General features: G+C 49.2%; 34 protein-coding genes. 18 read left to right on the top strand and 16 right to left on the bottom strand.

Annotated features, from left to right (window positions below; all coding sequences use genetic code 11):
- Positions 1–75: 75 nt before the first annotated feature.
- The 4 genes from AB7D94_RS00295 to AB7D94_RS00310 form a co-directional block, all read right to left on the bottom strand.
- The gene (locus AB7D94_RS00295; RefSeq protein WP_420263635.1) at positions 76–291 is read right to left on the bottom strand and encodes a hypothetical protein; all 216 of its coding nucleotides are present in this window, start codon (positions 289–291) and stop codon (positions 76–78) included.
- Positions 279–740: a hypothetical protein gene (locus AB7D94_RS00300; RefSeq protein ID WP_420263636.1), complete on the bottom strand. Its 462-nt coding sequence runs from the start codon at positions 738–740 to the stop codon at positions 279–281. Before AB7D94_RS00300 ends, AB7D94_RS00295 begins: the two co-directional genes overlap by 13 nt.
- 354 nt (positions 741–1,094) lie before the next feature.
- A complete protein-coding gene (locus AB7D94_RS00305) occupies positions 1,095–2,495 on the bottom strand; it encodes a sigma-54-dependent transcriptional regulator (RefSeq protein ID WP_420263637.1) in 1,401 nt (466 codons plus the stop codon).
- On the bottom strand, positions 2,486–3,976 hold the full coding sequence (locus tag AB7D94_RS00310; RefSeq protein ID WP_420263638.1) for a sensor histidine kinase: 1,491 nt from the start codon (positions 3,974–3,976) through the stop codon (positions 2,486–2,488). Before AB7D94_RS00310 ends, AB7D94_RS00305 begins: the two co-directional genes overlap by 10 nt.
- Before the next feature lie 89 nt (positions 3,977–4,065).
- Here AB7D94_RS00310 and AB7D94_RS00315 point away from each other — a divergent pair, with 89 nt between their 5' ends.
- From AB7D94_RS00315 to AB7D94_RS00365, 11 genes are all read left to right on the top strand, one after another.
- Positions 4,066–5,265 (top strand): ABC transporter substrate-binding protein, encoded by a 1,200-nt coding sequence (locus tag AB7D94_RS00315; RefSeq protein ID WP_420263639.1) that lies wholly within the window; start codon positions 4,066–4,068, stop codon positions 5,263–5,265.
- Positions 5,266–5,300: 35 nt separating this feature from the next.
- A complete protein-coding gene (gene hslV / locus AB7D94_RS00320; protein WP_420263640.1) occupies positions 5,301–5,858 on the top strand; it encodes an ATP-dependent protease subunit HslV in 558 nt (185 codons plus the stop codon).
- A complete protein-coding gene (gene hslU, locus AB7D94_RS00325) occupies positions 5,851–7,191 on the top strand; it encodes an ATP-dependent protease ATPase subunit HslU (RefSeq protein WP_420263641.1) in 1,341 nt (446 codons plus the stop codon). The genes hslV and hslU overlap by 8 nt, the downstream gene beginning before the upstream one ends.
- Before the next feature lie 24 nt (positions 7,192–7,215).
- Positions 7,216–7,899 carry a septal ring lytic transglycosylase RlpA family protein gene (locus AB7D94_RS00330; protein ID WP_420263642.1) on the top strand — a complete coding sequence of 228 codons (684 nt, stop codon included), beginning with the start codon at positions 7,216–7,218 and terminating at the stop codon, positions 7,897–7,899.
- A 22-nt stretch (positions 7,900–7,921) separates the two neighbouring features.
- Positions 7,922–8,788, top strand: coding sequence for an acetylglutamate kinase (gene argB, locus AB7D94_RS00335; protein WP_420263643.1), 867 nt, complete (start codon positions 7,922–7,924; stop codon positions 8,786–8,788).
- A gap of 398 nt (positions 8,789–9,186) precedes the next feature.
- The gene (locus tag AB7D94_RS00340) at positions 9,187–11,316 is read left to right on the top strand and encodes a hypothetical protein (RefSeq protein WP_420263644.1); all 2,130 of its coding nucleotides are present in this window, start codon (positions 9,187–9,189) and stop codon (positions 11,314–11,316) included.
- Positions 11,317–11,593: 277 nt separating this feature from the next.
- Positions 11,594–13,174, top strand: coding sequence for an amino acid adenylation domain-containing protein (locus AB7D94_RS00345; protein WP_420263645.1), 1,581 nt, complete (start codon positions 11,594–11,596; stop codon positions 13,172–13,174).
- 47 nt (positions 13,175–13,221) lie between these two features.
- On the top strand, positions 13,222–14,649 hold the full coding sequence (locus tag AB7D94_RS00350) for a hypothetical protein (RefSeq protein ID WP_420263646.1): 1,428 nt from the start codon (positions 13,222–13,224) through the stop codon (positions 14,647–14,649).
- Positions 14,649–14,894, top strand: a complete 246-nt coding sequence (locus AB7D94_RS00355) for a phosphopantetheine-binding protein (protein ID WP_420263647.1) — start codon at positions 14,649–14,651, stop codon at positions 14,892–14,894. Before AB7D94_RS00350 ends, AB7D94_RS00355 begins: the two co-directional genes overlap by 1 nt.
- An 80-nt stretch (positions 14,895–14,974) precedes the next feature.
- Entirely contained in the window at positions 14,975–16,045 is a 1,071-nt protein-coding gene (locus AB7D94_RS00360; RefSeq protein WP_420263649.1) for a radical SAM protein, read from the top strand.
- Positions 16,046–16,090: 45 nt separating this feature from the next.
- The gene (locus AB7D94_RS00365; RefSeq protein WP_420263650.1) at positions 16,091–17,230 is read left to right on the top strand and encodes a class I SAM-dependent methyltransferase; all 1,140 of its coding nucleotides are present in this window, start codon (positions 16,091–16,093) and stop codon (positions 17,228–17,230) included.
- On the opposite strand, the gene AB7D94_RS00370 is transcribed toward AB7D94_RS00365, so the two are convergent.
- From AB7D94_RS00370 to AB7D94_RS00410, 9 genes are all read right to left on the bottom strand, one after another.
- On the bottom strand, positions 17,205–18,263 hold the full coding sequence (locus AB7D94_RS00370) for a glycosyltransferase family 2 protein (RefSeq protein ID WP_420263669.1): 1,059 nt from the start codon (positions 18,261–18,263) through the stop codon (positions 17,205–17,207). The two genes, AB7D94_RS00365 and AB7D94_RS00370, sit on opposite strands and share 26 nt — an antisense overlap.
- A complete protein-coding gene (locus tag AB7D94_RS00375; RefSeq protein ID WP_420263651.1) occupies positions 18,260–19,153 on the bottom strand; it encodes an SDR family oxidoreductase in 894 nt (297 codons plus the stop codon). The genes AB7D94_RS00370 and AB7D94_RS00375 overlap by 4 nt, the downstream gene beginning before the upstream one ends.
- A 2-nt stretch (positions 19,154–19,155) precedes the next feature.
- Positions 19,156–19,995, bottom strand: a complete 840-nt coding sequence (locus AB7D94_RS00380) for a class I SAM-dependent methyltransferase (protein WP_420263652.1) — start codon at positions 19,993–19,995, stop codon at positions 19,156–19,158.
- Between the two features lie 55 nt (positions 19,996–20,050).
- Entirely contained in the window at positions 20,051–20,722 is a 672-nt protein-coding gene (locus AB7D94_RS00385; protein ID WP_420263653.1) for a class I SAM-dependent methyltransferase, read from the bottom strand.
- Positions 20,723–20,770: 48 nt separating this feature from the next.
- Positions 20,771–21,532, bottom strand: coding sequence for a TylF/MycF/NovP-related O-methyltransferase (locus AB7D94_RS00390; protein ID WP_420263654.1), 762 nt, complete (start codon positions 21,530–21,532; stop codon positions 20,771–20,773).
- Positions 21,529–22,566 (bottom strand): radical SAM/SPASM domain-containing protein, encoded by a 1,038-nt coding sequence (locus AB7D94_RS00395; protein WP_420263655.1) that lies wholly within the window; start codon positions 22,564–22,566, stop codon positions 21,529–21,531. The genes AB7D94_RS00390 and AB7D94_RS00395 overlap by 4 nt, the downstream gene beginning before the upstream one ends.
- Positions 22,567–22,777: 211 nt before the next feature.
- Positions 22,778–25,393 (bottom strand): ATP-dependent chaperone ClpB, encoded by a 2,616-nt coding sequence (gene clpB, locus AB7D94_RS00400; protein WP_420263656.1) that lies wholly within the window; start codon positions 25,391–25,393, stop codon positions 22,778–22,780.
- On the bottom strand, positions 25,390–25,752 hold the full coding sequence (locus AB7D94_RS00405; protein WP_420263657.1) for a MerR family transcriptional regulator: 363 nt from the start codon (positions 25,750–25,752) through the stop codon (positions 25,390–25,392). The genes clpB and AB7D94_RS00405 overlap by 4 nt, the downstream gene beginning before the upstream one ends.
- Complete coding sequence (locus AB7D94_RS00410; RefSeq protein WP_420263658.1) at positions 25,745–26,770, bottom strand: DnaJ C-terminal domain-containing protein; 1,026 nt, start codon at positions 26,768–26,770, stop codon at positions 25,745–25,747. The genes AB7D94_RS00405 and AB7D94_RS00410 overlap by 8 nt, the downstream gene beginning before the upstream one ends.
- A gap of 407 nt (positions 26,771–27,177) precedes the next feature.
- Here AB7D94_RS00410 and dsrA point away from each other — a divergent pair, with 407 nt between their 5' ends.
- The 7 genes from dsrA (at position 27,178) to AB7D94_RS00445 (ending at position 34,022) form a co-directional block, all read left to right on the top strand.
- The gene (gene dsrA / locus AB7D94_RS00415; protein WP_420263659.1) at positions 27,178–28,359 is read left to right on the top strand and encodes a dissimilatory-type sulfite reductase subunit alpha; all 1,182 of its coding nucleotides are present in this window, start codon (positions 27,178–27,180) and stop codon (positions 28,357–28,359) included.
- Between the two features lie 77 nt (positions 28,360–28,436).
- Positions 28,437–29,513, top strand: coding sequence for a dissimilatory-type sulfite reductase subunit beta (gene dsrB, locus AB7D94_RS00420; RefSeq protein WP_420263660.1), 1,077 nt, complete (start codon positions 28,437–28,439; stop codon positions 29,511–29,513).
- A gap of 79 nt (positions 29,514–29,592) precedes the next feature.
- A complete protein-coding gene (locus AB7D94_RS00425; protein WP_420263661.1) occupies positions 29,593–29,808 on the top strand; it encodes a hypothetical protein in 216 nt (71 codons plus the stop codon).
- A gap of 121 nt (positions 29,809–29,929) precedes the next feature.
- Positions 29,930–31,342, top strand: a complete 1,413-nt coding sequence (locus AB7D94_RS00430) for a cobyrinic acid a,c-diamide synthase CobB (RefSeq protein WP_420263662.1) — start codon at positions 29,930–29,932, stop codon at positions 31,340–31,342.
- 13 nt (positions 31,343–31,355) lie between these two features.
- Positions 31,356–32,045 (top strand): DVU0298 family protein, encoded by a 690-nt coding sequence (locus AB7D94_RS00435; RefSeq protein ID WP_420263663.1) that lies wholly within the window; start codon positions 31,356–31,358, stop codon positions 32,043–32,045.
- Complete coding sequence (murA, locus tag AB7D94_RS00440; protein WP_420263664.1) at positions 32,038–33,309, top strand: UDP-N-acetylglucosamine 1-carboxyvinyltransferase; 1,272 nt, start codon at positions 32,038–32,040, stop codon at positions 33,307–33,309. Before AB7D94_RS00435 ends, murA begins: the two co-directional genes overlap by 8 nt.
- 14 nt (positions 33,310–33,323) lie before the next feature.
- A complete protein-coding gene (locus AB7D94_RS00445; protein WP_420263665.1) occupies positions 33,324–34,022 on the top strand; it encodes a hypothetical protein in 699 nt (232 codons plus the stop codon).
- 198 nt (positions 34,023–34,220) lie between these two features.
- Here the strand turns inward: AB7D94_RS00445 and AB7D94_RS00450 are convergent, their stop codons facing one another.
- Genes AB7D94_RS00450 through AB7D94_RS00460 form a run of 3 tightly spaced genes read right to left on the bottom strand, consistent with a single transcriptional unit; the run spans position 34,221 to position 41,272 of the window.
- Positions 34,221–37,937 (bottom strand): protein kinase domain-containing protein, encoded by a 3,717-nt coding sequence (locus AB7D94_RS00450; RefSeq protein ID WP_420263666.1) that lies wholly within the window; start codon positions 37,935–37,937, stop codon positions 34,221–34,223.
- A 45-nt stretch (positions 37,938–37,982) separates the two neighbouring features.
- Positions 37,983–39,785, bottom strand: coding sequence for a Stp1/IreP family PP2C-type Ser/Thr phosphatase (locus AB7D94_RS00455; protein ID WP_420263667.1), 1,803 nt, complete (start codon positions 39,783–39,785; stop codon positions 37,983–37,985).
- Entirely contained in the window at positions 39,782–41,272 is a 1,491-nt protein-coding gene (locus tag AB7D94_RS00460) for a protein kinase domain-containing protein (RefSeq protein ID WP_420263668.1), read from the bottom strand. Before AB7D94_RS00460 ends, AB7D94_RS00455 begins: the two co-directional genes overlap by 4 nt.
- Between the last annotated feature and the right edge of the window lie 213 nt (positions 41,273–41,485).

The following is a 41,485-nucleotide window of genomic DNA, read 5'->3' on the forward strand; positions in this document are numbered from 1 at the left end:
TATACTTTAGTAGTGAATATACTTTAGTAGTGAATATACTTTAGTAGTGAATATACTTTAGTAGTGAATATAGAATTAGCTGTTTGAGTACGCCCTGTCATCTGTCATCAGGGGCATCTCATCAAACGTAACCTTGCTATCGGCACCGGAGTTTTTGGAGACGCGCCACCTCCCCTTCTCTGAGCCACCGTTAAGGAGCGTCTCTCTTGCGATATCCACTCTCATCTCGGCAATAGCCGCGGCCTCAAGGTGTTTGTTAATCTCACATAGCAGCTTCTTTATCTTACCCATGTTGTGCCTCCTTTTCGGCTTTTACACCGCACTGGCGCAACCTCGCGGGTTCGATACTGCCATACGGGAACCGAAACTTCTTTCAGAATTTTTCTAAGGTCAAAGACCTTATTGATATTCAACTCAGGGCTAAGTAAAACCATGCTCAGCCCCCTTTTGTTGTTTATATTGTCTTTGAGCGTGAGGATGTGCGATCTGGTGTATAACTCGACGGTGACCTCAAAGTTATAGTTCCTGCCCGTGCTTATAATTGTGTCAAGGGTGTGAGCCGCGTTTGATTTGCCTTGCAGATATGGGCGTAACGAACAGTCGTCACAAATTATCATAATATCAAGCGCGTTCGATATACTGATAGCAAACCCCATCATGTAGGCGAGGGATTCGTCCGCCGCCCCCTGCTCGTTTGTTATAATTACCAGCCTTCGATTTATCGTTCCATACGTTGTCATCACAGACGTATAATCTCATAAATCGTGCCAAACGATAACTTATTGATTTATAAAGATAGTTATAGCATAATAACGGGGGTTAATGTTTCATAATGAAACGCGGTTGAAACAAAGGGGGAGGGCTAAAAAAAGGGTAACTCTATGCTGTTCTTTTTTCGCCTGTCATTCCGGTTTTCGCCTGTCATTCCGGCTTGTCTGGAATCTATCCTTAATACCTCAGAATGGGCAAAATCGTCATGAAACAACCATTTAAGGGACGATTCCGGACAAGCCGGAATGACGGAAAAGGGGCAAGGATGACAACAATCTAAGCAACTACCGCTTACTTATGATGGAGAACAGATTTACCGTGGATTACCCCGGGGCAGTTGTGTCTTTTGGGGGGCGTGTCCCGTTGGGGATGTTAATGCCGAATTTCTCCAGCCTGTACCAGAAGGTTTTATAGCTCATACCGAGAAGCCGGGCAGCCTTTGTCGCCACATTATTGGCCTTTCTCATCGCCTGTTTTAACAGTTTTTTCTCCAGCTCCTCAAAAATGATTCCCTCTTCGGGGATTTCTATGTCCATAATGTCGCAGGCAATCGGCTGCTTCAATTCGCTTTTGACATCCTCACAGCTTATGGCCGCAGCGTCGGCCATCAGTACCGCCCGCTCTATTACCGAACCAAGCTGGCGAATATTTCCAGGCCAGTGATAGTCTGTCAATAATTTGAGCGCCCCATTGTCTATGCCGCTTATCTGCTTTCCGAATTCCGCATTGTATCTGGAAATGAAGAAATTAACTAACAAGGGGATGTCCTCCTTTCTTTCTGTCAGGGGTGGTAGAGTTACTGTTACTACCTTTAGTCTGTAGTAGAGGTCTTCTCTGAATTTCCCCGTTTCTATCTCCTTCTCAAGGTCTTTGTTGGTTGCCGCGATGAACCTGACATTGACCTTTATTGTATCTTTACCGCCAAGTCTGCGGACTTCTTTGTCCTGGAGGACGCGCAGGAGTTTAGTCTGGGTCAACAGGGACAGGTCGCCTATCTCATCAAGAAAGAGCGTGCCGCCGTCGGCGGATTCTATTAAACCGGGCTTTCTGTGAGTTGCACCGGTAAACGCACCGGGTTCGTGTCCGAAGAGTTCGCTCTCAATGAGATTGTCAGGGATAGCCGCACAGTTGATGGGCGTAAAAGGGGCGTTTTTGCGCGGACTGTTATAGTGAATGGCGCGGGCGATGAGTTCTTTTCCAGTGCCGCTTTCGCCATAGATTAATACGGTAACAGGTGTGGCGGTTATCTTTTTTACGACATCTATCACCTCGGTCATCTTTTTCGAGCGTCCGATTATGCCTTCCATGTTGAATTTGTCAAAAAGTTCTCTGTGAAGCCGGATATTTTCCTTGAGCAGAGACATCCTCTCTGCGGCCTTGCCAACGACAAGCGTGATAACATCTTTGTCAAGCGGCTTGATGAGATAGTCAAATGCTCCCTTTTTCATAGCCTCAACAGCACTGTTGATTGTTCCATACGCGGTGATTACGATAACGGCCGGTCTGGATGAAGGCTCTTTGGGCAGGTGTTCAAGCATCTGGATGCCGGTCATCCCCGCCATGTTTAGGTCAGTAAGGACTACATCGGCATTTTGCTCACTGATTATCTTTAACCCCTCTTCGGCGCTTGCAGCCGCAAACACCTCATACCCCTCGTCCTCGAGGATCGTTTTTAGTATTCCCCGCTGTAATGGCTCATCATCTATTACGACAACTACTGCCATGCGGCCTCCAGTTCATGCTTGACTTCATTTTTGCCGTTTCCAACCCGGGGACTGGATTCACATGGGCAGGGAAGGAATAATTTCACCTCCGAACCCGCCCCCGGCTCGCTGTAAAATTCAACCCTTCCCCCATGTTCTTCCATAACCCTGAAGGTCATCGGCAGACCAAGTCCGGGGTGATTCTGCTTTGTTGAGAAAAATGGTTCGAACAGCTTTGGCAGGTTCTCAGCCGGGACACCCGGCCCGTCATCTTCTATTGTAAGGATGAACTCGCTCTCTTTCACCTCGGTGGTTAACTTTAAAAGGCCGCCCGTGGATTTGATGCTGTTGATAGCCTGAAACGCGTTTGTTATGACGTTTAGTACGCAGGACTTAAACAAATCGGCATCAACATTGAGGGCCATGTCACTGCAGTAGTTCTTAATGATAACAATGCCGTCGGCCTCGGCCTTTGCCCATACGAGGGCTACGACATCCTCAAGGACATCGTTTATCTGCACCATTTTGGGGCTTATCTTTAGCGTCCTGCTGAACTCAAGGAAATCGTTGACAAGGTTGTTAAGTCTGCGGATTTCATGCTTAATGCCGACGACAAGGGTGTTGAAATTTTCCAGTTTATCCTTGTCTTCGGGGGGGTATTTGCCGCTTATGTAGTCAATTGAAAGGCTGATGAAATTTAACGGGTTTTTTATCTCATGGGCCATGTCGCGCGAGAGTTTGCCGAGGCCGGACAGATGCTCCGCCTCTCTCAGGCGTTCCTCAAGGTTTCTGCTCTCGCTTAATTTTTTGACCATATAATTGAAACTCTCCGAAAGCTGGCCAACCTCATCCTTTGTCTTTACCTCTATTTGCTGGGTTAAATCCCCCGCCGACACCCTCAGGGAGGCATCCGCCAGCCTCTTTATCGGCAGGGTTACTCTGCGCGAGAACACAAGCGCAATAAGCAGCCCGGTGCCAAATACTAAGATTATTGTAAAGGTACGTTTTACCGTGTTCATCTTAATCAGGTCTGAGAAGTCGTCTTTATTTATCATCAGGTGGATATAGCCGTACTGCTGGCCGTCGGCCACAACGGGAACGATAACGTTGTATGTCTTGCCTTCGTCAGAGACATGCTCGCCGAGTTCCGCCTTGATGACCATCTCTTTTCTCTTGTGCGAGATTGGCCTGCCAATTTTTTCCTGATTAGTGCTGGCCACAATCTCGCTGTTATTGCTTATGATAGATATCTCCTTGATGCCACGCTTATTCAACTCCGTAAGATACTGAGAAAGGCGTGACTCGCCGGTCTTTCCTGTAACCTCCTCAACGCCGACCTGTATGGCCTTGGTGAGTTCGCCGGTTTGTCTTTCCACCTGCTGGAGAAGTTTGTGCTCCAATTGCAAATTAAACATCACAAGCATGAAGATGATGGTGCACGTCAGGATGAGCATCATCGCAATCAGCTTTTTGTTCAGCGACAGTGCAAAGGGATTTTTCATAACCGCCAATAATTATAACATATTTATTAATGATAAAAATGTTATAATTGCCGGATAACATTAAATTAAGGATTCACAGGGAGGTCAACTTGAGATTGGCTAAAATGGCAGTGAAAGCGGCAATTTGGTTAGCTTTAGTCTCGGCATTAGCGCTTGGCAATGCAGCCGGAGCCGCGCCGACGAAAATAGAACAGGAGGGGCAGCCCATAAAAGCCGCGCTCCTATATAACAGTTCCGGCCCCATGGCCTCAATAGACGAGCCTGCGTATAAGGGTGCAATGCTTGCGGCGAAGTTAATAAATGCAGCAGGCGGCATTACGGTAGGCCAAAAACTTGAGCTTATACCCACAGAGACCGGCTCCAATATCGCAAAGGCAGGGTCAGCCGGCATGGACGAAAAGAATAAAGATGTTGTGGCCGCCATAGGCTATGGTGACAGCGCCTTTGTTATCAGCGCGGCATCTCCTTTTGTAAACAAAGGGATTCCGTACATAACGCCGGGGGCTACGCTGCCCACGCTTCCCGGAATGCTCGGCGAACGGTTTTTTATGACGGCCTACGGTGACGATGACCAGGGCCGGGCCATCGCCGACTATGCTTACAATAATCTGAACGTAAAAAGAATCGTGGTATGGACAGATACCTCAATGGCATTCACCTTAGCCGTGAGCGATTCTTTTAAACGGCGATTTGCGGAATTGGGCGGTACAGTCCTCTACGAAGATCTTTTTAAGAGCGGTATGCCGGTGCCGCCTGATTTATCTAAAATGGTTGAAAGACTCAGTACAAACGAACCCAAACCGGAGGCCGTTTTTGTGGCCGCAATTGAAGAGGAGGCTGCCCTTTCGGTCAAACTACTGAGAAATGGCGGGATAGACATACCCGTCGTAAGCGCGGACGGCTTTGACAGCCCGCTGGTAGAAAAGGCGGAGATGGCTAAACCCATCACTAATGTTTACTTTTCCACACACGCATACAGGGGAGAGACCCGCAAAGAGGTAACCGATTTCATTAAGGCATACAAAAAGGAATATGGCAAGGAACCCGACAATGCCTACGCAGCCCTGGGATACGATGCCGTGAATATCCTTGCCGACGCGATAAGGCGTATCGGCAGCTCAGGGGTGCCGGACAAGGACACCATATCAAAGGCGCTTTCTGAGACAAAGGATTTTAAGGCCGTAACCGGTGTTATAACGATGAGACCTAAGAGCCCACCCGCAAAATCTATCGCCATCGCCGAAATCAAAGATGGTAAATACACGGTGGTGCATACATGGAGACCTTAGACTGCTTGACGTCAAGAGGTGTTTGATATATCATTATGGCAGACAACGGAGGACATAATTTGTTTCACAGTACGACGATACTTTGCGTTAGAAGAGGCGGTGATGTCGCCATTGCCGGAGATGGACAGGTTACCTTTGGGGCAACGGTTCTCAAGCACAACGCGAGGAAGCTCAGAAGGATGTACAACGATAAGGTTGTCGCGGGGTTTGCCGGTGCAACGGCGGACGCCTTTACGCTGTTTGAGAAATTTGAGGGAAAACTAGAATCATACAGAGGAAATCTGTCGCGTGCCGCGGTTGAACTGGCAAAGGAATGGAGGACGGACAAAATCCTCAGGCGGCTTGAGGCACTGCTGATTATAGCCGACAAGGAAGTGACCCTGATAGTGTCGGGAAATGGCGATGTTATTGAGCCTGAAAGGGGTGTCTCGGCCATAGGCTCTGGCGGGCCGTATGCCCAGGCGGCGGCAAGGGCGCTCTACGATAACACAGAACTCTCAGTCCGTGACATAACCGTAAAGGCGATGGAAATAGCCGCGGATATTTGCATATATACGAATAAAAATATAATAGTCGAGGAACTCAATGGATAATCTTACACCAAGGAAGATAGTAGAGGAGCTGGATAAATATATAGTTGGACAGGACAAGGCCAAAAAGGCCGTGTCAATAGCGCTGAGAAACCGCTGGCGGCGGCAGAAACTGGCGGCAGACCTCAGAGACGAGGTGCTGCCGAAAAATATCATTATGATAGGCCCGACCGGCGTGGGTAAGACAGAGATTGCCAGAAGGCTGGCCAAGCTCTCCGCAGCGCCGTTTATTAAGGTAGAGGCCTCGAAATTTACAGAGGTAGGCTATGTCGGCAGAGATGTTGAATCAATGATCAGAGACCTGACGGAGCTTGCCATAAATATGGTCAAAGAGGAGCATTTCGTAAAAATACAGGAAAAGGCGAGGCTCATGGCAGAGGAGAAACTGCTTGACACGCTGCTTCCGCCTTTGAGGCAATCAAAGAATTCACCCGCCAACGCCGAGGAAAAACAAAAGCAATCCGAAACAAGGGAAAAACTGAGGGAAAAACTCAAAGACGGCAAGTTCGAAAATAAATATGTTGACATAGACGTCAAAGAGAAGGTAATGCCATTTGGCGTCATATCCAACATGGGCATGGATGACCTTGAGATGAATATCAAGGAGATACTTGGGAATTTTCTGCCGGAAAAACAAAAGAAAAAGAAGATGAAGGTCCCGGACGCCATGACTCAGTTCACAAAGGAAGAGGCCGGCAAGCTGATAGATATGGAGAAAGTCACAAAAGAGGCAATCCAGAGGACGGAGCAAACGGGCATAGTGTTCATTGATGAGATAGATAAGATTGCAAGCAAGGGGCAGTCGCATGGCCCTGATGTATCAAGAGAGGGCGTGCAGCGTGATTTACTGCCTATTGTGGAGGGCACGACGGTGACGACAAAGCACGGCTCGGTCAAAACCGACCATGTGCTTTTCATAGCGGCGGGGGCGTTTCATGTCTCAAAACCCTCTGACCTCATCCCCGAACTGCAGGGGCGTTTTCCAATACGGGTGGAACTTGACGCACTCGGCAAGGATGAGTTCATACGCATCCTGACCGAACCAAGCAACGCACTGATAAAGCAATACGTGGCGCTGATGAATACGGAGGCAATAGAGCTTGATTTCATCAGAGAAAGTATCGTGGAAATTGCCGAGATAGCCGCTACTGTAAATGAAAGGACAGAAAACATAGGTGCCAGACGCCTTCACACGGTATTGGAAAAACTTCTGGAGGACATCTCATTCGAGGCACCCGAGCTGGCACCGGCAAAGATAACAATAGACTGCAAAATGGTTAGAGAGAAGCTCTCGGAGATAGTAAAGAACGAGGACTTAAGCCGATACATTTTATAACGATATAACACATAAGAGAAAAACTTGCGGGGCACGGCAATACTCATTATATCGGCGGTTATAGTTGTATGCGGTTGTACGCACGCAGTAAGGGTGCCGCCGCGAAGGGATGCCCGCGTACCTGAAACACCTCCGGTGACGGGAAAAACCCAGATGATAGCCTCATGGTACGGCCCTGACTTTCATGGCAAACTCACCGCGTCGGGGGAAAGATACGACATGTACGCCATGACGGCGGCACACAAGACGTTGCCATTTGGCACTATCTTAAAGCTGACGAACCCCGAAACCGGCGTCTCAGTGACAGTCACAGTAACCGACCGGGGGCCGTTTGTTGCTGGACGGGACATAGATTTGTCATATCGCGCGGCCAAAGAAGTCGGCGTCATAGGGCCGGGGGTGCTTGCCGTGATGGTGCAATACATGGGCAGGGACATGAAATATGCCAGATACGTAAGGGTCTCAGAATCCGCAGGAACCTCTTATACGATTCAGACAGCCGCATATGAAGACAGACAAAACGCAGAGAGATTAAAGGCCACCCTTGAAATGTCATACACAGGGGTATTCATAAAACAGGCGGCCATAAACGGTAAGACATATTACAGGGTAAGGGTCGGCCATTACAGCGAAAAGGAAAAGGCTATGTCCAATGCCAAACGCCTTGCGAACGAGGGCTATGACACCTTTGTAACGCCAAACGATTAAGCCTATGGAGGGGGAGATGAGCATGGATTCTTTGATAGCAAAGGCCGGGGTGTTGATAGAGGCGCTGCCCTATATTCGGAATTTTTACAAAAAGACCTTCGTGATAAAATATGGCGGGGCAGCCCAGACAGATGACTCATTGAAAGAGGCATTCTCAAGGAACATTGTACTGTTTAACCACATAGGGATAAACACGGTAATCGTCCACGGGGGCGGACCGGGAATTTCAAAAACGATGGAGCGAATGGGTAAGTCCCCGCAGTTCATACAGGGCCACCGTGTGACAGACAAGGATACGATGGACATAGTGGAAATGGTCTTGGGCGGCTTGATAAACAAGGAAATTGCATCGTTAATCAACCGCGCCGGCGGCAATGCCGTGGGAATAACCGGAAAAGACGGCGGCCTGATTACGGCTAGTAAAAAATTCCTGCGCGGTACCGACACCGTCCCCATAGACATCGGGCAGGTGGGACAAGTGACAGAGATAAATCCGGCGATTATCCACGCCCTTGCAACGCAGGGATTTATCCCCGTGATAGCCCCGATAGGGGTGTCAAAAGAGGGCGAGACACTCAACATAAACGCCGACTTCGCGGCCTCGGCAATCGCCGGGGCGCTGAAGGCCGAGAAACTGATACTACTGACAGACACCCCCGGCATACTGGACAAAGCCGGTGTTACTATCTCTACGATAAAAACGGGGAATTATTTGTCATACACCGAAGACGGCACGATAACCGGAGGGATGCTCCCAAAGATAAACGCCTGCATAGAGGCGCTTGCCGCTGGCGTCGGGAAAATACACATCATAGACGGGAGAATCCCAAATAGTCTGCTGCTTGAGATTTTTACACAAGAGGGAATTGGCACGGAGATAGTGCTTTAAACACCTGTCTAAGAATCCCCCAATACTTGAGATGCCGCCCTGAAGCTGCCCTCTCTGCAGGGCAATCGCATTAGAAATTGCCTCCCTTATTTTTGTCATTCCGGCTTGTCCGGAATCTGTCCTTATGCCTCAGAATATGCACAATCATCATGAAACTCCCACTAAAGGGAAGATTCCGGACAAGCCGGAATGACGGCAAGGGACAAAGCCGGAATTATTGCATAGGTATCTTCTGATTTTTTTTCAAATGCGATTGCCCTGCCCTCCCTGTTTGACACATGCTATCGGATAGTGCTATATTGCTAACAGGTAGTCTGCTTCAAATGATACTAGCCACAAGCCTTGTGATTTTCAGGGTTAAAGATTGATTGCCATTGCCTGACTATGGAGGGATGCAGATGAGAACATTATGTAAATACATTGTAATGGTTGTATTGTTGACTGAGGTGGTTTTGGGTGGTATCTCGTACGCGGCGGGGGGTTCAGGCGAACCGGTAGCGGGGGTTACTGTAACGCAGCAGGCCCCGGTTTCCGTTGTGTCCACTGATGAGATGAAAAAAAGTGAGGCATTGCTACCGGCACGACCGGCCCAAAAGAGGGTAATACGTTTAAAACGCCGCAAAGGACACACCACATCAACAGCGGCCCCGATTGAGAGCCAATTTCTGTCAGCAATCAAATCTCCTGAGCAGAGCGCGCCCCAATCCTCAATAGAAACGCCAACCCTGATAGCTAGCTTTACGGGCATGGACCTTAACGGCAACACCAGCCATGCCATTCCACCTGACACGATGGGCGCGGCCGGGCCTGTCTATCTTATGAGCATCTTAAACGGCGGGGTTGCCTATTACAATAAAAGCACCGGCGCTATGACAGGCCATACAACCGACACCGCCTTTTGGTCATCACTTGGCACAAGCTCAGGGCAGCCGGCTGACGGCGTCTTTGACCCTAAGGTCATATATGACCAGTACCTTGGACGCTTCATCACCGTGGAGCTTAGCCAGGGAACCTCTTCCACAAATTCTTATATCTTAGTCGGAATATCCTCAACAAGCGACCCCACCGGCACATGGACATTGCACGCGATTCGCGCCGATTTAGATAACGGCACTACTCAAACAAAAAACTGGGCGGATTTCCCTGCTGTCGGCATGGATTCGGCTAATCTCTATGTCTCCGTAAATATGTTTGATTCCAGTGAAAATTTTAAGTATGTAAAGGCATATTCAATTCCCAAGACACAGCTTACTTCAACCGCCTCAACAATTACCTATACGGAGTTCATCAACAATAACACTAACGATTTTACCATTCAGCCGTGCGTTGCCTATGGAAGCGGGCAGCAGATATATTTCATCGGCGAGGATTACGCAGGTGGCGGCAACCACAACGGCGACTCGCCAGTCCAGCAGACTCAAACAGCGGCGGCCACACCGAGCTATCTAAAATTATGGACGATTGCAAATAACGCATGGACTCTACTAGGGGATATAGTCGTGCAGAGTTATCCTGTTGTAGATTCGCTACCCGGCGCTCCCCAGCAGGGGTCAACCAAGACGATAGTTACAAATGATACGAGGATGCTAAACGCCGTATGCAGGGGCGGCTATCTGTGGGCGACGCATACCGTTACGAACTCCACCGGAGTGAAGACCGAGGTGGCATGGTATCAAATAAACCCCTCATTGGCCTCAAAGACATTGGCCTCAGCGGGAAGCCCGGTTCAGGAGGGAAGAGTAAGCGATACGAGCCTGTTCTATTACTTTCCCTCAATAGCGGTTAATGCCAATGGAGACGCGGCAATTGGATTTTCCGGCTCATCAAGCAGCACATACGCCGGTGGATATTACACGGCAAGGATGAGCACAGATACCGCTGGCACTACTCAGACCGTGGGTCAGTTAGTGGCAGGAGCGGCGGCTTATTATCTCACCTATGGCGGGACAGATAACCGATGGGGAGATTACAGCGCCACATGCGTTGACCCGTCGGACGACGTTACATTCTGGACTCTTCAGGAATACGCAAAGGGCAGCACAAACTGGGGCACGTGGTGGGGGTCTTTTAAGGCCACCGGCGCATCATCATCGGACTATAGCACTGCCTCCGCGGCTATTGGCGCAATATACAGCCAATATGCCTCGTTTTTTGGGTCACTATCCGGGAGTGTACTTACGTTAACATCCGGTTCAGCCACATACTATGTCCAGTGGTATTCCAATGGTGGCGCCCTTGTTGCATGGACAGATGGAACTATGTATGCTTACTACAAGGGTTCATGGTACGCCTTCAATATAGGATGGCAATCATTAGGGAAGGCGGCTACGAAGATTACATCAATTTATAACCAATATGCCTCGTTTTTTGGGAAACCATCTGGAAGCATAGCTATTGGAACATCCGGGTCGGCACCATACTACGTCCAATGGTATACAAACGGTGGTGCCATTGTGGCATGGACAGACGGGACTATGTATTCTTATTTAAACGGTACGTGGTACGCCTTCGGGGTAAGCTGGCAATAAGGGGCTGCACTCCTCAGACATAAGAGAGGTGTGCTGTTGTGGCGCAGGGGTGTCTTAATTCTGGCAATTGTCAGAGTGATGTGCAGCCTTGCTCTTTACATTGGATGATTGTTGTGTCAGATATTACTTTTGCGCTCTATTTCGGGCGCTTGACAAATGAAACAGGCTTTGATAACATAATCGGGCAGCGAGGCAGCCGTACGCTTTAGAATAGGCGACTAATACTAAATAATGCAATTGGCCGTTGGTTGGCCAATCGCCACACAAGGAAGCGGATATGAACTTTAACTTATCGCGCGCAGTTTATCGCCACAGCATTGATAATCAGGGGAGTCTCGCCGTTGCATCAGATTCCCGCGAACTTACCTATGGACAATTTGCCAGTGGTGCCAGGGCAATCTCGGCCTGCCTCAGGACAAGCCCATCTTTTGTATGGCGGGATGGACAGCCTCCGCGGGTTGGGATTTTAGCTTCGCGCAGCGTCGAGGCCGCGTTGGGCGTCATGGGGGCCGCGTGGGCAGGTGCGACCTATGTCCCGATTGGTCCCAAACTCCCGGAGGATAGGATTTTAACAATACTTTCGCTTTGCAATCTCTCAGCGCTTATTGTTGGCCCTGAGGGCGTGAAACAGATGACAGACAAGGTACTGTCGGCCTGTCCGCCGCTGATAATCGTGCCCGGTGCCGCGCAGTTTCAGGCAAAAGGCCTTCCAGGAATTAAGTTCCATGATGCTGGCCAACTGCCTGATGCCTTGCACGAAGAGCCTGCCAATGTTGAGGGCAGCTCCATTTCGTACATCCTGTTCACATCGGGAACGACTGGAGTCCCTAAGGGAGTTGCTATTTCGGCTGCCGCGGTTGCAAACTATGTTGAGGCGGCCACGGCGATGTTGGAAATGCGCCCCAGCGATAGAACCATTGAACTGACAGAGCTGACATTTGACGTTTCAGTTAGTAACATGTTTTGCACATGGGAGGCAGGGGCGTCTTTGCATGTGTTGCCAGCCGTTCGCGTGATGAGCGCGGTGAAGTTCGCGCGCCAAAGGCATCTGACAGTCTGGAGTTCAGTACCTTCTTTAATAGACAGGTTGAGGCAGATAAAGGCGCTGACGCCGGGTGCGCTGCCCGGCATTCGACTGTCTGTCTTTATGGGTGAGCCGTTGACTGAGAGCCTGGTCACGGCCTGGATGGACGCTACTCCAAACAGCGTCATAGTGAACCAGTATGGTCCTACTGAGACTACTATTGCTAACACCATCTGTCGCATCTCGCAGCCTATTCCATTAACTCCCGGGCGGGATTATTGTCCCCTTGGTAAGCCATGGGCAGGAAACGAGCTGGCAATAGTCAATGCCAATGGAGCATTTTTGCCGACAGGGACAACGGGAGAACTTGCGCTGTCCGGCGTCCAATTATCCAGCGGTTACTTAAACCAGCCTGAGTTGAATGCGGCGAGGTTTCCAATTATTGATGGCAAGAGGTGGTACCTGTCCGGTGACCTTGCAATGCAGGATTCCTCCGGTACATTTCACTTACTTGGACGAATAGATAATCAGGTCAAGGTGATGGGCAACAGGGTAGAACTGGAAGAGGTTGACACGCATCTGAGGACAGTTGCAAACACCGGCATTGCCGCGGCCGTCACATGGCCAATCGTTGACGGCATTGTGCAGGGGCTTGTAGGGTTTGTTGGGGCTAAACAGATAGACCAACTGCAAATCATCGCCGCGATGAAGGACAAGCTGCCTGCCTATATGGTTCCCAGCCGTGTTCTGGCACTGGAAAACATGCCTTTCAATTCAAATGGGAAAGTTGACAGGAATGCCCTGCGCCAACTTCTCCAAAGCGGGGAAATCTGATTCCGGAGACGGCAGGCACACAGCCGCCCCCCGGCGCGGTGCCGCAGATGCGGGTATGGCGTGACAATTTTGCAATTGAAACCCATCAGGGAGTTGTCGGCTTCGCCCAAACCATTTTTGGCCGTGTATTTCTGCTCCTGCTGTTTTCCATTGCTTACTCAGCGGCAACGGAAGCGTGGAAACCCTCCGGGGTTGTTTTCGCTGCCGCGGCCTTCGCCTTTTTACCGCGCTATCGGACTGTCATAATATTCGTCGCAACGCTTGGGGTTTTGGCAAAAGACCCTTTCTGGTACGGAATGGAGGCAATTGATTATGTAATGAAACAGGAGCGTCTGACATCCCTTTCAGGAAAGTATTCGGCCTACGTGGCATTGGTCTCGTTTTTTGTGTGTTCTTTAGCAACCCTTGAGCTTGTGCGGCGAAATAAGACATTATATGTTGCCCGCCGTCCCGTGATTACATTGATAGCCGCGGTTGCCGTGATGAGCGTTACGGCGGCTTATCCCATACTCCACGGCACGCCACTGGTTTTATTGTGGGCGTTTATAACGGTCTTTTCGGCCTATATTTGGTTCTTAGCCTATTCATTAGTGGACCAGAGGTCTCGTGACCGGAGTCCGCACCTGTTCCAGCTTGGCACGTTTCATCCTTTTTGGGGTTCAAGCTCAGTGCCGTATGGTAAGGGTGCCACATTTCTCAGAAAAACACTGGCTAAGACCTCAGGTGACCTGGCAGTTACGCAGCTCAAGGGATTGAAACTCGTGCTTTGGACAGTGGTTCTTTTATGGCTTAGAAAGCTGCTTGTGTGGGTTTTCGAGGTCAAATTGAAAATCCCTGATGTAGCGGCTTTGCAGGCGTTTCATGTGACAGGCCAGGGGTATTCGATTTTGGTTGGTTGGACTGCGGTTGTCTGGGCTACGGCGTCTGATACACTTGTGCTTGCGATTGCCGGCCATAAGGCTGTTGCTGTTGCGCGTCTGGCGGGATTTCGGCTGCCGAGAAACACATGGCGTCCGCTTCAGTCAAGAACTCTGGCCGAATTCTGGAATCGCTACTATTACTACTTCAAGGAGTTGTTGGTTGAGTTTTTTTTCATCCCAACATTTCTCAGGACATTTCGCAACCATCCCCGGCTCAGGATGTTCTTCGCAACCTTTATGGCAGCCGGCATCGGTAACGCTGCCTTTCATTTTATCCGGGACATAAAGTTTGTCGCAACACAGGGTCTGTGGGACTCCATCGTAAGCTACCAGAGCTATGTGTTTTACACCTTCGTACTAGCTACGGGAATCGGTATTTCACAAGTGCGAATGAACAGTGGCGCAAAGCCGTCAAACGCCTTCCACGCAAGGCTGTGGTCATTCCTTTGTGTGTGGACATTTGTCGTATGTTTACACGTCTTCGGTGACGAGACGCGAGTTTATACTTTGTGGCAACGGCTGTCTTTCATGGCCAGCCTTATAGGAGTGAAATAGTGGATACTGAAAAGAAGAACAAACTGCGCACGTTTATTAAATCATACCTGCAAGAGCATGGGGATGCAGGTGAACTTAAAGACGATGATTCGCTGTTTATCAGCGCTCGTCTGGACTCTCTGGCGATGATTACACTGATTTCCTTTCTTGAGCAGACGTTCGGCGTCAATTTCGGAGATGTAGATTTCGATGTTGAGCTGATTGACTCAGTGAATGAGATTGAGTTGTTTCTGGATGGGGGTTAGAAGATGATCAACGCGAAATTGAAGAAATTGGTGTTGCCTTTGCCACTTCGCGATTTTGTTTCAGTCAGTGGGGGGGCGTAGTGGGATTGTTGTATTCTAAAATGAAGATATTTCACTTCAAGGACAAGCTTGCCTCTCTTGCCCCTGACATCAACAAGATTCTCCCTCCCGTGCAAATCAGAATAAAACCCACGAACCACTGCGGACACAATTGCTATTACTGTGCTTACAGGGCGGAGAGTCTACAGCCCGGAAAAGACATGAACCAGTCCGATTCAATCCCAAAGGACAAGATGCTGGAACTGATAGACGATATAATTGATATGGGCGTAAAAAGCGTAACCTTCAGCGGCGGTGGCGACCCGTTTTGCTACCCATACCTGGTTCACGCAGTCAAAAAACTATCAGATAGTCCCGTTAAATTTGCCTCCCTGACAAACGGAGCAAACTTATCCGGTGAATTAGCGGAGGTCTTTGCAACCAGTGCCACATGGCTTAGAATCTCTATTGACGGATGGGACGATGAGAGTTACTCAGAGTATAGGGGAGTAAGACATGGGGAATTTACGAAGGTTATGAATAATATCAGGATGTTTAAGAAGCACTTAGGCCGGTGTTTTTTAGGCGCTGTCATTGTCGTGGACAAGAAAAATGCCCCCCATGTGTATGAATCTATTGGGAGACTAAAGGATGCGGGAGTTGACAGTGTTAAAGTATCTCCTTGTATCGTCAGCAACATAGGCGTCGAAAATAATCTGTATCACTGGGCAATATTTAAATCCGTGAAAGAGCAGACAATAAGGGCGTGCAATGATTTCGTGGATGAGGCGTTTGAGATATTCGACTCTTATCATGAACTCGACAATAAATTCGATAAAGATTATTCATGGTGCCCATATATTCAAATAGTGCCAGTCATTGGGGCTGATTCAAATGTATATACATGCCACGACAAGGCGTATAATCTTGAGGATGGGCTGATAGGGTCTGTGAAAGATATGAGATTTAAAGAGCTGTGGTTTTCAGATAAATGGAATTTTTTTCGTATTAATCCCTCTGTCCATTGCAATCATCACTGTGTTTCAAACGCGGCTAACAGTCTGATTTTAGAATATATAAACGTTGATAAGGGACATTTGGAATTTGTATAACACAACCAGCACCGCCTAAAGCCGCCAAAACCCTATGGAGCCACCATGACATGTATTTTATGCGGGGCGGACAGCTTATCCGACATTCGATATTCTGATGGTATTGCGAGCATTACATCAGACTGCAAGCTGTGGCCTTATTCAGGCCGCTCTGCCCGATGCGGTACATGCGGGCATGTCCAAAAACCGCTCGGCGGCAGTTTGATAAGTGACATCAAAAAAATATATTCCAACTACGAACCATACTCTTTGAGCAACGGCGATGAGCATCTGATTTTCCATGAATCCTCAAACATAACCCGTTCTTACGAGCTGCTGTCAGGATTAAAGACAGCAATAAAGATACCCCAAGAGGGTAGATTAATTGATATTGGCTGTGGAAATGGCTCGTTTTTAAAGGCATTTGGTGATGCCTGCCCTAAGTGGGATTTATTTGGTTTTGAGCAAAGCAACCTGCGGGCAAAAGGAGTGCCCAACGTAAAAGAGATATACAGCGGCTCTATGGATATAATCGAAGGCACTTATGATATTGTCACAATGATACATGTATTAGAGCATGTCTTTGAGCCGGTGAGTTTTTTGAGAGGACTTCATACCCTTATAAACCCTGCGGGCGTCCTGTTTATCCAGTCCCCGTTTTTTAAGACAAATCCATTCGATTTGACTATCGTAGACCACTGTTCCCACTTTCAACCTGACACCCTGGCCTATGCCGTCAATGCCGCGGGATTCAGCACGACCCTGCAAGAGGACTGGATTGCAAAAGAGATAGGAATCGTAGCCGGTGAGGGCGGCGGTAACCGCACCCCTGCTATCAGCGCCGCTTCTACAACCTCCGCAGAGCAGTCTTATTTATGGCTGCATAAGGTTGCGGGCCACGCGAGGGAACTATCTGGCCAGGGCACATTTGGCATATTCGGCACAGCTATCGCCGGCACATGGTTGGCAAGTATGGCCATGCCTCAGGTAAGTTTTTTCACAGACGAAGACCCACACAAACAAGGCAAAGAACACCTTGGATTGCCTGTGTTTCATCCTCAGTCCGTACCCTACAAGGACGCCATCGTTTATCTGGCATTTCCCGCGGAAACTTCAATAGCAATATATAAAAGGTTATCGGTTTCCTATCCACGAATCAAATTTTGTCTGCCGCCGCCTTTTAACGCAGCAGACGCTTGTGTTTAATCTCATATAAGACATTGCTAATATAATTCCTTATGAACGTAACAATATTAAACTTATTTGAATACAGATAATGGATAATCACAAAGGCATATTTAATGTATAGAAACATATTAATAATAAAATAGAATAATCTTCCAACGGGTGATTTATTGAGTTGACTATATTTTACAAGCATTGATTTTCTAAGGGAATAAATATTTTGGAAATATATATCATAATAAACATTCTTTCCATAGGCGTCTAAAATAGCCGCCGGTATAATGTCTGAGTATGAGCGCTGCATTATGTGCAACATTTTAGCGGCCTCTTCTCTCATTAATTCAGAGTTTAACTGATATTTTGCTGACAGGCTTTCGCTTCTGTATCTGACGCAAACAAACGGCTCCGGAATAAAGCACACCCCATGTTTGGCAATCATTAAAAATCCGAGTAGTACGTCATTATAATAATGTAACTCTTTAGAGAACCCCCCGCACTCAAGCATATTAAGCCTTTTAAAAATAAAAGTATTTCCGTTGAGCATTCCACAGCCGGCCTGGGTCATAATCGCCAGCATTTCCTCCGGTGGAATAAAGCCCGTTTTGGTAGTCATTCCCGGTGAATACTGTATTTCTATCCTGCGTCCTTTCACATTTATCGCATAGGCAAATGCCGCGAACAGCCCTGTCTCTGGATATGTTGTCAGCAACCGCGTGGCCTTTTCAAAAAAACCGGGAAGGATATAATTGTCAGAGGGCGCGGCATACAAATAATCTCCGGTGGTAATGTCAAGCATTCTATTAAATGTATCAAGCGGGCCAAGATTAGTCTCGTTTCTGATGAACTTGATTACGGGATGTCGTTGCGCATAAGCCTCAATAATTTCCACGCTATTGTCAGTTGAGGCGTCGTCACAAATAATAAACTCATCGGGAGGGCGGGATTGGTTCAATATGGATTCGATGGCCTCTGCGATATACCTGGCACAGTTATAATTTGGCATTAAAACTGACAATGTCAGTTTTTTTCCTGGTGCTTGCAGCTCTGATTTCATTTTTTCCAATTCCCTCCAACTATCCCAATACTTTCTGATATATCGGTAAAATGATAATTCGTCAGCCTTGCTAAAATCCCCGTTAATCTATCGTTTCTCATACTCGTATCTTTAGGCCGTTTTACCCGAAACACCATGTCATCCAGAGAGATTTTATCTACATGAACCTTGTCAATACCCATTTTTTCAGCCAGAGCCTTTGCAATGTCATAGCGCGAAACCCTTTTTGAGGGACACAGATTTACGGTCCTCGTAATGCCGTTTCCCTGCAAAATAGCCGTTACCGCTATCACGTCGTCAATAAAGGTGGGGCAAAACACCTGATCATAGGCCGCTTTTACAGTCTTGCCCTGCGCTAAACACGACGCCATTTCATCTATCATAGTTGCATCTCCCTTTACATGGGAATATACCTTGCTCAGCCTGATAATGAGATGATTACCATTTGTAATTTCCCCAATTTTCGATTCCACCTCCGCCTTTTGCCTGCCGTACTCAGTGTTGGGGCATAGGGGGGCGTCATCCTTATAGTTACCGGCATTGCCGCCAAAGACATAGTCGGACGAGGTAAATACCGGTTTTATTCCTTCATCAGCCAACTGCCTTATTAGTTGAAGCGTCCCTGTTACGTTGACTTTTGTTGAAAGACCCTTTTCCTGTTCACATCTGTCTATGTTTGGTATTGCGGCCAGAATTAATGCCTCTTTGTAGTGATTTTCAGAAAGCCTGAGTGCCCTGATATCGGGGTTTAATAAATCCAGTTCAGCGCGGGTAGTGCCGATAAGATCGCTGTGAGTCTGCCGGTAAGCATTGAGAAAATGCTTGCCAATAAATCCACCGGCCCCGATGATTACGGTTTTTGGTACTAAATGCCGGAGAGTCATCACCATTATCAGAGTCTCTTGCAGGCATACATACAGGTAATTTTTTTGCACAGTTGAAGAGTTTTGAATGCGAAGTTTTCCGGCAAAATAGTATATAAAGCCGATAGAAAAGATTCAATTCCCCGATTCGTTATGAAGTGTTTGGGATTAACATTCTGCACTGGAAAAACGACATCGTTATGGGCAGCGTTTTTCCTTGCTGTAAAAAATATCATTGTTGGATTACCAAAATGCTGAGGCAATTTCGCCGGTGATGTAAAGTCAAAATAACAGCTTTTAGTTTTCGAATGACTTATATGTATTTTTGCTTCGATATCAGTGAAATCGTTTGCATTATAAAAATCAAACAATAACGAAGGAGAAATCTGGTAATATCCATGTTCAAGGTATCCTGATATTGGAAGGTGATGTATTACTATTCCACCGGCTTTCAGCAATCTCACAGTATTTGATAATACTTCCGTTATATTAAAACAATGTTCAGCCGTTCCTCCATCATAAACCATATCATAGCGACAATGCAGGGTTTGCTCTATGGGTTTGTTAAGATTCAAAACATGCGTTGGATTTTCCCGGGCTGACACATCAATACTGTCTACTACGTCAAATCCTAACATGTTAAATAAAACGCTTTGATGAATAGTCTTCCCAAAATGTGTTATATTGTCCATGATAATAGAATCTTTGTCTATATCTCTGTATTTATATCCTTCCATGGACAATATTTTTCTTACATCGCTATATTGCCCCTCTACGCCCTGAACTCCATATGTAACGCACATCCCGGACAAGTGTCTATCCTTCATTGTTCTTGCTATAAGCCGCATTGTTGATACGCTGATTCCCATTTCCCTTTATCCTCAATTTTTATATCTTTTGGCCATATCCACGTATCCTCAATTTTTATATCTTCTTACCGCATCCAACGACAAATAAATAGTGGCACATGGGATAAAACCCCGTATGGACGACCTCGTCGTTCATGCCAAAGACAAAGGCATTCCAGAAATATTTACGCACAAGCGCGGTTAATCTTTGCGCGCTATAGAGATTGATATGTCCTATTTTACTGTTTTCCGACGCGTATGGCGAGGCTGTGATGTTAGGAGTGCCAATCACCGTAAAGCCATGCGGCTGCAGATTAGAACAGATTGTCGCCATAAGTTCGTCTTCACGGTCTTCATTTATATGCTCAATAACATCAAGACTTACTACGGCGTCAAAATTTCCATAGAATTTACCGATAAAATCGTCACACATAAACTCAATACCGGCCTTCTTTATATGCTCATTTGCATATGAAATCGAGCGCTCATCAAAATCAACCGCTGTTATTTCGTGGCCGTCTTCGGCAATGAGAACCGTTGACAGCCCCTCGCCGCATCCTAATTCAAGGACTTTCATAGGCCCATCATTACACAGTAATCTCGTTATGAACTTGTAACGCGAAAGGGTGAATAGCAGGTGCCTGGGGGTTGAGCGCACTATATATGAATTCAAATCACCCAAAACCAGCGGCTCCGCCTTTGTCTGTCCAACATGCCGCCTAACGTCATCCCACGCCTCTTTACTCATCTCATGCCTGCCTTACCCATCAGAAACTCCTTGCATACCGGCTTGCTGTCATGGTTTTACAATATAGCCGGCCGGGGCGTTTGTCCACGCAAATGTCCTTATTTTTATATCAGGTTTGTCCGCAAAATATTCGTCTACGGCCTTCGTCTCACCCGGCCAATCGCTGATTGAGTATTCGTCAAAAAGCATTACCCCTCCTCTGGAAAGTAATGGCCACAGGTGGTGCAGCGCGGTTTTAGTTGGCATATACAAGTCGCAATCGAAGTGTATAAGCGAAAAGCGCACACCCGGGTTTTCGCCGATGAACTTCGCAACCGTCTCCCCGATATTGCCTTTGATCAACTTAACCCTATGTTTCCATGGGATGAACCTGTCCTGGTCGAAAATGTCTATGGCGTTGACAAGCTCATCAAAGTAATTCTCTGCAGAGAATCCGCCTGTGTGTTTTTGCAATGCCTCTATTCTTTCTCCATCTTCAGGGTCAAGCCTCTCAAATCCCGTCCAATTGTCAAAACCATACACAGTCTTAGTGCGGTTGCCTATACAATATGCCTCAAGCAGGTTTGCCCACGTCATAAGCCCCGCGCCTCTGAACACGCCAAGCTCTGCTATATCACCGGGGACGTCCAGAGTCAGTTTAAATAAATCAGTGTGGGCGAGGAATCTCTTAAGCCACTGGCGCCTTGCAAGCACCGCAAATAACTTTACCGCATCCAATGGCTTTATATTGTATTTACTGCAATGGGCTGCAAGCATATCCTCAATGTCTGAATCAGCGCCTGTCTTTTTAAATCCATCGAAATCTCTCATCTGCTCCCTCCCATGGTACCAACGCCCCCTCCCGTGATACCAAAAAATTCATACGCGTCAAGTGGTTTTGTTGCGTTGACATAGGGCAGAACGAACTGGCCGATAAAGTCTTTGTTTTCGCCGCACAGACAATTTCGAATTTTGCCATTAAACCACATTGTCCCCATCAGGGCGTTACGCATATCCGCAAAACTCTTACCCTCCTTATCCCCAATATTACCAAGTGTAAACTGTAAGAAATTACACGGCAGCACTTCCCCGTTAGCGGTGATAGCCATAAACTCTGTTACCGCGGGGCAGTGGTCATCTGCACCTGAGAAGATGTCTCTGTTGAGCATTTTTTGCCCACTGGGAAGCCTTGGGCAATTTATCTGCAATTGCTTGATATAACCGGAATCATCGGGGGTTAAGAGGACATCAGTTTTCCCATCCCATTTTCCCACCGGCTCGGCAATCTGCACATCAATCCTAATACGTTTAGATTTGGCAAATTCATATGCCATCCTAAATCCCTCAGAATATAACGAGGCATGGGTTACAACCACGGAGATTGAGGCCAGCAAACCCGCGGTAAGGACATTATCTATGGCCTCAACGACCCGCTTGAAACTTCCCGCAGCGCGGTTTGCGTCATGTTCCGCTTCTATACCGGAGTCCATGCTGAATGACAACTTATCAACCTTCAAGCCCTTGAGCCACAGTATCTTGTCCCTTGTCATGTTCCATCCATTTGACACAACATTTATATATGTCTCATCAGGGTAACAGTTATTGATTATATGTTCAAGCCTTGCTGGGTCCAAAATAGGCTCGCCACCTTGCAATATATAGTGATAGACACCCATATCATACAATTCCATCTGTGTTTTTTCTAACTCGGCCAGACCTACGACGGATGTCCTGTTAAATGTTTCGGCATAGCAGTGGGGACAGCTCATGTTACATCGCGGGGTTACATCAAGCGCTACTGTTCTTAATGAGCCGGGTTTGTGAAGTTCCTGCCGCTTGCGGAGCTTTGGTTTCTCTGAATACAAGCCGTTAATCCCCCGATCTCATACGATTTCTCTGCATTCCATGTGTCAATCGTATAGTAAATCGCAGCCAATTGTCAATATACACGCAGTGTTGCCGGGTGGAGTTCTGGAAGCCGCCAACGGGCGGCAGCCCAAATTCAACAGACAAAGCGTGGGCGAGATTACGGGGTGAAGGGGAGTTACTCCCCTTCGTCTTTAATCCGTAGTTGTTTTACTCTATCTCCGCCACTTCCACTGTTGAAAAAACCATCTTGCCGTACTCGTAGTCCACTTGTACTGTATCGCCCTCGTTTACCGACTTTTCGATTATCTTTAACGCTAACGGGTTTAGTATCTCTGTTTGGAGCGCCCTTTTTAATGGCCTTGCGCCGTATACAGGGTCGTAACCGGCGTCAGCTATGGCGTCCTTTGCCCTGTCTGACAGCAGGATGTCTATGCGCTTGTCCTTCAGGTATCTCCTCATCCTGTAGAGCTGAATATCCACGATGCGTTTTATCAGCTCCTTAGTCAGCGGATTGAAGATTATAATCTCATCCACCCTGTTGAGGAACTCCGGCCTGAAAAAAGATCTTAATTCTTCCAATACCTCCTTCTTAACACCGCTATTATTTGTGAGATTGCCGTCTCGCAGGTGTTCCTGGATGTATGAGCTGCCCAGGTTGGACGTCATAATGACGACTGTGTTTCTAAAGTCAACAGTCCTGCCGTGGCCGTCTGTGAGCCTGCCGTCGTCAAGGAGCTGCAACAGCACGTTAAAGATTTCGGGGTGGGCCTTTTCGATTTCATCAAACAGGACAACACTATAGGGACGCCTTCGTATAGCCTCTGTAAGCTGGCCGCCCTCGTCGTAGCCGACATAGCCGGGGGGTGCGCCAATGAGGCGCGATACCGTGTGTTTTTCCTGATACTCGGACATGTCAATGCGCCTTAGGGCATTCTCATCATCAAAAAGAAACTCAGCCAGGGCCTTAGCCAGCTCAGTCTTCCCTACTCCGGTAGGTCCTAGAAAAATAAATGACCCAATAGGGCGGTTCGGGTCCTGAATGCCGGCCCTTGCCCTTCGTACCGCGTTGGATACCATTTGTACGGCTTCGGGCTGGCCGACCACCCTGAGACGGAGCCTGTCCTCCATGTGGAGGAGTTTTTCCACCTCTGTCTCAAGCATCCTGAGCATGGGAATGCCTGTCCATCGTGACACTACCCACGCGATGTCATCTTCAGTTACGGTGTCGGTGAGCATCTTGCTATTGGTGTGCCACGCCTCCAGACGGCGGGTTTGCTCTTCCTGCGCCTTGGAAAGCTCTATGATGCGGCCATATTTCAGCTCTGCCGCGCGGGCAAGGTTACCCTGTCGCTCGGCGGCGTCGGCCTCTGTCTTAGCGTCCTCAATTTCCTCTTTTATCTTTCTGATTGCGGAGAGGATTTCCTTCTCTCCCATCCAACGGGAGCGCAATTGGTCTCGCTGGTCAATAAGGCCAACAACTGTTTTATTGATCTTTTCCAGTTGCAGGGCCGACTCCTTCGTGTCTTCCTTGCGCATAGCCTGGCGTTCGATTTCAAGCTGCCGTACGCGCCTTTCCAGTTCGTCAAGCTCAGCGGGCATACTGTCCATCTCCATGCGGAGTTTTGAGGCCGCCTCGTCTATTAAATCAATGGCCTTGTCGGGCAGGAACCTGTCCGATATGTAACGGTTTGACAAGACAGCGGCGGCTATGAGGGCGGAGTCCCTGAATTTAACCCCGTGGTGAATCTCATAGCGTTCTTTCAGCCCCCGCAGGATGGATATAGTGTCCTGCACGGTAGGCTCCTTTATATAAACCGGTTGAAAACGCCTTTCAAGGGCGGCGTCCTTCTCTATATATTTCCTGTACTCGTCAAGCGTGGTAGCCCCAACACATCGCAGCTCTCCGCGGGCAAGCGCGGGTTTAAGCATATTTGAGGCATCCATAGAACCCTCCGCGGCCCCTGCGCCGACAAGCGTATGCAGCTCGTCTATAAACAAGATTACCTTCCCCGATGCACTCTCCACCTCCTTGATTACCGCCTTTAGCCTGTCCTCAAACTCCCCCCTGTACTTGGCCCCGGCAATGAGCGCCCCAATGTCCAGCGCCACGACAATCTTGTCTTTCAGGGTCTCAGGGACATCACCTGCCACGATGCGCCCGGCAAGCCCCTCCGCAATAGCGGTCTTGCCCACGCCGGGGTCGCCTATTATCACAGGGTTGTTCTTTGTCCTACGGGCAAGCACCTGTATCACCCTTCGAATCTCCTCGTCTCTGCCTATGACGGGGTCGAGCTTTCCTCTGGCAGAAAGCAGGGTAAGGTCACGGCCATATTTCTTGAGGGCCTGGTACTTATCTTCGGGGTTTTCGTCTGTTACGCGCTGCGTACCTCTGAATTCCATCATAGCGGCGAGCAATGTATCTCTGTCAACGCCGTGGCGCCTGAGCAGTTCAGCCGCCCCGCCGCCTTTGAGAATCAGCCCTAAGAGCAGGTGTTCGACGCTGACATACTCGTCACTCATATGCTTTGCCTGAGCTGTGGCCTCGTCAAATACATCCTTCAGCTTTGTGGACATGTATAGGTGTCCGATGGGCTGCGCCCCCGAAACCTGTGGAAACTTGCCCACGGCGGCCTCGGCCTCGGCCTTTAACCTTTCAACATTAGCGCCTGCCTTTGTAAGAATCTGAGAGGGAGTTCCCTCCTTATCCGCTGTCAGGGCAAGGAGCAGATGCTCAGGCTGTAGCTCCTGATTGCCCCTGGCGGTGGCGATTGACTGGGCGTCTCTGAGGGCCTCGCGGCTTTTTATAGTGAGATTGTCCATCATCTGTTTTCACCTTCACCTTTAAATATTCGTTGCAGTCTGCCCTGGAAATACCTCTTTGTGTCTTCCTCAAGGTAGTCCAGGATACCCTCCATTTCCTTTTGCATGGCGTCAATGCGGCCACGCATGTCCATGATTATCTCAAGCCCGGCCTTGTTCACGCCCAGTTTTCTGGTAAGGTCAACAATAAACTTCAACTGCTTTATGTCCTGGTCTGAGTACTTGCGCTGGTTATTTTGTCGCGTTGGAGTGATAAATCCCTCGCGCTCATAGAGCCTCAGTGTCTGGGGATGGAGGTCAAACATCTCCGCCACTACGCTGATTACATAAAGCGGCCGACTGCTATTGTCCTTCTCATCCATTGCGTCCCCCTTTAAGCAGGTCTTCTCTGACATTTTCTTTATATAAGCCGCTTAGGCTTTCTATCAGCTCTCTCTGCTTTTGAGTCAGTTTCGTCGGGACGGCAACCAGCACCTCAACATATAAATCGCCGAAGCCGGTACCCTTAGGAAGCGGCATTCCCTTGCCTTTGAGCGAGAATATCCTGCCGCTTTGGGTACCCTCAGGAAGGGTCATCAAAGCGGTGCCGCCAAGTGTGGGAACCTCTATCTTTCCCCCTAAGGCGGCCTCTATAAACGTTACCGGCACGTCAACATACAAATCGTCATCCTTTCTCTTAAATATTGGGTGAGGCTTCACGAGTATCTCTATGACCACATCCCCTGCTACACCGCTTCCCATGGTGCCCTTGCCCTTTAGCCTAACCTTGCTGCCAGTGGCAACGCCCGGCGGGATTTTCACTTTCATCGAATCGGTGGTGGCGACTGTTCCCGCACCGTTGCACGCATAGCAAGCCCTTGCGCCCTTTACGCCTGTCCCCGCGCAGTTTACACAGGTTGCCTCGCGCTCTATGGCCATTGGCTTAGTCACGCCCGTGTATGCCTCGTCAAGTGTCAGCGTCATCGCGGCGGTCACGTCGTCACCTCTGCTGGGCATTGGGGCCTCCGGCCTGGCGTTGAACCTGAACATATCCGAGAATATGTCTCCGAAATCGAAATTCGCAGTGTACTTTTTGCCGTCGAAACCCTTCGCCTGCCTGCTGTTTGCGAAGGCACCGTTGTTGAAATACTCAAAGCCGTTGTTAGCGCCAAAGGGATTGCGGGCGGCGGCGTCGTATTCTTTACGTTTTTTCTCGTCGCCTAAGATGTCATATGCCTCGTTGATTTCCCTTGACTTGACCTCACATTCCTTGCTTCCGGGGTTGAGGTCGGGATGGCATTTGCGCGCCAGCTTCCTGAACGCCTTTTTTATCTCATCATGGGTGGCGGTCTTGCTCACGCCGAGAGTTGCATAGTGGTCTTTAGTACCTGGAGCAGACATAATATCAGCCTCACACGGATATATTAAGCCGCCAAGGGCGGTCGGCGAATAATCGCCATTAAACAACTGTAACACTTTACAACGTCTTTGTCAAGATATATTTATCAGACCTTATCAACTATTATTACAAGCCGCCTTACAATTATTGCGGCTGCCGCATGATACCGTGTGAGGAGAAAATATTATTTTCCTGTTGCGGCTGGATTGACGGCGGCGAAATGTGATATTATCGTTTGAAAACAATAAGATTGGGACATGCGGTGGGGAGCTAATAAAAAAAATTTATTACTTGATAACTTTTTTTTATTTGACGATTAGCAGGAATATTTAATATGCTTTTGGTACTTAAAAGAAAGGGGTTTTATCGTTTGAATCTCTCAATATAAAATCTTTAAGGAGGTTAGTCTATGAGTAAGAAGTATGATACGCCGCTGTTGGACGAGTTGGAAAAGGGTGCGTTTCCAAGCTTTGTCAAAGAGATTAAGCGGGCTGCAACGCATTCGGACATGGCCAACGACCTGCTCGGCCACACAGAGTTATGTTACAAGGAAAGGGTAACACACTGGAAACACGGCGGCATAGTCGGCGTCAGGGGATACGGCGGTGGTGTTATTGGAAGGTATTCCGATATACCGGATAAGTTTCCTGGTGTAGCGCATTTCCACACAGTCAGACTGAACAGCCCATCTGGCTTCTATTACAACGCGTCTGCTCTGAAAGAGTTATGCGATTTATGGGACAAGTATGGAAGCGGCCTGACCAATGTACACGGTTCAACGGGCGACCTCGTGTTTTTGGGGACGAGGACAGAGAATTTAGAGCCATTTTTCGCTGAAACATCATCAAGGGGATGGGACCTTGGCGGTTCTGGTTCCGCGTTGAGAACACCTAGCTGTTGTCTGGGCAAGTCCAGGTGTGAATGGGCAAACATAGACACGATGGCGATAACCAACGACATAACCCAGCACTACCAGGATGAGATGCACAGGCCGGCGTTCCCGTACAAGTTCAAATTCAAAGTGGCCGGTTGTCCGGTTGACTGTATTGCCTCCATAGCGAGGGCGGACATGTCTATAATCGGCACATGGAAGGGCGACATCCGGATTAATCAGGATGAGGTGCTGAAGTATTCCAAGACGATGGACATAAAGGCTGAGATTATTGACATGTGCCCCACAGGGTGTATGCAGTTTGACGGCAAGGCAATGAAGATAGACAATTCCAACTGTAACAGGTGTATGCACTGCATAGCGAAGATGACGAAGGCCCTAAGGCCTGGCACGGAGCAAGGCGCGACACTGTTGTTAGGCAGCAAGGCCCCTATTGTGACGGGCGCTCTGATGTCGTGGGTAATAGTACCATTTATAAAGATGGAGCCACCGTATGAGGAGTTCTACGACCTTATTGACAAGATTTGGGAATGGTGGGACGAGCACGGTAAGAACCGCGAGAGAATCGGCGAACTGATAGAGAGGTTGTCGTTCCCCAGATTCTTAAAAGATGTAGGCCTTGAGCCGTCTCCTGCGATGGTCAAAGAGCCAAGGAGAGATCCATTTTTCTTCTGGGCGGAAGAGGATATCGAAAGATAGTTTTTTTCCCTGCGGAGTTTTGCGGGTAGTAGAGATAGATTTACATGAAACATTACTAAACGAAGGAGGAATTTATAATGTCAGAGTTACCACAGAGACAGACCGACATAGGTCCGCCGCATTACAGCAAGTTTTTACACCCCGTGATTGCCAAAAATTATGGCAAATGGAAGTATCACGAGGTGCTGACCCCTGGGACTATGGTACACGTTTCCGAGTCGGGAGAGAAGATCTATACGGTCAGGATAGCCTCGCCGAGGCTTTTGTCAACCGACACGATAAGGGAGTATTGTGAGATAGCCGAGAAACACTGCGGCGGCCATTTACGCTTCACGTCGAGGAATAATGTCGAGTTTTTCGCTGACGAGGAAAGCAAGGTTGCCCCGCTGGTAAAGGCCCTGGAGGCCAAAGGGTTTTTGTTAGGCGGAATCGGCCCGAGAATCAGTAATGTCGTCCACACGCAGGGCTGGGTTCACTGCCATTCGGCGGCGACCGACGCGTCAGGACTTGTGAAGGCGATAATGGACGACTGCAGCGAGTATTTTACAACCAAAGAGCTGCCAAACAAGGTGAGGATAGCCGTTGCGTGTTGTGTTAACATGTGCGGAGCGGTTCACTGTTCTGACATAGCCCTTGTCGGAGTCCACAAGACCCCGCCGAGGATTGACGATGTGAACGTGAAAAACGCCTGTGAGGTTCCATCAACGATAGCGTCGTGTCCGACAAGCGCGATAAGCCCCAATCCAGCAACCAAGAGCGTGAAGATAAAGCTTGAAAAGTGCATGTACTGCGGCAACTGTTACTCGGTATGCCCGGCGATGCCTATCTCCGATGCTAAAAACGACGGAATCGCGATAGTCGTTGGCGGCAAGGTTTCTAATCTCAGGTCAAACCCGACATTCTCGAAGCTCGTTGTTCCCTGGATACCAAATAATCCACCTAGGTGGCCGCAGGTTACCGACGCCATAAAGGTAATTCTGAAGGCCTACATAGCCGGCGCGAAGAAGCATGAGAGAGTTGGTGAGTGGATTGAGAGAATCGGCTGGGAGGGTTTCTTCAGAGAGACCGGATTTGAATTCAAGTATCAGCATATAGACGACTTTACCTTTGCCCGCGAGACGTTTAGAATGGCGGCAACGTTTAAGTGGACGTAGAAACATAGTGGGAAGGGGGAGATTTTAACCTCTCCCCCTTTTTTACTTGTACCCGACAAATCTTGTATAGAGGTGCTATATGGAAAAAGAGGAAGTAAAGAAGATAATATACGATTTGGTTGAAGCCTCAACCGGCAAGAAAAAACTGAAGCAGTCCGATATTTTAAAGAAAGTCTCTGCCGACCATGGCATAGAGAAAGACGAAGTGAAGGCTGCCCTTAGGGACCTGGTTGATGCCGGAACGTTGATATTTACCTATTTTGGTGGAAGTTTTATAGAAATCCCTCCCAAATAAGGCAGGAAGAAAAGCGTAGGGGCGAGGAGTCATTCGCCCCGTCACTTTTTACCTTACGGCTGTGCGCTACCCCGACCTCCCCCCTCCCCTCAAAAAAAAGAATAATAGACGATATGAGACCATGATAAAACCCAAACGTATATTAGACAAGCCCAGAGTGGTTATTGCGGGGCTAAGGGGCGGTGCAGGCAAGACGACCCTTTCGTTGGGGCTTTTGCGGTTGTGGAAAAATAAAGGCCGCCACGTCATACCGTTTAAAAAAGGTCCGGACTACATAGACGCCGCGTGGCTTTCAGGGGCCGCAAAGACACACTGCTATAATCTTGATTCATACATAATTGACGAGGGGAAGCTGGTCAATTCCCTTATCAGCCATTGCGCTGACTCCGACGGGGTATTGATAGAGGGAAACAGGGGATTATTTGACGGTGTTGACGCTAAGGGCACGTTCAGTACGGCGGCGCTTGCGCGCCTGTGTGCATCGCCTGTAATATTGGTTGTGGATTGTGTTAAGACGGCGGCCACGGTGGGAGTTATAGTAAAGGGTATTGTGGAATTCTCACGGGAACTTATGATAAAGGGTGTTGTGTTAAATTATATCTCCAATGAGAGGCATGAAAAGGTCATCAGAGAGGCCGTAGAGACCTATGCGGGGGTGGCTGTCGTTGGGGTGCTGAAAAGAAGCGATACGCCTTTTCAGCAGGAGCGGCATATGGGCCTGATGAGCCGTGATGAGACCGGCGAAGTTGATGCCGTGCTGCAGCGGATGGCCGCGGCCGTTGGCAGCTCAGTGGACGAAGGGCAAATCTGGCAAATTGCCAATAGCGCCCCGCCCTTAGAGTATGACGTCCCTGAATCAGAGGACGCATTATCTGCGTGGACATGCCCCTCAACCGTTAAGATCGGAGTTGTACGGGACAGCGCGTTTCAGTTTTATTATCCTGAGAACATTGAGGCATTAGAGACACTTGGTGCTGAAATTGTGCAACTCAGCGCCCTTGGCAGCGATATGCCGGAGGAGCTTGACGCCCTCTATATCGGCGGTGGATTTCCAGAGACACACGCGTTGTGCCTGTCTGAGAATAAGCGGTTTTCGGACAAACTAAGGGAGTTGATAGAGGGTGGCCTGCCGGTATATGCGGAGTGCGGGGGGCTGATGTTCCTTGGCAGGGGTATTTTCTATAATGAGCGCTATTACCCGATGGTGGGCATATTCCCTGTTGATTTTGTTATGCACGAAAAACCGCAGGCACATGGTTATACCATAGTGGAGACGGTAGGGGAAGGCCCTTATTTCCCAAAAAATGTTATACTCAGGGGGCATGAATTTCACTACTCCAGGGCGGTGAACCTTGAAATGGAAAAACTGAGTTTTAGGTTTAAGATGAAACGCGGCAGGGGAATTATAGACGGCAGAGACGGTTTATCGTATAAGCGGGTGTTTGCCACATATACGCATTTACACGCCCTGGGGTCTGCCCTGTGGGCGGAGGGCCTTGTGAGGGCTGCCGCCGATTATAAAGACAGCCGGTAAGGGGGATTTTTTTATGGCAGAGCAATTTTTGAAGAAGCTAAAAAAATCTGATTCTAATCTAAGCAAGGTAAAAAGGCAGACAAAGGACTGGCTGCGTGGTATGGCCTACGACGAGGTAATCAAGGGCATCAAAAGAGACAAGAGATACCTCAGCGCCTTATTATCATTATCATATGACAAGACATCGGAAATATCGTGGCGGGCAATCCACCTCGCTGGCAAGGCAATCGGACAAATAGCGGTTGACGACTTTGCAGGGGCAAGGGGCCAGATTCAGCGCCTCATCTGGAACGCTACTGACGAATCCGGCACGATACCGTGGACTGTCCCTGAGATAATGGGTGAGGCTATAAGAGAAAACCCCAGGCCGTTTGAGGATATAGTGCCGATTATCGTAGGTTACTCACACTCTGAGACTGAAGATAATATATTTCTGGCGGGCGTGCTATATGCCCTTGGCAGGATAGGGGAGGTACACCCGCAGTATATCAGCGACCATGCAAAAGTTGTAGTAAAAGAGGGTCATTCCCATAGGGACCCTGAGGTTGTGGCAAATGCCATAATAGCGGCAAAGAGGCTTAATATGCCGGGAATTCAACGTCCGCCCCTGCCGCAAACAGAGGACAAGGTACAGGTTTATTATAATGATAAACTAATGACAATAACCATAGGAGAACTGGAACTGTTGGTGAAAAATGGATAGACTAATAATTACAGGGGGCAAGCGGCTTTCTGGAGAGGTGCAGATAAGCGGGGCAAAAAATGCCGCCCTGCCGCTGATGGCATCTACGATACTGTGTAAGGGAGAGACGGTGCTGTCTAACATACCAAAATTGAAAGACATTATGACAATGTCTGAGGTGCTGGCAAACATGGGCGCGGGTATAAGCGTTGTTGAGGGTAACTGCCTGCGAATAAACACCGATTCGCTCATCAACAGAGAGGCCCCGTATGAGTTGGTCAAGACGATGAGGGCCTCGGTGCTGACGCTTGGGCCGATGGTAGCGCGTTTTGGATGCGCGAAGGTATCACTGCCGGGGGGCTGCGCAATTGGGGCGCGCCCGATTAATCTTCACCTTATGGGACTTGAGAAGATGGGGGCGAAGATAACCCTGTCGCAGGGCTATGTAGTGGCAAAGGCGAAGAGGCTCAAAGGCGCTACAATCTACTGCGATATATCCACAGTAACCGGCACAGAGAATTTAATGATGGCCGCGGCGCTGGCAAAGGGCAGGACAATAATAGAAAATGCCGCCAGAGAACCAGAGGTTGAGGACCTTGCCAATTCGCTCATCAAAATGGGGGCAAAGATTTCTGGAGCTGGCTCAACCGTTATCGAAATCGAAGGCGTTGATGAGCTGCGCCCCATTAACTATACAATCATCCCCGACAGAATCGAAACCGGCACATTTATAACAATAGCCGGCATCACAGGCAGCAATATTTTAATAAAGAACTCACGCTACGACCACATAGCGGCCATAGCAGAGAAACTCAGAGAAACCGGAATAATTATAACAGAAGAGGGAGACGCCCTGAGGGTAATCGGCCCTCCAATTGGCACACTCCAACCGGCAGACGTCAGGACAATGCCGTTTCCCGGCTTCCCGACAGACATGCAGGCACAGTTTATCGCCCTTACATCTATGGCCTCAGGCACGAGTATCGTAAGAGAGACGATATTTGAAAACAGATACATGCACGTAGCCGAACTAAAACGCATGGGGGCAAACATAGAAATAGAGGACAACATAGCCACAGTACGCGGCGTACAAAGGCTGCTTGGCGCCCCCGTAATGGCCACTGATTTACGGGCAAGCGCATCGTTGGTCGTAGCGGCCCTTGCCGCTGAGGGTGAGACAATTATAGACAGGATATACCATCTGGACAGGGGCTACGAGAAAATAGAGGACAAAATCTCTAATCTCGGCGGCGATATACGGCGCGTCAAGGGCGGCAGGACATAGTAACTAATACCGTCATGCCCGAATTAAAGGACAAGTTGGAATTAAAAGACATCGTCCTTTTAGGGCGTACGTTTGACGAGTATTTCAGGGCGTTTAATCTTCAGGACATTGACCTGAAAAACGCGAAAATCCTTGACGCCGCATCAGGAGTGAGTTCTTTCTGCGCCGAGGCCGCCTTGCAGGGGTTTAATGTTACCGGTTCGGACAGGATATATTCACTTTCGGCCCCCACAATAGAATCGCGATGCGCGCAAGACCTTGAATTGGTAATGGCGCAAATGCCGGGCGTGTCGCATCTCTACAATTGGGAATATTTTAAAGATGTCGAATCGTTAAAAGCGGCGAGGCAACGGGCGTACAAGCTGTTCGTGGGGGATTTTCAAAGGCAGGGCCACCGCCGCTACATTACCTGTGAATATCCCCATACAGACTTTTCCAACAATCAATTTAGCATAACGCTTATCAGCCATTTCCTGTTTCTCTACGATGGCCGTCTTGATTACGAATTTCACAGAGAGACGATAAAAGAGTGCATGAGGATAACCTCCAAAGAGATTCGAATCTTCCCGATTGTAAATCTGGAAGGCGAACAATCCCCTTACGTAGAGAAAATACTGAACGATGAGGCCTTTTTCGATTGCACGAAAGATATACAAGCAGTGGATTATAATTTTATAAGGAATGGAAACAGGGTGCTCGTAATTTCTGTCTGATTTCAGGGTATCTGTTTGTATTGCGCAATCGAAGGCGCACCATGCTGTGTCGCACCTGACACTTTTGCGCTCCTTTGCCCGCTGAGTTTTCTTTTTCCTATCGCCCGTACTTGTCCAGCCGTCGCTGAAAAAGGCGAAAGTGTTTGGACGTAAGAGTGAGAAGTTGGTTGAATCATCAGGGGAGCATCAGAGGCTTACTCATCTTTTACCGGCGAGCCTCAATAGCTCCTTGCGGATGAACTTTGAGTCCGCCCTGCCGTAGCCGGCACACCCCAGCACATATATGAGTTTTTCTAAATCTCCCTCCGACCAATCTGTCGTGGAGCCGCGCCTCGTAAGCGTACCCTGCACGTATGGGGTATGGGCGGCAAGGAATTTTTCAAGTATCGCGGTGGCACCCTCATCCCACTGCTGCTCGTTTCTGACGATCAGGTCCCAGTCCAGCACCCAGACCTTGATTGTGCTGTCGTCGTAGGCGGAGATTGCGTAGCGCCCGTCCATGCTTATTGAGACCGCGTTTACGCCCACTACGTGTCCCTTAAATATCCTCAGGCACTGCCCTGTTTCGGTGCTCCAAATCCTGAATGTACTGTCGAAACTCCCCGAAATAACATGCTGTGCGTCCGCGGTAAACGCCACTGAGGTTACCCGCGCCGTATGCCCTTCAAGGTTCATAATGTTGCGTCCCGAGGCAATGTCCCATATTTTTGCGGTCTTATCGTCGCTTCCCGATACGGCATAGCGACCGTTTAAACTTATCGCTACGGAATTAACAGGGGCGCTATGGCCGCTAAAAGTACCTAAAAGGCCAAGGAACTCCACAGTGGTCATCTCACATTGTTTTATTACACAGTCCTCGCCCGCCGACAGCAGCATCCTGTTATCCAGGCTCAGCGCTACCGCAAGGACAGGGGCAGAGTGTTCCTTAAATGTTTTCAGACAACTGCCTGAGAACAAATCCCACACCTTGACGGTCTTGTCGTCGCTTCCCGACACGGCAAGTTTGCCATCCGGCGTAATACAAACGGCATTGACCCTTGCTTCGTGTCCTTTGAGTGTCTTAAGCAGACGCCCCTTTGCGGTCTCCCACAAACGAACTGTCTTGTCGAGGCCGCCCGATAGGGCATAACTGCCGTCAGCGCTCAGACAGACAGATTTTACCCCTTCAAAGTGCCCCTTGAAGGCCAACGCGGGGCTACTCTGCCGGACTTCCCGTATCCTAAGCGTCTTATCCATGCTGCCGGACAGGATAAAGCGGTTGGCATCGTCAATGCAGACAGAGGTCACAGCGCTGTCGTGCCCCTTAAAAGTAAAGGCCTCCCATCCTCCGGCGAGGTTCTTGTGCGGAAACACACTGTAGAGCCGCGTCCACATGTCAATTGCCTCAACTGTCCTGCTATAGCCCTTTTGAGAGCGTGCCTTTCTGATGTGCCCGGCTGCCTTGACATAATCCAGTGAAGCCAGCGATTGCCTGGCAAGGGAGAGTTCACTGCTGTATGCCGCCATCGCCGAAAAGGCAGTTTCGCTCTTTAACACCAGAGACAGCATCATCGGGGCGCGGTAACTCTCTTTTTCACTCTGAAGATCCCAGAACATGCACTCGTTGCCCATGCCGTTTGAGGCGAAGTACTTGCCGTTTACTGACATATGGACGAAACTTGCCGGTGTCTGATGCCCCTCAAAGGTGCGCAGACAGCGCTTAGAGGATAAATCCCACAATCGGACTGTCTTGTCCTGCCCCCCGGAGAGGGCATATCGTGAATTCCAGCTCAAAACCACGGACAGTACCGGCTCGGCGTGCCCGTATAAGGCCTTTTGATACTGCCGGTTGCGAAAATCCCATAGCCTTAACGTATTGTCCGCACAGGCGGCAATAAAATAATTCCCGTCTTTGCTGAGACAACTCGAATTGATTGGACTGTTCTGTTCCTTAAACACATGCAGACATTTCAGCGACTGGACATTCCATATCCTCGCTGTGCCGTCAAGGCTGCCCGATATCACGTGCTGCCCGTCGTTGGTAACTGCCACAGATGTAACAGCGCCCCTGTGCCCGGCAAAGGAACGCAGATAGTTGCCGGAGTTTATATCCCATAGTTTTATCGTCTCATCGGCGCTCCCTGATATGGGATATTTGCCGTCAGGGCTGAGGTATACCGAGGTTACATCACCCGCGTGCCCCCTGAAATGATAGAGCGTACTGCCAGTGGATATATTCCACACACGTACGGTTTTGTCGTCACTGCCGGATATGGCATATCTGGCGTCGCTGGTGATGCTGACCGCTAAGACGCCCCCAGTGTGTCCAGACAACGTTTTCACGCACTGGCCGGTTGCCGTATCCCATAACCTGAGCTTTTTGTCCATACTGCCCGTGAGGGCAATGCGTCCATCGTGGCTTAGACTCACTGATGTTACAGTGGCCATGTGGCCTGTGAAAGTCCTCAACAGCCTTCTTGAGGCGGGGAGTTCATCCCGTGCTGTGGCCAGTGCGGCAGCCGCCTCTTCTATATTGCCGTATGTGGCGATAATGTTCTCAAGGTAGTTTATGGCCGATATGCAGTCGCTCCTCTCTAAGTGCACAAGGGCAAGCAGGTACTGCGGCGTCCAGTCGTCGCTGTGTGAACGTTGTACCTCTTCGAGTTCTCTGATGAGTATATCATCGGTTATTTTAGCGTTTCTCCAGTTTATTAGGCCAAGGTTATAAGAGGACTGCGGGTGGTGTGGCTGGATTGTTATGGCCTCCTGCCAGAGCTTTTCCGCCTCCTCGTCTCTGCCTAAATCAAGGAGTGAGACCGCCCTGTTGTTAAGGCTGTCGGCGGTTGCGCTGTTTGACTGAGGCATCAGCCTTGGATACGGAGCTGAGGTTATTTCCTGATATATCCCGATTAAAGTCTCTGCGATTACCTGCATACTATCAGGGCGTTGCGATGGATTAAGGTTAAGACAGCTCTGCAATAGCCCGGAAATCTGCGGAGGTATAGGGGGAAGGAAGGCGTGGGGATTTTCGGCCTGGTTGTCAATATGGTAGGCCAGCGCCTCGGCGGCGACCGTGCCGGATGGCCAGGTCACCTCACCCGTAAACATTGCCAGTATTGACACAGCCCACGACCATACGTCTGTCTTCAATGACAGAGCGCCCCTGTTGGCCTGTTCAGGGGAACAAAAGGCCGGGGTCATGCCGGATTGGACAGGGTTGCTCTTTTCACCGTCCTCTTCCACCATCCTGCCATTGTAGTCTGAGACGACCTTGGCGAGTCCAAAGTCCGTCACCTTTGCGGTTCCCTCTGAGGTAATCATTATGTTTGCCGGTTTGATGTCTCTGTGGATAAGGCCTTTTTCGTGCGCATACTGAAGGCCCCATGCAATTTGAATAGAAACATCTATGATTTTTTCAAGCTCAGTTAATTTCCCATCGTGTATCCAGTCGTTTAAATTTCCCCCGTTGACGTACTCGGCAAAGACTCGTGGAATGCCATCAAGCTCCCTGACATAGTAGCAGCTTACAATGTGCGGATGCAGGCCGAGGTTTACCCATGTCTCAGCCTCCGCCTGAAAGCCCTTTGAGCCGCCAGAGCGCGCAAGCTCTGAGGGCTTTGGGCTTTTCACGGCAAGGTCAACATTCCAGCCCCTGTGGCGTACCTTGTACACCTTGCCCATACCACCTTCGCCCAAAAATCCCGTAATCTCGTAAAGATTAAGTATTACTTCCCCGATGCTCCAGTCGCGGGAGCCGCGCTTGTCAATTAAGACACCGCCGGTGGATCCACCGGAGGAGTAGTCAGCGGGCGGCTCTTTGAACTTTTCGATGCGAAACGTCTTGCCGCACTTCCTGCACTTTGCCGGTTTCCCGATAAACGAGTCAGATACGTTATATTTAGCCCCGCAATTGGAACACGCCGTAAGTATCATCATCACTCCCTAACATGAAACCTTTGCCTGATTAAATGGCGGAATAATTTACATTGTTTTATCATTAACTGGGGCATACCAATAATATATGGCCTCCGTCTCATCTAATCCCTTCAGGTGGTACGAACCTATGGGCATGGCCTTTATTTTCAGGTCAGGACTTAACGTATTCCAAAAGCTCTCTGTCATAAGAATAAGTTCACGGCGGTTTGTGTTTATGAGGAATGAGTTTACTTTCTCCTCTTTGTGGCGCAGGTCCTCCACAGAGAACACTGCGTGCGCGTTTCTGCCGGTTCGCTCTCCTTCCTGAGTAAGGCGCACCGGACCCCAGTGAAGGGCGATGCTTATCTGAACAGGGATTCTTATGTAGCGCTGTATACCGGGCGAGAGTTTTAAAGCCGCGCTGATAGCACTATCCGCCGACCCGAATGTGGCGAAGAAACCGTCTCCCGTGCATTTCAAAAATGGATGTTTTTCGTTCTGAAGCACCTTGTCGAGCATTTGTCCGAGGGCGGAGATGACCTTCACGAGGACAGTGTCGCCCTGTCTGACAATCTTCGTTGAGCCTACGATGTCCACTACGAGCAGGGCCTCCGTACGTTCTTCAAAAAACTCACTCGGAGGGATTAAAATACTCCCCTCTGAGGCATATGCCTCATCAAACAGGCCCTCGGCCTGAGTCCCTGACTCCGACGGGATTACCCCCAGACGCGTCCTCCCTATGGCAATCCATGACGGCACTGGCAGCGGTTGTACGCCTTTGAAACGATGCCCGTTGAGATATGTCCCGTTTCTGCTGTCTGTATCCTCTATAACCAATGAATTTTCAACAACCTTAATTATACAGTGTTTACGGGAGACAGTCTTATCCCATTTTAAGGCAAGGTCGTTATCTGAGCTTCTTCCAATGGAAAAAGACGGGTGCTTGACGGGCATACAAAAATTAGATGGCTGCTTGTCTAAATCAACGACAAACGCGTAGGGTTGCCGGTCTACGGTGTGGGCGGCCAGAGTGCTGCCACTGTACTGTGCCGCACTGCCCCCGGTAAACTCTACGGTCTCCATAGAGCTGAAATCGTCTTCACTGGCACGGCCTTTAGAGGGCGGGGTGGTGCACTCAACTAACACTACGGTTATGTTATCTATACCACCGGCACCGTTGGCAGCGGCCACCAGCTCATTGCAGGCCGTTTGAAGATTGCGGTGTTTGTTCAGAATTGCCACTATGGCACTGTCGTCAACCATGCCGGTAAGGCCGTCGCTGCACAACAGGAATTTATCGCCCGGAAGGGTTTTTGTCACCTTGATGTCTGGCATTACATCGCCCGACATGCCGATACATCGGGTTATTTTCCCTCTGGCGGGGTGTTTTGCCGCCTGTGAAGGGGTAATCTCCCCTGAGTCTATTAGTACCTGCACTACGGAGTGGTCTACGGTCAACTGGGAGAAACTGCCGTTTCTGAGCAGGTACACGCGGCTGTCGCCCATGTGGGCGATGAGCGCCAAATCGTCTTTTATAATGGCCAGCACTACGGTTGCACCCATGCCCGACAGCCCGGCCTTCGACTTGCTAAGCGAACGAACCTGTTCGTTTAACTCCGTAAAGGCAAGCGTAAGCCCCTCTTCGGCCTGAGGCGATTGGAGGTTGCCGATGTTTTTGAGATTCCTCTGAAGAAGGGCGGGAAGGATGTCCACTACCATCTTTGACGCCATATCCCCCGCCGCGTGCCCTCCCATGCCGTCTGACACGATATACAGCCCGTATTCACTGTCAACCGTCCAACTGTCTTCATTTCTTTTTCTTACATGTCCTTTGTCTGACAGCCCGGCAAAGATGGTCGCCTTATTCATAGCGCCTCTTCCAGGGCACGCTTAAATGCCGCGGCAGTCTTAAACGTTATTTCAGGCCGGTCAACTAAGGCCATGTCTATGACGCCAGCCAGCTTTTCAGGAATCGCCGGGTTCCTCTTTTGAATCGGAACGCAAGAGGTTTGAAGCACTATATACCATGGGTCCTTTCCCTTTGGGAAGTCCCTTGGGAAACGTCCGGTTAAGAGAAAATAATATGTCGCCGCCATTGCCCACACGTCCGCCTCTGGCTTTGAGTACTTGAAGTTGATAACCTGCTGTCTTGCCATAAACACGGGAGTGCCGGCGGCGGAGCCCGTCCGCGTATAGCCGCTCAGGCCGGCGGCGTCAAAGGCCTTGCCAAGCCCGAAGTCGGCAATCTTGGCAACACGCCCTTGTGGAGTATCGGTATAAAATATATTCGACGGCTTAATATCCCTGTGGACAAGGCCGTTTATTGTAATTATGCGGCCATCTGTGAGTTTGATGTTTGGGATTTCAATGTTATGGGCGTATATCAACCCATCAAGCGCCTGCAATATGATGCGCGTGGCCTCGTCAACCGACAGCTTCCCGCCCTGCCGCGCCATTATCTTATCCACACTTCCACCCTCGCAGTACTCCAGCGTAAAGTAAAACGTGCCCTGAGAGTTTCCATAGTCAAGCAGTCCTACCACGTTGGGATGTTTCAGGTGTTTGGTGTTTTCCACTTCCCGTAGGAACATCTCCCTTGCGCGGTCATTTACGGCGGCGCTTGAGAGCATGACCTTCAGGGCTACTTTAAGCCCCGTGCCAGCCTGCTCAGCTAAATACACGGCACCCATGCCGCCCTTGCCAAGCTCACTGATTATCTTATATCCTTTTATGCTTACAGTGTCGTCTTCCTCTTCTTGTTTTATTAATTGCAGGGGATTTTCAACACAAGCGGCACACAATATACTACTGTCGTCCAGGTCAGCGGAGAATTCTCTGCCGCAGTTGGTGCAGCGTTTTGCCTCCGCCCCGTCGTCTTTCTTAACCGCGGCGGCGGTTTCTTTGCCCTTACACTCTGCGCATACATACGAACCATCCCGGGGTAAAGTATCCCCGGCGTCTGCCTCTTTCAAACAAACTGAACACGTCAAAGGAACAAAGACAGAGACACGAAACACTGTCATGCCAAGCCTTATAGTGTCGCCGTCTTTGAGATCATACTCAGGGAATTTCGCCTTTAGCGCCTCTTTATGTGCTATATTTCTATCACGCTGCCCTATTTTCTTACCGTTTACGAATGTGCCATTGAGGCTTCCAAAGTCACGAACCCTCATGCCCGGCGGGTTTATGTCAAGCAGACAATGGTGGCGGGATATTGTGCTGTGGTCTTTGTCATCAGGAAGGCGCGGGTAACAGTCAACGCCACGCCCGACGATGCACGTGGTACGTTCTGTAAAAATATACTCCTTCCCCTTTAACGACCCATCTGTGACCTTAAGAACTATTTTAGCTGGCAAGGCTCAATAACCTCAGTCATATCTCCGCCATACCGAACGCACCCTGCGCCGGACACATCATGCACACCCTAAATGGCCGCTTTTTCAGTTACCACTATAACAGAGCGATTTAAATATTGTCAATGCCGCGAATCAGGGCAAACGCATTAGAAATTGCCCCCCTTATTTTTGTCATTCCGGCTTGTCCGGAATCGTGCGCCTGTGAGTGTGCAT

It is taken from the genome of Candidatus Magnetominusculus dajiuhuensis (assembly GCF_046044395.1).
Classification (GTDB): domain Bacteria; phylum Nitrospirota; class Thermodesulfovibrionia; order Thermodesulfovibrionales; family Magnetobacteriaceae; genus Magnetominusculus; species Magnetominusculus dajiuhuensis.

Coding starts and splice junctions, on each gene's coding strand:
- AB7D94_RS00455 (WP_420263667.1), bottom strand. CDS start 39,785: ATGAATAAGGCGACCATCTTTGCCGGGCTGTCAGACAAAGGACATGTA.
- hslU (WP_420263641.1), top strand. CDS start 5,851: ATGGATAATCTTACACCAAGGAAGATAGTAGAGGAGCTGGATAAATAT.
- AB7D94_RS00450 (WP_420263666.1), bottom strand. CDS start 37,937: ATGATGATACTTACGGCGTGTTCCAATTGCGGGGCTAAATATAACGTA.
- AB7D94_RS00345 (WP_420263645.1), top strand. CDS start 11,594: ATGAACTTTAACTTATCGCGCGCAGTTTATCGCCACAGCATTGATAAT.
- AB7D94_RS00380 (WP_420263652.1), bottom strand. CDS start 19,995: ATGGGAATCAGCGTATCAACAATGCGGCTTATAGCAAGAACAATGAAG.
- AB7D94_RS00405 (WP_420263657.1), bottom strand. CDS start 25,752: ATGGATGAGAAGGACAATAGCAGTCGGCCGCTTTATGTAATCAGCGTA.
- dsrA (WP_420263659.1), top strand. CDS start 27,178: ATGAGTAAGAAGTATGATACGCCGCTGTTGGACGAGTTGGAAAAGGGT.
- argB (WP_420263643.1), top strand. CDS start 7,922: ATGGATTCTTTGATAGCAAAGGCCGGGGTGTTGATAGAGGCGCTGCCC.
- AB7D94_RS00445 (WP_420263665.1), top strand. CDS start 33,324: ATGCCCGAATTAAAGGACAAGTTGGAATTAAAAGACATCGTCCTTTTA.
- AB7D94_RS00425 (WP_420263661.1), top strand. CDS start 29,593: ATGGAAAAAGAGGAAGTAAAGAAGATAATATACGATTTGGTTGAAGCC.
- AB7D94_RS00340 (WP_420263644.1), top strand. CDS start 9,187: ATGAGAACATTATGTAAATACATTGTAATGGTTGTATTGTTGACTGAG.
- AB7D94_RS00350 (WP_420263646.1), top strand. CDS start 13,222: ATGCGGGTATGGCGTGACAATTTTGCAATTGAAACCCATCAGGGAGTT.
- AB7D94_RS00365 (WP_420263650.1), top strand. CDS start 16,091: ATGACATGTATTTTATGCGGGGCGGACAGCTTATCCGACATTCGATAT.
- AB7D94_RS00370 (WP_420263669.1), bottom strand. CDS start 18,263: ATGAAATCAGAGCTGCAAGCACCAGGAAAAAAACTGACATTGTCAGTT.
- hslV (WP_420263640.1), top strand. CDS start 5,301: ATGGCAGACAACGGAGGACATAATTTGTTTCACAGTACGACGATACTT.
- AB7D94_RS00375 (WP_420263651.1), bottom strand. CDS start 19,153: ATGGTGATGACTCTCCGGCATTTAGTACCAAAAACCGTAATCATCGGG.
- AB7D94_RS00410 (WP_420263658.1), bottom strand. CDS start 26,770: ATGTCTGCTCCAGGTACTAAAGACCACTATGCAACTCTCGGCGTGAGC.
- AB7D94_RS00385 (WP_420263653.1), bottom strand. CDS start 20,722: ATGAGTAAAGAGGCGTGGGATGACGTTAGGCGGCATGTTGGACAGACA.
- AB7D94_RS00305 (WP_420263637.1), bottom strand. CDS start 2,495: ATGGCAGTAGTTGTCGTAATAGATGATGAGCCATTACAGCGGGGAATA.
- clpB (WP_420263656.1), bottom strand. CDS start 25,393: ATGATGGACAATCTCACTATAAAAAGCCGCGAGGCCCTCAGAGACGCC.
- AB7D94_RS00390 (WP_420263654.1), bottom strand. CDS start 21,532: ATGAGAGATTTCGATGGATTTAAAAAGACAGGCGCTGATTCAGACATT.
- AB7D94_RS00435 (WP_420263663.1), top strand. CDS start 31,356: ATGGCAGAGCAATTTTTGAAGAAGCTAAAAAAATCTGATTCTAATCTA.
- dsrB (WP_420263660.1), top strand. CDS start 28,437: ATGTCAGAGTTACCACAGAGACAGACCGACATAGGTCCGCCGCATTAC.
- AB7D94_RS00295 (WP_420263635.1), bottom strand. CDS start 291: ATGGGTAAGATAAAGAAGCTGCTATGTGAGATTAACAAACACCTTGAG.
- AB7D94_RS00430 (WP_420263662.1), top strand. CDS start 29,930: ATGATAAAACCCAAACGTATATTAGACAAGCCCAGAGTGGTTATTGCG.
- AB7D94_RS00310 (WP_420263638.1), bottom strand. CDS start 3,976: ATGAAAAATCCCTTTGCACTGTCGCTGAACAAAAAGCTGATTGCGATG.
- murA (WP_420263664.1), top strand. CDS start 32,038: ATGGATAGACTAATAATTACAGGGGGCAAGCGGCTTTCTGGAGAGGTG.
- AB7D94_RS00300 (WP_420263636.1), bottom strand. CDS start 740: ATGACAACGTATGGAACGATAAATCGAAGGCTGGTAATTATAACAAAC.